Genomic DNA, 55,446 nt, shown 5'->3' with positions numbered 1-55,446 from the left:
CATGAGGTCGGCACGACGCTGCTCGAGGACGTCGCCGCCGCGGTGCAGGATGACCGCACGCTCGGCGCCGGAGAGCGAGCCCCACGAGGCGCCCGCTGCGGTCGCTCCGTCGATGACGGCGTCGAGGGCTTCGACGCTGTCGAGGATGGACGCGGCGACGGTGTCGTTCCCGAGCGTGGAGTCAGCCACGCGCGTCAGGATGTCGCGACCCCACACGCGGTTCGCGGGGAGCGACGGGTCGGTGTCGGGGGTGTTCTCGAACGTGTCGACCGGGGAGGCCTCGGCGGGCTTCGTGCGGTCCTGCTGCCGGTTCGGCGCGGGGACGGTGGTGTCCAGCTCCGCGAGCGACGCGAGGAACCGCTGCTCCTCACGGGCGAAGAGGGTCTCGTTCTCGCTCAGCTCGAACACGGCCGACATGAAGTTGTCCTGGCTCGCGCCCTCCTCCAGGCGGCGGATGAGGTACGCGATGGCGACGTCGAACTCCTGCGGGTGTACGACCGGCGTGTAGAGCAGGAGCTCGCCGACGTCGCGCTTCACAGCCTCGGCCTGGCCCTGCGCCATACCGAGCAGCATCTCGAACTCGACGCCGCGCTCGACCCCCCGCTGCTTGGCGAGCAGCCAGGCGAAGGCGATGTCGAAGAGGTTGTGGCCGGCGACACCGATGCGCACGTTGTCGATGCGGTCGGGGTGCAGGGCGTATTCGACGACGCGCTTGTAGTTGGTGTCGGAGTCCTGCTTGGTCGACCAGGTGGCGAGCGGCCAGTCGTGGAGCGACGACTCGACCTGTTCCATGGGGAGGTTGGCGCCCTTGACGATGCGCACCTTGATGCCGGCACCGCCCGCGGCACGACGCCCGGCCGACCACTCCTGGAGACGGATCATCGCGGAGAGGGCGTCGGGCAGGTAGGCCTGCAGGACGATGCCGGCCTCGAGATCGCGGAACTGCGGGAGGTCGAGGAGCTTGGTGAAGACCGCGATGGTGAGGTCGAGGTCCTTGTACTCCTCCATGTCGAGGTTGATGAACTTCGCAGGCGTGGCTTTGGCGGCACGCTCGAACAGCGGGGTGAGGCTCGTGACGACGTGCTCGACGGCTTCGTCGAACGCCCAGACCGAGTGGGGGCTGACGGTCGACGACACCTTGATCGACACGTAGTCGACGTCGGGGCGCGCGAGCAGCTTGTGGGTGCCCTCGAGACGACGTGCCGCCTCACCTGTACCGAGGACGGCCTCGCCGAGCAGGTTGACGTTGAGCCGGGTGCCGGGCGTCTTGATCTTCGCGATCGCGGGGCCGAGCTTCTTGTCGGTGGCGTCGACGACGAGGTGGCCGACCATGTTGCGGAGCACCTTGCGGGAGATCGGGATGACGACGCCGGGCAGGATCGGAGCGAACGCACCGCCGCAGCGGACGGCGGCCTTCAGGTACCAGGGGAGGAACGCGGGCACCTTCGGGGCGATCGTCTGCAGGGTGCGGGCCGCGACGCGGAGGTCCTCCGGACGCACGACGCCGTCGACGAAGCCGACCGTGAACTCGAGGCCGGTCGGGTCCTTCAACACACCGGCGAGCTGCTGCGCGGAGGCGTCGGCGGGGATCGTCGAGGCCGTCTGGAGCCAGCGGCGGACGAGGGCGATGGCCTCGGTGGCGAGGGCGTCGCGGTCGAGCTGCTGCGTCGATGCAAGAGTGTCGGTCATGGTGCCAGTATCGGCGTCGGGACCAATAAGATACAGCGAAGGTTTTCGAACGATATTCATCGGTTGAGCCGATGGATTTGGAGGGCACCGTGCTGGACGTCCGACGGCTCCGCCTGCTGCGCGAACTCAAGATCCGCGGGACGATCGCCGAGGTCGCCGCAGCCCTCAACTTCAGCCCCTCCTCCGTGTCGCAGCAGCTCTCCGTCCTCGAGCAGGAGACCGGCGTCGAGCTCCTGCGGAAGGTCGGTCGACGGGTGCAGCTCACCCCGCAGGCCGAGATCCTCGTGGGGCACACGGACGCCCTCCTCGACACGCTCGAGCGCGCCGAGGCCGACCTCGGCGCGTCCCTCACGACCGTGTCGGGCACCATCCGCGTCGCGGTCTTCCAGTCGGCGGCGCTCGCGCTCATGCCGGCGGCCCTCAGCGCCATGCGCCGCGACCACCCGGACGTCCGCGTCGAGATGGTGCAGCACGAACCGGAGACCGCCCTGGCCGAGACCTGGGCGCGCGACTTCGACGTCGTCGTCGCGGAGCAGTACCCCGCCCACGCCGCCCCCCGGCACCCCGGGCTCGACCGCCGTCAGCTCGCGACCGACCCGATCCGACTCGCGTGCCCGCCGGTCGTGAACGAGATCCACCCGGTCCTGCGCATCGAGGACGCGGCCGACCTCCCCTGGGTGATGGAGCCGCACGGAGCGGCGTCACGGCATTTCGCCGAGCAGTTGTGCCGCCGTGCGGGGTTCGAGCCCGACGTCCGCTACCAGACCGCCGACCTCCAGGCGCAGATCCGGTTGATCGAGTCCGGCAACGCGGTCGCTCTCATCCCCGACCTCCAGTGGGCGGGCGAGCCGGCCAGCTGTCGCCTCGTCGACCTGCCCGACCTCCCGCGACGCACCATCTTCACCTCCGCGCGCGAGGCCGGCGTCACCCGCCCCGCGATCGTCGCCTTCCGCGCCGCCCTCGAGGCCGCGGCGGCCTAGCCAGGACGGGCGGGAACGCTGCCAGCGAACGCGGCGCGCAAGGGGGTGCGCCTCCCAGTCGCCGGTGCTTGGCTGGAACTCCCGCATTCCTCCGAAGGAGCACCCGCATGACCGACACCACCGCACGCCCCGCAACCGCCGCCGGCACCTTCTCGCTCGGCGGCGACCTCACCGTCAACCGACTCGGCTACGGCACCATGCAGCTGACCGGCGAGGGCGTCTGGGGCGAGCCCGACGACCGCGACGGCGCCATCCGCCTGATCAAGCGCGCAGCCGAACTCGGCGTCAACTTCTTCGACAGCGCCGACGCCTACGGTCCGGACGTCACCGACACCCTTCTCCGCGAGGCGCTGCACCCCTACGACGACATCGTGATCGCGACGAAGGTCGGCCAGACGCGACAGGGTCCCGGCGAGTGGACGCCCACCGGCGTGCCCGCCTACCTCCGCCAGCAGGTCGAGCTCGGCCTCCGCCGTCTCGCCGTCGACCGCATCGACCTCCTGCAGTTGCACCGGATCGACCCGACCGTGCCGTTCGAGGACCAGATCGGCGAGCTGCGCAAGCTGCAGGACGAGGGCAAGATCCGGCACATCGGCCTCAGCCAGGTCAGCGTCGCCGAGGTCGAGGCGGCCCAGAAGATCGCTCCGATCGCGTCGGTGCAGAACCTCTACAACCTCACCGACCGCTCCTCGGAGGACCTCCTCGACTGGTCGACCGAGCACGGCGTCGCCTTCATCCCGTGGTTCCCGCTGGCGACCGGCGCCCTCAGCAAGGAGGACGGCCCACTCACGCAGCTCGCCGAGCGACACGACGCGACCCCGTCGCAGCTCGCGCTGGCCTGGCTGCTCAAGCGCTCGCCCGTCATGCTCCCGATCCCGGGGACGTCGAGCATCGAGCACCTCGAGGACAACCTGCAGGGTGCGACGATCGAGCTCACCGACGACGAGTTCGAGGAGCTGTCCGCCGTCTCGGAGTAGCCGGACGCCCGGTCACTGACGCTTCCTTCCGGTCACTGAGCTTGTCGAAGTGCGCCCTTCGACAGGCTCAGGGACCGCACCGCCGGTCACCGCCCTTCGACAGGCTCAGGAACCGCACCGCCGGTCACTGAGCTTGTCGAAGTGCAGCGCAGCGCAGGGACCGACCACCCGGCTCAGCGGAGCCGCTTCGACAGCTCGTGCGCCTGCTCCAGCAGCAGGCCGCCGAGGAACGCCTGGCGCTCAGGCCGGAACCGGGATTCGATCCCGGTGAGACTGAGCGCCCAGGCGGGCTTCCCCGCCGCGTCGAACACGGCCGCACCCATGCCCCAGCTGCCCTCGAGGATGAGCGCCGGGTTCACCGCGTACCCGCGCTCACGCGTCTCGCGAATCCGCTCGCGCACGCGGTCGGCGGCGTGGGCCTCACCCCACCGCTCGACGAGGTCGGCGCGACCCAGGTAGTCGTCGATCTCCTCGTCGCTCGAGAACGCGAGGATCGCCAGCCCCGCCGACGCGACCCCCAGCGGGAAGCGGACACCCTCGGTCAGGACGAACGACCGCACCGGGAAACTCCCCTCCTCGCGCAGCAGACACACGGTCTCGAACCCGCGACGCACCGAGAGAAAGGCGCTCTCGCCGCTCTCGTGCGCGAGGATCCGCACGCTCTCCCGCGCGAGCTCGGCGACGTCGTACCGCTCCGCCGCGAGCGATCCGAGGAGGAACAGCTCGGGGCCGAGGTGCCACCGGGCGGCGCGGACGTCGTGGTCGAGGAAGCCCTCGGCGGCGAGCGAGGCGAGCAGGCGGTGCGCCGTCGGGCGGGTGAGCCCGGCGGCCGCGGCCACCGCCGAAGACGACGCACCACCGGGGTGCTCCGACACGATCTTGAGGATCCGGCTCACGCGCGAGACGACCTGGGCGCCGCGCATCCCCTCAGCCACGTCTTACCCCCGGTTTGTCCACATGGTGAGCCTACGCCGCAGCCGGGACCACGTCATGAGCGAATCCGGGATCGGGCCCCATGCCACCTTTGACACCGCAGGACGGCTGTGACTGACTACAAGAGAGACGAACGGCCAGTGCCACCATGTGGTCAGGTCGGCCCGCCATCCACAAGGGAGTGACATGACGAAACACTGGTCGAGCGCCGCCGAGGCGTTGCACGAGGTCGTCCGGGACGGAGCCACCATCGCGGTCGGCGGGTTCGGCCTGAGCGGCAACCCGACCGACCTCATCGAAGCCCTCCGGGACACGGGTGCCACCGACCTCACGATCGTCTCCAACAACATGGGGGTCGACGGCAAGGGCCTCGGCATCCTCCTCGAGAACCGACAGGTGCGGAAGGTCGTCGCGTCGTACGTGGGCGAGAACAAACTCTTCGCCAAGCAGTTCCTCGACGGCGAGCTCGAGGTCGAGTTCACGCCGCAGGGCACGCTGGCCGAGCGGCTGCGCGCGGGCGGCGCCGGTATCGCCGGGTTCTACACGAAGACCGGTGTCGGCACCCCGGTCGCGGAGGGCAAGCCGACGGAGGTGTTCGACGGGGAGACCTACGTCCTCGAGCGCGGCATCGTCGCCGACGTGGCCCTCGTGCACGCGTTCCGCGCAGACCGCGAGGGCAACCTCGTCTTCCGGCACACGGCACGGAACTTCAACCCGATCGTCGCGACCGCCGGCCGACTGACGATCGCCGAGGCCGAGGAGGTCGTCGAGGACGGCTACCTCGATCCGAACACTGTCGTCACTCCCGGCATCTTCGTCCAGCGCCTCGTCACGGCGACGCCGCGGGTGAAGGACATCGAACAGCGCACCGTCCGTCCGGCGGCCGCCACCACGACACCGGTAGGAGCCTGATCATCATGTGGACGAGAGACGACATGGCTGCGATCGCGGCGACCGAACTCCGCGACGGCGAGTACGTGAACCTCGGCATCGGCATCCCCACGCTCGTCGCGAACCACGTCCCGCCGGGGGTCCGCGTCACGCTGCAGAGCGAGAACGGCCTGCTCGGCATGGGTCCGTTCCCGATCGAGGGCGAGGAGGACGCCGACCTCATCAACGCCGGGAAGCAGACGGTCACGCTCCTCGAGGGCGGGAGCTACTTCGACTCGGCGACCTCGTTCGGCATGATCCGCGGCGGTCACGTGCAGCTGGCCATCCTCGGCGCGCTCCAGGTCTCGGGTACGGGCGACCTCGCGAACTGGACGATCCCGGGCAAGCTCGTCAAAGGCATGGGCGGTGCGATGGACCTCGTCGCCGGGACCCCGCGGGTGGTGGTCGTCACCGAGCACGTCGCGAAGGACGGCAGCCCGAAGATCGTCGAGCGGTGCGATCTCCCACTCACCGGCGTCGGTGTCGTCGACCGCATCATCAGCGACCGCGCCGTCTTCGATATCGTCGAGGGGGCGCTCGTCCTGCGGGCCTTCGCGCCCGACACGAGCGTCGCCGAGCTGCGCACCCTGACGGGCGCGGAGTTCTCCGTCGAACTCGACCCCACCACCACCGGCGAGGTGCCGACCGCACCCGCCACGCCTCAGGAGGCACACGCATGAGCACCGTCATCGTCGGGTACGCCCGCACCCCGTTCGTGAAGTTCAACGGGGCGTTCGCGTCCGTGCCGGCCACCGAGCTCGGCGCCCACGCGATCCGCGCGGCCCTGTCCCGGGCGGGGGTCGACGCCGCCGACGTGCAGCAGGTCATCGCCGGCCAGGTGTTGCAGGGCGCCGCCGGCCAGAACCCCGCCCGGCAGTCCGCCGTCGGGGCCGACATCCCCTTCACCGTCCCCGCCATCACCATCAACGCCGTGTGCCTCTCCGGCATGGAGGCGATCGTCACCGGCACGCGTCTCATCGAGGCCGGCGAGGTCGACGTCGTCGTCGCGCTCGGCCAGGAGTCGATGAGTCTCGCCCCACACGCCTGGTCGGGCTCGCGCGCCGGCAAGCGCTACGGCGCCATCGAGCTCGTCGACACCCTCGACCACGACGGCCTGACCGATGCGTTCGAGCACCGGTCGATGGGTTCGTCCACCGAAGAGCGCAACGGCTCACTCGGCATCGCGCGCCCGGAACAGGACGCCTGGGCGGCCGGCTCGCACCAGCGGCTCGCAGCAGCTGCGGACGTCCAGGCCGAGGAGATCGAACCCTTCTCCGTGCCGGGGCGCAAGGGTCCGACGGTCGTGAGCGCCGACGACGGACTCCGCGCCGACACCACCGCCGACTCGCTGGCCGGGCTGCGTCCCGCGTTCGGCGGCGAGGGCACGATCACCGCGGGCAACTCCTCCCAGATCACCGACGGGGCGGCCGCGGTCGTGCTGATGAGCGAGGAAGTCGCTGCAGCCCGGGGACTCACCCCGATCGCCCGCGTCGTCGCGCACGCGCTCGTCGCTGGACCCGACGTCAGCCTGCACGCCCAGCCGTCGAACGCGATCGTCGCCGCACTCGCGAAGACCTCCCACACGACCGGTGACCTCGCAGCGGTCGAGATCAACGAGGCGTTCGCCGCCGTGTCGGTCCACTCGACCGACGAGCTCGGCGTGGATCCCGCGATCGTCAACGCGAACGGCGGCGCGATCGCCCTCGGTCACCCGATCGGCGCCTCCGGCACCCGGATCGTCGGGCACCTCGCCCGGCGCCTCGCCGCCGCCGGCTCGGGTTCGATCGGTGCCGCCGGCATCTGCGGCGGTGGCGGCCAGGGCTCAGCGATCATCCTCGAGGCCGTCTGATCCGTCCGTAACTCCTGCTGGACGCTCGGCGCCGATCCCCGCCCGTGCGCAACTCCTGCTGATCGCGCCGCGTCGCCGCACGCCCCGGCGTGTCGAGTGAGCCGCGCGACTCCAAGCAGGAGTTGTGCGCATGAGCGGGGATCACCGCATCGGAGAAGCAGGAGTTGTGCGCGGGGCGAGCTGGCCGCGCTGCCGACTCAGACGGGCTCGCCGGTGACGGTGTAGCGGAGGTGGACGACGCCGGCCTCGAAGCGACGCTCGTCGACGAGTTCCAGACGTCGCCGGAGGTTGGCCGGCAGCGCACGCAAGCCGCCACCGACGATCACCGGTGAGAGGAACAACTGCACCTCGTCGACGAGCCCCGCTGCCATCGCCTCGGCTGCCAGGTGCGGGCCGCCGACGCTGAGGTCGCGGTCCGATTCCGCCTTCCACCGGCGCACGGCCTCCGGGTCGAACGATCGCTCGAGCGTCGTCCGGGCCGTCGAGACCGCATCGAGCGACGTCGAATACACGACCTTGTCGGCCGCGAGCCACAGAGCCGCAAAGTCGGCGATCTCGCGAGGCTCGTCCGGCAGCTCGTCCGCCGTCTCCCAGAACGTCATGATCTCGTACATGCGTCGGCCGAACAGGTAGGTGCCGATCGGCCGGGAGAGCTCGTTCACGAAGGCGTGCACCTCGGCGTCCGGCGCGCTCCAGTCGAAGTGGCCCTCCTCATCGGCGAGGTAGCCGTCGAGCGAGCTGATCGCCGAGTAGATGAGCCTGCCCATGTGTCCTCCGTCGCCATTGCCGGTACGCGAGAGGCTAGGCCGCAGACGCGACCGCCCACAAGGGGTCCCTCCGGCACCGACGGTCAGGCGGGTGGGATGACGAGCGTCACGAAGGAGTCGGCCGGCAGGGTCGGCGTGATGACGTCGTCGCCCACCACGATCTGGACGGGGAGCGGTTCGCCGAGGTCGTTCTGCATCACGAGCACGACGCCACCGTCCGGGTTGCGGAAGGCGAGCAGGTTCTCGTGCCCGGTCCAGCTCATCGTCGCGAGCCGCTGTGCCCCCGGCTGCAGGAAGTGCCCCAGGTGCCGCATGAGGAAGTACTCGTGCGTGTAGCGGAAGGTCCGGGTCTCGGGGTCCACGACGACGAGCGAGTTCTGCGCCCAGCCCCAGCGGCTGACCCCACCCTCGGTGAGCGCGAGGTTCCAGTACGTGTAGGCCTGCGCACCGTGTGTGAAGAAGTGGCGCATGAGTCCCCAGGTGTGCCGCACGAAGCGCCAGTCGTTCCGGCCGTCGCCGCACTCCTGCTCGGTCTGGTAGAGCGCGAGGTCCGGGTGGGCGTGGTGCACTGCGGCGATCGCGCCCTTGCCGGCCCACTGGAATCCGACTCCGGCGACCCACGGGCCGGCCGACGGATCCTGGAGCACGGTCTCGATCTGCGCGTCGTGCGGCCGCTCCTGCGTGCCGAGGAAGACCCGCACTCCGAGACGGTCCATCTCCGGGCCGAGGACGGCGATGAACCGCGCGAGCCCCTCGGCCGTCCACACGCAGCTCGGGAACACCTGCGCCGAGTTGAACTCGTTCTGCGGCATGACCATTTCGACGCGGATGCCCTCCTCGCCGTAGGCCTCGACGAAGCGGGCGAAGTACCGGGCGTAGGTCTCGAGGTAGCGGTCTTCGAGGATGAAGAGATCGGTCCCCTCGGAGCCCAGCTGGTCGTCGCGGATGCCGTTGTCGACGCCGGAACCCGGCCATAGGCGTGCGGCCGCGTAGTGCCCGTTCGTCTTCATCCAGGTGGGCGGGCTCCACGGCGACGCCCAGAGGCGCAGGTCGCCCCGATACCGCTGCGCCGCCTGGATGAAGGGGACGAGCGTCGCGCGGTCGTGGTCGATGCTGAAGTGCTCGAGGCCGAAGTCGCCGTCGACCTCGTCGTAGGAGTACCAGTCGGTGGAGAAGTCGTTGGCACCGACGGGCATGCGGCAGAGCGAGAGGTTGAGCCCGGCACCCGGCGTGAAGAGGTCGGACAGGATGCCCTCGCGATCCGCTTCGGGCAGAAGGCCCAGCGCCGTCCAGCCGAGTTCGTTGAAGCATCCGCCGATGCCGTCGACGGTCTGCTGCGGGTTCGTCACGTCGACCACGACGTTCGGCATCCCCGCCATCCGCCCGAACCCGAGGGGCTCCTGCTCCTGCCAGGGTGCGTCCTGGGTGGTCACGACCCAGGCGACCGACCGCTCCGATGCCGTGGTGCCTCCGCTGGCGACGGGGCTGCTGGCGGGATTGCTGCTCGTCATCGAGTGCCTTTCGACGGGGGTCCTCCGTGGACCGCGACCGGTGCTCCCACCAGTATGTTGCAGAACCCGCGAAAACCGAAGAGCAGTCGCCATTCGCGATCGGGCGCGGCGCACAGCAGGGCTCACCCGAGCGGCGCACCCGGGACACCCCGCTGGCATGCCGTTCGCAGGCGGTCGTACACTCGATGGATGGCCGATTCCACGACGGTCCGGGAGCCGCAACCCGGAGCAGACCTCCCCGACGCCCGCGGGCGCACCGGCCTGCACCAGACGGGCCTCGACCTCACCGGCAATCCGCGCGTCCAGGTGACCGACGTGGAACTGGTCGCCGCCGCCTGGCACGTCCTCCGCCGGACGACCCTGCGGGTCCAGGACCGCTCAGGCGCGTGGTCGACGCAGCAGCGCGAGACCTACGACCGCGGCAACGGCGCGACCATCCTGCTCTACCACGGTGACTCCCGGAAGGTCCTGCTCACCAGGCAGTTCCGCTACCCGGCCTACGTCAACGGACACCCGACCGGCGAGCTCATCGAGACCGCCGCCGGCTTGCTCGACGACGACGATCCCGAGACGGCGGTCGCCCGTGAGGCCCGCGAGGAGACGGGGTTCGCGGTCGAGGCCGTCCAGCATGTGTTCGACGCCTTCATGAGCCCCGGCTCCGTGACCGAGCGCCTGCACTTCTACGCGGCCGAGTACGACCCCGCTGCGCGTCGCGGCGACTGGGGCGGGCTCGCCGAGGAGGGCGAGGAGATCGAACTCCTCGAACTCGACATCGACGACGCGATCGCGCGCATCGGCGACGACATCATCGACGCGAAGACCATCATGCTGCTGCAGTGGGCGAGGCTCTCCGGCCCGTTCGCGACGGCACCGACGCCTGTTCCGCCTGCACCACCCGCACGCTAGTACCGCCGAGACTCCCGGACCCCGAGCTCGCCAGAACACCGTGCCACCCGTCTCCGGGTGGCCGATCGGCGAACCCGAACACCGGTCGGCCCCCGGTCCCTGAGCGAAGCGCCGGTCCCTGAGCGAAGCGCCGGTCCCTGAGCGAAGCGCCGGTCCCTGAGCGAAGCGCCGGTCCCTGAGCTTGTCGAAGGGTGCCCCGACCGAGCCCACCACCGCCCTTCGACAGGCTCAGGGACCGGCGTAAGTCACCTCAGGGACCGGCGTACGTCAGGCCGAGCGGATGATGTCCGTCAGCACCGCGCAGCCGAAGTCGAGCGCGTCGAGTGGCACGCGTTCGTCGACACCGTGGAACATGCCGGGGAAGTCGAAGTCCGCCGGCAACCGGAGCGGGATGAACCCGTACCCCGTGATGCCGAGTCGGCTGAGCGCCTTCGCGTCGGTGCCGCCGGGGATGAGGTGCGGGAGCACGGTCGCACCGGGATCGTGCCGCTCGATGACCGCTTCGATCACCGAGACGAGCTCGCCGTCGTTCGGCGATTCCATCGCGATGAGCTCCAGCTGGACCTCGACGTCGACCCCCTCACCCGCCGCCTCGCGGATGCGCGCGATGACCTCGTCCCGCTGGCCGGGCAGAAACCGGGCGTCGACCGTCGCGGTCGCGGACTCGGGGATCACGTTCTCCTTGTACCCACCGGAGATCATGGTGACGTTCGCCACGTTCTGCAGGCCGGCGCGCAGCCGCGACGCACTCGGGCCGACGAGCGCGGCGAGTTCGAAGGGCGACAGCTCGGAGGAGGCTCCGGTCAGTTCGCGCAGCCGCTGGAACAGGTGCGTCGTGGTCTCGGTGAACGACACCGGCCAGTCGAGCGCGCCGATCCGGCCGACCGCGGCGGCGAGCTTGACGATCGCCGAATCCTGGCTCGCGAGCGAGGCGTGACCGGCGGCACCGTGGGCGGTCAGCCGCAACCAGAGCACGCCTTTCTCGCCGGTGTTGAGCAGGTACGCGCGGGTGTCGGCTCGTTCACCGAGGGTGACGCTGTACCCGCCGCCCTCGCTGATCGCATCGCGGACGCCGGCGAACTGCTCCGGGTGGTGCTCCACCATCCACTGCGAGCCGAGGACGCACCCGGCCTCCTCGTCGGCGAAGAACGCCAGGACGACGTCGCGCTCGGGCTGCTCCCCCGCCGTCACCATGCGCCGGACCGACGCGACGATCATCGCCACCATGTTCTTCATGTCGACGGCGCCGCGGCCCCACAGCATGCCGTCGGCGATCTCGCCGCCGAACGGATCGACCGTCCATGCGGCCGCGTCGACCGGGACGACGTCGAGGTGCCCGTGCAGCAGGAGGCCGGGCAAGGTGCGGTCGCGACCTGGCCACCGCGCGACGAGGTTCGTCCTGCCGGGCTCGGCCTCGAAGCGCTCGCACACGATCCCGACCTCACCGAGCAGGCGTTCGACGAGGTCCGCCGCGCGGGACTCGCCGACGGCACGCCCACCGCCGTAGTTCGAGGTGTCGATCCGGATGAGGTCGCGCGTGATGGAGACGACCTCCGAGAGACCGACCGGGTCGCTCACGCGTTCGCCCACGCTCATTCGGCGGTCCGCGGGATCACGGTGAACCGGCGGTTGGCGAGCGAGGGAACCCGCGCCCGCACGGCGTCGAGTCGGGCCGGATCGAGCTCGGCGAACACCACGCCCGGTGCCTCGCCGGCGGCCGCGATGACGACGCCGGCAGGGTCGACGATGATCGAGTTGCCGGTGGCGAGCGGGCCGGTCTGGTTGGCGCTCACGACGTAGGCGGTGTTCTCGATGGCCCGGGCGCGCACGAGGGTGGTCCAGGCGTCCTCCTTGCCGGGGCCGACGATCCACATCGCGGGCAGCAGGATGACGTTGGCGCCGGCGTCGATGAGACGCCTCGCGCTCTCCGGGAAACGGAGGTCGTAGCAGGTGAAGGCCCCGATGCGGAGGTCGCCGACCTCGAGGACGAACGGTTCGGTGAGCTCGCCGGCCGAGATGCCGTCGCTCTCCGCGTACCCGAAGGCGTCGTAGAGGTGCACCTTCCGGTACGTCGCGGTGATGTCACCCTCGGCGTCGATCGCCACGAGCGTGTTGTAGGGCAACCCACCGGGGTTCTCCTCGATGGTGCCGACGACCGTCGGGAGGGAGCGCGCGGCGGCGGCGGCGGCGACGCCCGTGATGAAGGGGCCGTCGAGTGGCTGGGCGATCGCGGCGAGCGCGCTCGGCGGTTCCGAGGTGGCGTAGCTGCTCATCTCCGGCAGCACGAGCAGTTCGGCGCCGCCCGCCGCGGCCTCACCGAGCAGGGCGACCACGCTGGCGAGGTTCTCGTCGATGTCCGTTCCGGCGGAGAACTGCCCGGATGCGATGCGCATGTGAAACCTCGTTCCGTGGGAAGGGCCGCGACCGTCGGCGCGCGGCCGTCCAGCCACCCTATGCCGAGAGTGGGGGCGTGCGCCGCCGGAGCCGGAGCCGGCCCTGGCTCACGAGGATGCCGAGCACGACGATCACGCCGCCCACCGGCTCGTTCCAGTGCAGGATCTCACCGAGCACGAGGATGCCGAGGACGACACCGACGAGGGGCGTGAGGTACGTGACGGTGGACGCCGCCGTCGGGCCCCAGGAGTCGACGATCGTCGTCATCCAGATGTAGGCGACGCCGGTACCGAGTGCTCCCAGCGCGAGCATGCTGAGGACGACCGGGGCATTGAGCGACACGGGCTGCATCGCGATGAACGGCGAGAGCACGAGCATGATGACGGCGGCGAGCGAGATCTCCACGGCGGAGATGACGACCGCGTCGTAGCTGTGGGTGCCGAGGACGAACTTCCGGAGGTAGACGAAGGCGATGCCGTAGCAGAGGGTCGCGCCGAGGCAGGCGAGCTGCGCGGGGATGGACTCGAGGATCGCCGGGTCGCCGAGCACACGCCAGGGGCCGACGACGATCGCGACGCCGAGGGCGCCGACGAAGATGCCGAACACCTGGAGGCCGTTCAGTCGCTCCTTCGGCAGGAACACGGCGCCGACGGCGAGCGTCATGATCGGCGTGGTCGCGTTGAGGATGCTCGACAGGCCGGACGGCAGGAACTGTCCCGCCCAGGAGAAGAGGAGGAACGGGGCGACGCAGAGGAAGACGGAGACGACGGCGAGGTGCGCCCAGAGTCGGCGCTCCCGCGGCCAGCGGCGTCGGGTGACGAGCATGATGATGCAGAGCGTCAGGGCACCGAGCACCACGCGGGACAGGGCGACCTGCGCCGGAGCGAGTCCGGTGAGGCCGGTCTTCATGAAGAGGAAGCTGGCACCCCAGATGAGCGCGGCGCCGAGATAGGCGCCCAGCACTCTGCGGGACCCTGGTGCGACGAGCGCGGTGACACGGGTGTTCGGTGCTGCGGTGCTCATCGTGCTCCCTCGAGTCGGACGACTCAGCATGGCATCACCCACCGACGCCGTGTTCGCAATTCAGGACGCACCCGCGTGTCTCGCCGGCTCCGCCGCGCCGCAGCACGGACACGCCGGAGGCTTCCTGAATTGCGAACGGGTCAAGCGGTGGTGGCGACGGGCTCCAGCCGGTGGATCGCCTCCACGAGCGGTGCGAGTTCCGGGAGCGACTCCGCGGTGGTGAGCGACTCCTCGAGGGCGCGATCGTGCACCGGTCGGGCCTCCTCGAGCAGCGCCTTCCCGGCCGCCGTGAGCTCGGTGTAGACCCCTCGGCGATCGTCGGCGCACAGGACGCGGGTGAGGAGCGCGCGGTCCTCGAGGCGGTTGACGAGCCGGGTGGTGGCGCTCGGCGACAGGGCCGTCGCACGGGCGAGCTGCTGCATGCGCATGTGCCAGCCGTCCTGGCGCCCCAGGGCGTCGAGCACGGTGTACTCGACCACGGAGAGCCGGGCCTCGGCCTGCAGCGCACGTTCCAGATCGGACTCGATCGATCCGTACAGAGCGGCGAGCGTCCGCCACCCCTGCGCGCGGATCTCAACAGCGTCGTCGGCGATGCCCATCGGGACTCCTCGGTTCGAACATCGAATGATTGATTGCAGACGCACATAGTTGCTTGCGCTATTACCTAGCGCGTGCAACGATATCTATCGCGCGTCTGCAACTATCAGCGTACGCGTCCCGCCTACCGGCCACCAGCACTCTCCCCACGACCCCCAGGAATCGCAGGAATCGTCATGCCACTCGGTCTCATCGCCCTCGCCCTCGGCGGCTTCGGCATCGGCCTCACGGAGTTCGTCATCATGGGGCTGCTGCCCGAGGTGGCGGCCGACTTCGGCGTCTCGGAGGCCGCAGCCGGCTGGCTCATCTCCGGCTACGCCCTGGCCGTCGTCGTCGGGGCGCTCGCCCTCACCGCGGCGGTCACCCGACTGCCGAAGAAGCCCGTCCTGCTGGCCCTGATGGTGCTCTTCATCGTCGGCAACCTCGTCTCCGCACTCGCCGGCGACTACCAGATCATGCTCGCCGGCCGCATCCTCGCCGCCCTCAGCCACGGAGCGTTCTTCGGTATCGGCTCGGTCCTGGCGGCGGCGATGGTCCCCGCCCACAAACAGGCCGGCGCGATCGCGATCATGTTCACCGGCCTCACCGCGGCGAACGTGCTCGGCGTCCCCTTCGGCACGCTGCTCGGCCAGCACTTCGGCTGGCGCTCGACCTTCTGGGCCATCACGGTGATCGGGGTCATCGCCTTCATCGGCATCCTGGCACTCGTGCCGAAGCCGAAGCGTGACGAAGCCCCGGCGTCGCTCCTCGCCGAGCTGCGCGCGTTCCGCTCAGGCCAGGTCTGGCTCTCGATCGCTGTCACGGTCCTCGGCTACGGCGGCATGTTCGGCGCGTTCACCTACATCGCGTACACACTCACGGAGGTCAGCGGCTTCGCCTCGACCACGGTGCCGTGGCTGCTCATCCTCTTCGGCGTCGGACTCCTGGTCGGCAACATCGTGGGCGGCAAGGCGGCCGACCGGAACATCGACCGGACGCTCATCGTCGTGATCGCGGTGCTGACCGTGATCCTGGTCGCCTTCGCCGCGACCGCACAGTCGCCCGTCGCCACCGTGATCGCCCTCGTCCTCATGGGCGGCTTCGGGTTCGCGACCGTCCCCGCGCTGCAGATGCGGGTCATGCGGTACGCGTCGGCCGCTCCCACGCTCGCCTCGGGAGCGAACATCGCCGCGTTCAACCTCGGCAACGCGCTCGGCGCCTGGCTCGGCGGCGTCACGATCACCGCCGGCCTCGGCTACACCTCGCCGATCTGGGCCGGTGCGGCCATCACCCTGCTCGGCCTGATCGTCATCATCGGTGCGGCCACCGCCGCGAAGCGCTCCCGTCGTCGTCCACAACTCCTGCAGGATGAGCCCGTCGACGCCGCCCGCCAGGAGATCCCGCACCCCGCGTGAGCCGCCCGCGACTCCAGCAGGAGTTGTGAACACTCTGGGCTGCGCACCTCGACAAGCTCGGTGACCGGGGTAGGGGTGCTCGGTAACCGGATGGGGCGCTCGGCAACGGGGCAGGGTGCTCGGTGACCGGGGTGGGGCACTCGGTGGCAGGGGAACGGGCACCCGGCGAGCGGGCCAGCGGCGAACGGAGGGCGAAGGGCGCGCTACCGTGGGCGGATGAGCCGAACCCCTCGCCCCAGTGACACCATGATCGCGGTCGCCGAGCACTGGGCGGCCGAGCGACCGGCGATGCAGCCCGGCGGCCCGACCATCACGATGCTCGGAGCTGGCACGGCGAACGAGGTCGCAGCGGTCGAACTCGACGGCGGCGAGCGCGTCATCGTGAAGCTCTCACCCGCGGACGCGGCCGGCCTCACCTACGAGCGGTCCCTCATGGCGACCGAGGCGCTCGCCCTCCGCATCCTCGGCCGTGCGGAGGTGCCGCAGCCGGAGATCGTCTTCGAGGCGACGCTCGACGGACGCGACGCGCTCGTGATGACCGAGCTCACCGGCCGGCCGGCGAACAGCACCGAGACCGTCCCCCTCGCCCGCGACGTCCTCGGCCGCACGCTGGCCCGCCTGCACGAGGCGGGACGCACGCCGTTCCACGTGGAACCAGACGACGTCGACATCCCGGCGGAGGCCGCGTCCACCGATCCGGCGACCGGCCTCGCCGAGGGGAACCGATTCGGCTACCCCTTCCGCCCGGAGCTCCAGGCGGCGAGCGCCGCCGACGCCTACCGACTCGTCGTGGAGGCCGTCCTCGCCGACGCCCTGCGGTTCGAGGTCGACCTCCCGGTCGCGGCTGACGAGATCCGACACCTGATCGACAATGCGCTGCCGGCCTTCGACAGCGTGACGGAGCCGACACTCGTCCACTTCGACCTCTGGGAGGGCAACCTCCTCGTCATGCCCGAGCACGGGGCGGAGGCCGCCCAACTGACCGGCGTCATCGACCATGAGCGCGCGCACTGGGCCGACGCGACCGCCGACCTCGTCTCCCTGGCGCTCTTCACCGACGTGCCGGAGACGGTCGCCGCCGACTCGGAACTCCTCCGCGCCTACCGCGAGACCTCCGGCCGCGAGCTCCTCCCCGACGAGGACGCCCGGACCCGCGCGCGGCTGTGGTCGCTGTACCTCGCGCTCGTCATGGTGGTCGAAGGCGTCCCGCGTGGCTATGAGGGCGACTGGTTCGACGAGCACGACGCGTCGGTGCGCACGTGGATCGGTGACATCGCGGCCTCGCTCGCCTGACCCGCGCAACTCCCCCGGTCCCTGAGCCGACCTCCTCCGGTCCCTGAGCCGGCCTCCTCCGGTCCCTGAGCCGGCCTCCTCCGGTCCCTGAGCCGGCCTCCTCCGGTCCCTGAGCTTGTCGAAGGGCGGTCGTGGCACTTCGACAAGCTCAGTGACCGGGGTGGGGCTCAGTGACCGGGGTGGGGGCTCAGCGACCGGGTGGGGCTCAGTGACCGGCGTGGGGGCTCAGTGACCGGCGTGGGGGCTCAGTGACCGGAGTCGGGCTCAGTGAAAGGGCAAGCTCAGTGACCGGGAGTTGTGCGCAGCGGCGGTTGCGCGCGGCCGTACCCGCGCGGCTAGACTGGTCGGCTCGCCAGGCGGTGGGCGGCCCGGCGCGAACCTGCGCGGGCCCGTTCGGGAGCGATCGGCTCCCTGGGGAGTGCGCACCATGGGCTACATCGACGTCAGCGACCTCAGCTACACGCTGAGCGACGGACGGACCCTGCTGGACGAGGTCTCGTTCCGCGTCGGCGAGGGGGCGATCGCCGCGCTCATCGGAGCGAACGGCGCCGGCAAGACGACGCTCCTGCGGATCATCCGCGGCGAACTCCAGCCCGACTCCGGGGTCGTCTCCATCGACGGCGGTCTCGGCGTGATGGACCAGTTCGTCGGTCGCGGCGACGACGACCGGACGGTCCGTGACCTCCTCGTCCAAGTCGCGCCTTCGCGGGTCCGTGCGGCGGCCGAGGCGGTCGACCGCGCCGAGCTGGCCCTCATGGAGGACGACGTCGAGGCGACGCAGATGGCCTACGCGACGACACTCGCCGAGTACGCCGACGCCGGCGGGTACGACCAGGAGGTTCTCTGGGACAGCTGCTGCGAGGCGGCACTCGGGGTGCCTTATGACCGCGCGCAGTGGCGGACGCTCGGAACGCTGTCCGGCGGCGAGCAGAAGCGGCTCGTCCTGGAAGCCCTGTTCCGCGGCCCCGAGCAGGTCCTCCTCCTCGACGAGCCCGACAACTCCCTCGACGTCCCGACGAAGCGCTGGCTCGAGGGCATGCTCGCCGAGACCCGCAAGACCGTCCTCCTCGTCTCGCACGACCGCGAGCTCCTGGCACAAGCGGCGACCCGCATCATCACCCTCGAGGTCGGCGCGGCCGGCAGCACGACGTGGACCCATGGCGCGAGCTTCCGCAGCTACCACGAGGCCCGCGACGCCCGCCTCGACCGACTCGACGAACTCCGCCGGCGCTGGGACGAGGACCGCGTGAAGCTCCGCGCACTCGTCCTGCGTCTGCGCGAGCAGGCCAAGTTCAACGACTCCATGGCCTCCCGCTACCGCGCCGCGCAGACCCGACTCGCCAAGTTCGAGGAGGCCGGTCCGCCTGAGGAGCGGCCGAAGGACCAGCAGGTCACGATGCGCCTCCGCGGCGCACGCACGGGCCGACGCGCGATCGTCTGCACCGGGCTGGAACTGACCGGCCTCATGCAGCCGTTCGACGCGGAGATCCGGTTCGGCGAGCGCATCGGCGTCCTCGGTTCGAACGGGTCGGGCAAGTCGCACTTCCTCCGGCTGCTCGCCGGCGGTGGGACGGATCCCGATCCTGGCGCGGGGCACCTCGCCGCAGCGGGCGACGCGCTCGTCCCCGTCGAGCACGACGGCGATGCCAAGCTCGGCGCGCGCGTGCAGCCGGGGTGGTTCGCGCAGTCGCACCGGCACCCTGAACTCGTCGGCCGGACCCTGCTCGACATCCTGCACCGCGGCGACGAACACCGGTCGGGTCTCCCCCGCGAGGCCGCCAGCCGCGTGCTGGACCGCTACGGGCTGGCGGGTGCGGCCGAGCAGTCGTTCGAATCCCTCTCGGGCGGACAGCAGGCGCGCCTGCAGATCCTCCTGCTCGAACTCTCCGGTGCCACACTGCTGCTGCTCGATGAGCCGACCGACAACCTCGACCTCGTCTCGGCGGAGGCGCTCGAGCAGGGCCTGGCGGGTTTCGAGGGCACCGTGATCGCGGTCACCCACGACCGCTGGTTCGCGCGCGGCTTCGACCGCTTCCTCGTCTTCGGCTCCGACGGCCGGGTGCAGGCCTCCGACGAGCCCGTCTGGGAGGAGACCCGCGTCGACCGCGCGCGATAGCGGGTACCAGTTCAGGTACCAACGAGCTATCATCGATCCATGCCGGCACTCAACGTGACCTTCACCGACGCGGAACTCGAGCAGCTCCGCGCATCCGCCTCAAGTACGGAGACCTCCCTGAAGGTGTTCGTGCACGATGCTGCATTGGCTGCGGCGAACGACCGGAAGCGGATGATCGCCCAGCTCGCGCAGGAGGTCGCGGCGACCTCGGCCGAGCTCAACGCGCGCCTCGCGTGACCGCGTACTTCCTCGACCGCGAGGATGTCCTCACGGCCAGCGCCGCCGCGCTCGGCCACCAGCCTGCCGTGCGGGATTTCGGACTTCTCGACGCTGCAGTCGCCCGGCCGCAGAGCACTGTTTTCGGACTCGACGCCTACCCGGACAACTTCCTCAAAGCGGCAGCCCTACTGCACTCCATAGCTCGCAATCATGCTTTCGTCGACGGAAACAAGCGCACTGCTTGGGCGTCTGCGTGGGTGTTCCTCGGCGTAAACGGCATCCGGCTCAGCCACGGTTTCGACGTGGATGCAGCGGAGGCGTTCATGAACAGCGTCGCCACAGGTGACGGGGAGCTCGCATTCGTCGCATCCGTGCTGCGCAGTTTCGCCGCCCAGGAGGAAGACTGAGGCGACACCCCCCTGCATGAGTCGCCGCCTTGGTCAACCCACCGCCATCCTCAGGACCGTTCCCTACGCTGGCATCAACAACCCGAGCTCGGAGGTGATGGTCATGCAGTACAGCATCGCCATCGGCCGTGCCACCTACGACATCGAACCGGGTGTCGATCTGCCTGCGCTCATGTCCGAGATCGAATCCGCCGTCCAAGCCGGTGGCCGATTCGTCCGGGTGCCGCTCTCCTCCGACCGGACCATCGACGTGCTCGCCAGCCCTGGCCTGCACATCACGGTGGAGTCGTTCGCGAACCGTGCCCTGGAGATCGTCCCCACGATCGAGACGGGAAACCTGTCCGGTCTCGACGAATACGACGAGTTCGGCGAGTTCTGACCCGACCGTCCTCGACGGCTACGAACCGAGCGTCGTGCTCGGATACTCGCCGAAGCGGTTGGTGTACGAGGCGGAGAAGCGTCCGAGGTGGGCGAACCCCCATCGGTTGGCGATCTCGGCGACCGTGGCACACCCTGGGTCGGCTTTGCGAAGCTCCTCCTGCACCCGGTCGAGTCGAACGCGCCTGAGGTAGTCGATCGCCGTGATGTCGTGCTCCTTGCGGAAGGCACTCTGCAGACTGCGCTGACTCATGCCGGTCGCCTCCGCCACGTCCTCGGTGCGGATGGGGAGGTGCGCGTTGGCGATCATGAACTCGACGGCGGCGCGGGTCTTCCCGCCGTTCGGTACCCCGATCTCGACCGGTGCGTGGAGCGCGGTGTGCGGGAAGGTCTCCAGGAGCGCGACCGCCGCCGCACGGTTCGCCTCGGCCCGCAGGAGCGCTGGACTCGTGTCGTCATAGATGACCCGGGCGACGGACGTCACCGAAGCGGCCCACCGGCGGAGCTGCTCACCGGTCGGTCGGGCTGTCGTGTCGAAGAGGATCGGGCCGCTCGTACCCTCCACCTCGCCGGCCACCCGCTCGAGGAAGCTCCCGTCGAAGTGCATGAGGTTCTGCCGGTAGTCCGTGAAGTCGAATTCGGCGAGCCGGTTGTTCGCGAACATGGCCGGCTGCCCGTGCACGAGCCGCACCGGATCACCGGCGAGGTCGGTGGCGCCGCTGCCTCCGGTCAACCAGGAGACGATGTACTCGCCCTGCGTCAGGACCGTGCCCGTGACATGGCCGTCGAACTGGGTGCCGCGCAGGGTCAGCTCGTCGTCGCCGATGGCGGTGTACCGGAAGGTGAACTCCGACTCGGTGGGTTCGATGACCATCTCGCCGGCGTTGTAGGCGCCGGTGAACAGGTCGCGGGCCTCATCGACGTCGCGACCTGCGACCTCGGACCGCTCGGCGGGTCCCGTGTGTTCGCTCATCGCTCATAGAATCTCACGACGGTGCCGAACTGTCACCCTCGACGGGGGCGTCCGGACGTGGAGCAGTCCACTCGATGTCAGGCGGTCCCTTGCAGGAAGCCGTGCTCCGCGCCCAGGACGTCGGTCATCGCGGACGACGTGATGCTGGCGAAGCGCGGCAGGATCGTCGTCTCGTGGACGGCGGTCGGCCGCTCGGACCAGACGGTCACGACGATCAGTCCACCCTCGGCGCGGAGCGACCACGCGACGATGTGCCGGGTGAGGACGCGGACGGTGTCGCCGTCGACGTCCAGCGCGATGGCTACACGGCTGAGTGACAGGCCGCCACCCGACTCGGCGCTGACGTGCGAGGTCTCGAAGACGATGTCGGTGCGGTCGAGCAGTCGGCCCGTCGTGCGCGCATCATCCAGGTCGAGGAAGTCGGGCGCGCTCGGAGACCAGGTCGTCACGGTCCCACCCCCAACTGGTGTTTCACAGATGCCCGACGGCCGGAGCTCGTCGTTGCGTTGATCGATCCGCCGAAGCGGACGCTCGGACCTAGGCCGCGGACTCGACGCGCTTCGCGGCGCCGGCTGCCGGCTCAGGGACGACACGCATGCCCTTGGCGCTGTTGGCCTGCTCGAGGAGCGCGGCCAACCACTCACGGTTGAGCTCAGGGGCGCGGCTGCCGTAGAAGGAGAACTGGAGGGGGATCATCGGGTTCAGCCAGAGCGACTGACGTCCGGTCCCACGGCCGGGGACGGCTTCGAGGTGGAACGCGAAGCTCTCGTTGCGTCGGAACTTGGTGAAGATGACCGTCTGCAGGTGAGCGAGCAGTCGGTCTTCGATCTCGTGCGGGGTCGGAGGGGTTCCGTAGAGGAGGTTTCCCATGAGGCGCGCCATCCGTTCTGTTTCGGTTCCGGGCTGGTTCCCGGCGCCGTTGATAACGCTAGATGTTCTAGCGATCCCCCGCTCTGACCTATCCGAAATGCGTCGGGTATCGCCCAGAACCGGGTCGGCGTTCAGGCTGCGCTCAGCTGCCGAAGGCCCAGGCCTCGCGGTCCCCGCGCAGTCTGGCGGCGAGCGCCGTCGCCTGTTCGTCGGTCAGCGACGCGACGTAGTCGAGGATGCCGCGCGCCCGACCGAGGCGGCCCAGGGCGCGAGGGTCGCTCTGCGGGCGGCCGCTGTCGGACTCGGGGTCGGCCGGAAGCCAGTCGGGGTTGTCCGCCCGCAGGCGGAAGTAGCCGTCGGTGGCGAGTTCGACGAAGTCGAGCAGCTTCTGCGGCGCGCGCGGGCCGTCGCGCGGGTCGTCGAGCCAGCTGTCCAGTTCGGTGACGAGCACGTCGAGCACCCGCGACTGGCCTCGCTGGTAGGTGGCGAAGTCCGGCCGGTCGATGACGAACCGGGTGTGGACGAACTTCAGCACGGTGACGTCGTGCCAGGCCTCGGGCAGGAGTGACACGTGGCCGGAGCGCACGTTCGGCTCCTCGACGACGAGGACGGAGCGCTGGAGGCGACCGATCCAGGACGACACGAACGATTCGATGGCTCGTTCGGTGCGGCTCGAACCGTCGAAGGGGACGGCGAGGAGCCCTTCGACGAGTTCGGTCGCGACGCGCTGGACCGATGCCCGGAAGTGCTCGTCGCTGGCGATCCACGGGTCGCGTGAGACGATCCGCCGGCGCAACAGTTCGAGCGAGTGGCCGGGTGCGCGGTTCCAGAGTTCGTCGGCGTCGAGCGCGGCGAGGGTGTGCTGATCGCGGAGGAAGGTGCGGAACTCGACCGCCACCGCCGCCTGCTGCAGGACGCCGGCCCGGTAGAAGTCGTCGAGGTCGTGCAGGGAGTAGGCGATGTCGTCGGCGACGTCCATCACGGAGCACTCGACGGTCTGCTGCCAGGGCGCGATCGCGGTGAACGCGCTGCGGGCGTCGAGCATGTCGTCGAGGTCGAGCGTGTAGGCGGAGAACTTCGGCGGCGCGGTCTCCCAGCGGCTGGCGGTGGACCCGCGCGGCATCCTCGTCGGATCGGCCGGGTCGAGGTCGGGGCGGTGGATGGTGCGGCCCCAGGGGTACTTGAGCACCGCGGCGCGGGAGGCGGCCGTGAGGTTGAGGCCCTCCTTCACCGTCTCGCACACGTCGAGCGCGGAGAGGATGCGGAACGACTGCGCGTTGCCCTCGAAGCCTTCCGCGAGACCGAGCCGCTCGCGCGCCAGACGGTCGAGGACCTGCTCGCCGAGGTGGCCGAACGGCGGGTGGCCGAGGTCGTGGGCGGAGGCGGCGGCCTGCACCACGACCGGGTCGCAGCCGCCGAGTCGCTCGACGATGGCGTTCTGCTCGGGATCGGTCGTGGTGAGCTGCATCGCGATGGCACGGGCGACCGCGGTCACCTTGATCGAGTGCGTGAGCCGGTTGTGGACGACCTGGCCGACGCCGGAGGGCGAGACGACCTGCGTCACCGCGGACAACCGCGCGAAGTACGGGGAGAACCGGATGCGCTCGAGGTCGACGCGGTACTCGGGGTACTCCTCGCCGGTCGCGAACCGGTCCACCGGCTCGGGGATGAGTCGCCGTCGCCGCTGGTCGTCGTCCATCCCCTCACTGTATTGCGCGGCGGGTGGGAGACTGCAGGGATGCATCCGATCGATCGACTCCGAGCCGAGGTCGCCGCGCAAGAGTCGAACGCCTGGGCCACCGAGCTCGGGTGGGAACCGCTCGTCGTCGCCTCCCCCGAGGCGCGCGTCCTCATCATCAGTCAGGCGCCTGGTCGCCTGGCGCAGGAGTCGGGCATCCCGTGGAACGACCCGAGCGGCGTCCTCCTCCGCTCCTGGATGGGTGTGACGCCCGAGGAGTTCTACGACCCGGCGAACGTCGCGATCATCCCGATGGACTTCTACTTCCCGGGCAAGGGGACCAGCGGCGACCTGCCGCCCCGCCGGGACTTCGCGCCGCGCTGGCATCCGCGCCTGCTCGAGCAGCTGACCGAGGTGCGCCTGACGATCCTCATCGGCGCCTACGCCCAGCGCGCCTACCTCGGACCGCGAGCCGGACGCACCCTGACGGAGAACGTCCGGGCCGCGGAGACCCACCTCCCGCTCTTCCCGATCGTGCACCCGTCACCGCTCGCACGCGGCTGGCGCAGCAAGAACCCCTGGTTCCAGGAGGAGACGGTCCCGCTCCTGGCCGCGCGGGTGCGGGCGGCGCTCACGATGTGACGAATAGGCTGATGAGGATGCCGGCACGCCGGCGTCTGATCGAAGGGACGGGGGGCACGTCGTGAGCGATGAACCGAGCACTGGCGACGGACTGCGGCCGCCGGCCGAACCGCTGTCAGGGCCGAGCTCAGCCAGGGAGCCTGCCGCGTCGGCCGCTGGATCCGTGTCAGCCGCCGACCCTGGAGCAGCCGACCAGGACGGACCGGTCACCGGACGAGCGTCCGGCGTCGGCATCACGCTGCTCCTGTTCGCGCTGTTGGTCGTGAGCTGGCTCGTCCAACTCTCCTTCGCATTGCAGGGTGAGTTCGGTCCGTCCGAGGACAGGCTCAGTGGCGGCGGAACGCTCGGCGGGTTCGTGCTCGGCGCCGCGATCGCGATCGGTTCGCCCATCGTCGTGCTCATCCTGCAGGCGCGGGTCCACAAGCGGACACCTCGACACTCGATCGTCGCCGTCATCGGCGCAGTCGTCGTGCTCATCATCGCCGTACCGATCAACGCCGTGGTGGTGGGCCTCCAGGCCGTGAGCGTCGTCAGCGGCAGCTAGGCGCTCGTGGCCGAGGATATGGGCGCGCGTTCGCGGGCGACGAGGTAGCCGAGGCGGCTATTCGAGGACTTCCCAGAGTTCGATCGGGAGGCCCTCGGGGTCGTGAATGCGGACGAATCGGCCGTATTCCGTCTCCCACTCGGTTCGACGCTCGACGGTGATACCGGCTCCCTCGAGATGCGCCGTCAGGGCATCCAAGTCGCTGACGCGAAGGTTGAGCATGAACGGCTGGTCGTGAGCGAACGACTCGCTCGTCCCCGCAACAGGCGCGAAGACGGTCATGCCGGCCTCCTGCATCCAGACGGCGTCTTCGCCCTCCGCGCCGACTTCGATGCCGAGATGCTCGCGGTACCACGCCGCGCGCGCCGACGGGTCATGACTGCGGAAGAACAACCCGCCGATGCCGAGAACGCCCATGGGGTGAGCTTATCGACGCGCTGAACTCCGCGGTCCCGACGCAGGCTCGAGAGCGGTGCTGCGGGACATGAGGACATACGGTGCACGTCCGCTGTCGTCCGTGATGGTCGATTGCGGTTCGAACCCAACGGCTCGCCAGAATCGCACTCCGCGCTCGTTCTGGACGTCCGGGTCGACGGTGAGTCGAGCGATGTTCCGTTCCCTCGCGCGGGACACCATGGCATCGACCACCCGTCGACCGGTCCCCTGACCTCGCGCGGAGGGCGACAAGATGAGGTCGATTCCACCGAAGTCAGTCCCGTCCACGTGCAGCTGAACGAGTCCGACCGCCTGCTCGTCGACGAGGACGAGGGAGCACTCGACGTCGGGCAGTCGTGCCCCCAGATACTTGGCGCGGATGAGCTCGTCGGACAGCCGTCCCGGCCCGCCCCATCCGTGTAAGGAAGGATCATCGAACAGGCGACGAAGCGTGGTGAAGTCATCCGTGGACGCGAGTTGCAGCCTCATCGAAGCCATCATGCCCGGGTGGCCAGTGAGCGTCCATAGCGGCTATGCGCCATAGGGTTTGACTCCTATGAGCCACTTCTCCGTTGTTCCCGCGTCGTATGTCTTCCTACGCCGCGATCAATCGGTCCTGTTGCAACGACGGCAGAACACCGGCTACATGGACGATTGTTGGTCAGCGGGTGCCGCCGGTCATGTCGAGCTCGGTGAAACTGCGACGTCTGCCGCAATCCGCGAGGCGAGGGAAGAACTTGGCGTCCAGGTGGCACCCGAGGCACTATCGGCCGTGGCTGTCATGCAGCGCACCGATGGCACAGCGAACCCGATGGAACAGCGCGTCGACTGGTTCTTCGTCTGCGACGTCTGGGGTGGCGAACCACTGATCCGAGAACCAACGAAGTGCGCAGAACTATCGTGGTTTCGCCTCGACGACCTACCGGTCAGCCTGCCCGCTCACGAGCGGCTTGCATTGGACGCCCTGCGCGAGGGGCGCAGATCAGCGGTCCTCACGTTCGGGTTCTGACCACCCGTCAGCGAGACTGTCCGGCCTTCCACCTGTCCCACAACTCGTTGACCTGATCCTTTGTGAACACAGGAACCTCCAGATCAATCCTGGGTGGCACGTTGACCAGTTGAGACCGCCGAAGAAGCTGAGCGTGCCTGGCAGTGGGAGAACCTGGCACCCGAGCTGCGCCCGATCGGCTTCCCCAGGGGGCTGTGACCGAACCCGTCTCCGGGAAGGCATCCGAAGGCCGCGACAGCGAAGAGGCCGTTGTCGCACCGAGCCCGAGCGGCTCGCCGCGAGTCGCTCTTACAGACCGGCGATTTCAGCCGATCGCACGACGAAGTACACGAGGATGGCGACGAATGCCACGACGAGGACGGCGGCGGTCCAGAACATCACGATGCGAAGCCGTCGTATCTGTGGAGATTCGCCGGGTCGATTCCAGGGTGCGCGAGCCATGGAGCAACCATAGCGGGGGGGGCGGCCCACGCTGAGCAAGCCGCCGCTCAGGTGCCGAGCTCTCGAGTCGCATCAGGAACGGCCGAGGCCGACGCGACGGCCCGAACCACCGCTGCGAGGGTCGCGCAGGCCTGAGCTGTCGAGAGGGCCCCGGACAGGATGCTTCGGGCGAGGGCGTCCCCGGCGCCGGGGATGGCACTCAACAATGCCGGGTCGATTGCGCCGGTCCATGGTTCCAGCGCCTCGCGGCAGATCTCGAGATACGCCAGCTCCGCTTCGGATCGGAGGGCATTCAACGTCGTCGATCCGCGAAGTGCGGACACGACGGCTGCAAGCTCCATCCCTTCCGCGATGCAGCAGCCGATGTAGGCCTCGGCGACCAGGTCAGCGACGGCGGTGAGATCCTGCGGTGCACCCGCGAGCACCGCGACCAGGGCGTCTCGCTGATGGGATTCGAAGGCCCGGTAGACCTCGGACAGCAATCCCGACAGATCGCCGAAGTGGTCATAGGCCACGGGCTTCGTCACGCCGGCGTGCGCAGCCACCCGCGCCAGCGTGACGTCCGCGAGGTCATGCGTGCGGAGGAGGTCGTGGAACGCATCGAGCAACTGCGCGTGGCGCGCGTCCCACGAGAGGCGACGTCTCGGTGCCGACCTCAGGCTGTCGTCCGTAGTGGGTTCCATCCCCCGATACTATCTACTCTTGGTAAGTTACTATCAGTAGGTAATGGATCGAGAGGATCACCCATGACGTCACGAGACACCATCGCCGCCACCGAAGGTTCAACAGAGGAGGCTTCAATCGCACCCACCACGCGCGTGTTCATTTTCGGGATCACGGGCAGGGTCGGCCGACTCCTCGCGACCAGGCTCCGCACCAAAGGGGCCATCGTCTCAGGCCTCACGAGGTCGTCGCTGCCGGATCCCGCCCTCGAAGCCGAGGGAGCGACGACCGTCACCGGCGAGCTCGGGGTCGCCACCACGGAGGAGATCACGGCGATGATCTCGGACTGGGACGTCATCGTCTTCGCGGCGGGGTCGAACGCCGGAGCCCAGAGCGTGACGGACGACATCGACGACGCGGCTCTGCAGCGTGTGTCGGAAGCGATCGCTGCGTCACCGGGGAAGCGTCTCATCCTGCTGTCCGTCCTGCCGGAGGCCTGGCGCGAACGGCAGCTGAGTGACGACGAAGAACACTACTTCGCCGTCAAGAAGCGAGCAGAGGTCGTACTCACCCGCCAGCCGATCGACTGGGTCATCCTCCGCCCGTCCCTACTGACCGACGATCCGGGCCAGGGAACGGTCGCCCTGGGGCCCGCCGAGCTCCACGACGAGATCACCCGCGAGGATGTGGCCGCCGTCCTCGAGGCACTCATCCTCGAGCCGACCATCAGCCGGCGAATCCTCGAACTGAACACCGGGCCGACCGCCATCACCGAGGCGGTCGGCCGCATCGCACGTGCCTACCAGGCGTAGGCCTCGGGGGCCTGGCCACCGGGGCCGGGGAAGAGCTCGTCGAGGGCGGTGAGGTCGTCGGCGCTCAGCTCGATGTCGACTGCTGCGACCGCGGACTCCAGCTGCTCGATCGTGCGCGGTCCGATGATCGGGCCGGTGACGCCGGGCTGGTGCAGGAGCCACGCGAGACCGAGCGACGCCGAGGTCCAGCCACGCTCGGCCGCGAAGCGGTCGTAGGCCTCGAGCTGGTCCTGCTGTTTGGCTCGGGCCTCGGTGATGCGAGACTCGCCCGACCGAGCGCCCTTGTCGGAGGAGCCACCGCTCAGCAGACCACCGGACAGCGGCGACCACGGCAGGATGCCGAGCCCGTAGTGCTGCGCGGCAGGGATGACCTCGAGCTCGATCGAGCGCTGCGCGAGGTTGTAGAGCGACTGCTCGCTGACGAGACCGAGGAAGTGTCGCTGTGAGGCGACCTCGTTGGCCTGCGCGATATTCCACGCGGCGAAGTTCGAGCTGCCGGTGTAGACGACCTCGCCGCGCGCGACGAGTACCTCCATCGCCTGCCACAGCTCCTGCCAGGAGATGTGACGGTCGATGTGGTGGAACTGGTACAGGTCGATCCGGTCCGTCTGCAGGCGCTCGAGCGACGCGATCGCCTCACGACGGACCTGCCAGGCCGACGCGCCACGCGCGTTCACGACGTCCGAGCCGTCGTCGTTCGGGGCGACCATGGGCGAGTGGACCTTCGTCGCCAGGACGATGTCGTCACGGACGCCGGGGCGGGCTGCGAACCACCTGCCGATGATCTCCTCCGTCGCTCCGCGACCGGCACTCCCGCCGTAGGCGTTCGCCGTGTCGAAGAAGTTGACGCCGAGGTCGAACGCCCGGTCCATGATCGCGAACGAGTCCTCTTCGCTGGTCCGATCGCCGAAGTTCATCGTGCCGAGCACGATCCGGGAGACCGTCGTCCCCGTGCGGCCGAGGTGCGTGTACTTCATCGTGGAGCCCTTCTCGTCGTCGAACCGGGCCGCGATCCCGCGGCGCGTCGAGTGTGTCACGGAAGCCGCCCGCTACACCCCCGGCTCGACAGGGCGGCCTCGACCGGCTACAGCCCGAGGCGATACCGTGGCACGATGCTCAGCCTCACCGACGTCTGGCCGCTCTTCGGCCTGGAGATCCGCACGCCGAGACTCGTCCTGCGCCTCGTGCGCGACGAGGACCTCCCCGGATTGATCGAGGCCGCCCTCGCCGGCGTCCACGACCCCGCCGTCATGCCGTTCTCCACGCCGTGGACCGACCAACCGCGCGAACAGCTCATCCGAGAGACCGCCCGACACCTCTGGACCCAGCGAGCGGGCGCGACGCCGTCGTCCTGGACGCTCAACCTCGCGATCCTCCTGGACGGGACGCCGATCGGTCTGCAGGACATCGGCGCCCGAGACTTCGCCGTCACGCGGACGGTCGGGAGCGGTTCCTGGTTGACGCAGGCACAGCAGGGCAAGGGGCTCGGCATCGAGATGCGGGCGGGCATGCTCCAGTTCGCCTTCGACCACCTCGACGCGCAGGTCGCGGTGTCGGACGCGGCCGTCTGGAACGGCGCATCGCTCGGCGTCTCGCGACGACTCGGCTATCGGGACAACGGCCTGCAACGCTTCATCGGGCGGCCAGGCGAGCTCGTCGAGTCACAGGGCCTCCGACTGCACCGCGACGAGTTCGTGCGACCCGACTGGACCGCCGAGGTCACGGGCCTCGATGCGGCACGGTCGGCGCTCCTCGGCGAGCCGTCAGCAGACTGACGGCGCGAGCGTCCGCGTCATCGTGACGGGATGACCGACGGATCCAGCGGCAGGACGAGGGTCGCGACGGTCGCACCGGGGGCGCTGGCCGTAGCGGGCGTGCTCCGCAGGGTCACGGAACCGCCGTGCGCGTCGGCGATCGCCCGCGCCGCCGGCAGGCCGAGCCCCACTCCCTGCACCGCCTGGTCCCGGGCGTACTCCGCCCGGTAGAACTTGTCGAAGGCCTGACGGAGTTCGTCGGCGCTCATCCCGACGCCCGTGTCGCTGACGGTCACCGCGGCGTGCCCGGCGCCCGGCTCGACGACCACGTCGACCGTCCCATCGGCCGGCGTGAACTTCACGGCGTTGGCGACGAGCTCGGTGATCGCACGGTGGACCTGCTCGGGATCCGCAGACACGACCGCCGCCGCATCGGCGTGCAGCCGGACGACCGGCCCCGAGACTCCCGCCGTCGCCGTCTCGATCGCGAGCGCGGCGACGTCCGTGAGGTCGATACGGCTCGGCTCGATCTGGACCGTCGAGTCAGATGCGGTCAACAGTTCCTGCACCCGCCGCTCCAGCTCGACCGCGTTGCGCTGGACGACCCGAAGCGCCGGGAGCAGACCGGGGGCGTCTACCTCGGCGTCGTCCATGATCAGTTCGAGGTAGCCGTGGATGGAAGTGAGCGGCGTGCGCAGCTCGTGGGACACCGTCGTGAGGAACGCCTCACGGACGTTGATCGCGTTCGCGAGTTCGGTGACGTCGTGGGCGACGATGACCGTTCCCAGGTGCGTGTCGCCATTGCGCATGACCCGCGTGGAGCTGGCGAGGATCGCACGCTGTTGCCCGGCCTCCCCCACCCATTCGAGATGGTTCGAGAGCAGCTCGCCCCGCAGCGCCCTGGGGATGATCTGCTCGTCGAACGGGATGGGTGTCCGACGATCGGCTTGGAGGACGTGTTCCCCGGCGTACGGCGGGGTGTCCAGCCGGAACCCGACGGCGGCGACCATGTCGGCAGCGTGCGCGTTCGCCACGCCCAGGGTGCCGTCCGCCGTGTAGAAGGCCACGCCCGCGTCTACCGTCTCGAGGATCGACTCGGCGAGCGCCTCCGCGTCGAGCGCCCTGGCGAGCGAGCGTTCGAGCTGCGCGGCCTGCTCCTGGATGGCGTGCCGGCTCCGTCGCAGTTGGCGGGCTCCGATGTTCACGGCGACCGCGATACCGATGGTGAGCATGGGCAGCAGTGCGACGTTGAGCCAGTCCACGGCGGTCTCCGGCGTGCGAGCCCGGAGGACGTAGGGAGCACTGCTGATGAACAGGGTTCCCGCCACAGCCAGGATGATCATCCGCGGGGTGAACCCGAACGCCAACCACAACACGGGGAAGATGCAGAGCAGGCTCGCGCCCGGAGTCACGCTGATGAGCTCGAGCCGGATGCTCGCGACGGCGAGGAGGTCGAGGACGGCGATGGCGGCCATCGCGTGCGTCGGCCAGCGTTCCCACGGCAGGACAGCTGCGAGGAGGGTGCTGATCGCCGCGAGAGCGGTGCCCGAGAGGACGGCGACCGTGAAGAACCGCTCGGGCAGGACGATCGCGACGAGGATCGCGACGATGCCGAAGGCGATCGCGAACGGGAGCTGTGCACGGGCGAACACCCGGAGTCGGCCGCGTCGAGAGGCTTCATGTTCCAACAGCGGCATGATCGCCCACTCTCTCCAGCTCGGTCAGAGAGGACGTCGGCCGGATTCCACGTCGATCAGCTGATCGACGTCAATCTAACCCATGCGCACGCGGACAGCCATCGTCGCAGGCCTGGAGCGCCGAGGCACCGCGTCCCGCGGACAGATTTGCGTTAATCGGATCACCGATCGGCGGAATCAGGAGCGGGCGAGCTGAGGGGTCCGTGCCGGATCGGAAGCCGTCGCCGCAGGCCGACGGTCCAGGTGGATCCCCGCGATCATGCAGCGGACGGAACCCCCGGCGAGCTCGATGGTCGGGACGTCCAACGGCAGGATCCGACAGCTGCGCTCGATGACCGCCAACTGTTCCGCCCGCAGGCTCTGGACGGCGCGACTCGAGATCGCGAGGAGGCGTTCCCCCGTCGCCGACCGCAGCTCGATCGCGTTGCCGGCGAAGTCGCAGACCTGCCCGTAGTCGAGGTCGACGATCGTCCGCCCGTGGGCCGTGAGCCGCTCGATCACCTGGTCGCGGCGCGCCGACGAGGCGATCAGGTCGAGACCGACGAGCGCGAATTCGGTCGCCACGCCCATCATGACGTTGGTGTGGTAGATCGGGACCCCGTGCGGGTCGACGGCGTCGAAGACGAGCGGCTCGTAGCCGAAGTTGGTGCAGAACCGCTCGAGGGCGATCGGGTCGGCACGGTGGGATCGCGCGACGAACGCCACCCGGGCCGCGTGGTCGAGCACCATCGCACCGGTGCCCTCGAGGAACACGTCGTCGAGCTCCAGCCCCGAGTAGTCGATGACGTCCTGCACGCGGTACTCGCGCTTCAGCATCTCGACGATGTCCCACCGGCGCTCGCGTCGGCGGTTCACCGCGTACATCGGATAGACCGCCAGGTGCCCGCCCGCATGGGTGGACAGCCAGTTGTTGGGGAAGACGCTGTCGGGGCGGTCCGGGTCCTCATCGTCGAACAGGTGGACGCGGACGCCCGCCGCATCGAGCGCCTGCGCCACGGCGGTGACCTCGTCGAAGGCCGCGTGAGCCACCCCGGCCACGGACGCCGACGGGACGCCGTCCGCGACCTGGAAGACGTTGTCGGCCGCGGTCAGCGGGTTCGGCGTGAACCGGTGCGGCCGGATGAGCACCACGGCCGACGGCGCCTGCACGGACATGTCGGACTCAGCCGACGGGAGAGAGCGCGCCGACGAGTCCGAAGAGGTCCTTCGGGTCGTCAGGGGCGGCGACGAGGTCGATCTCCTCGAAGTACTCGCTGCCGTCGACGGAGTCGCGGAGGAAGCGCAGCGCGGTGAAGTCCTCGATCGCGAAACCGACGGAGTCGAAGAGCGTGATCTGCTCCCGCGAGCTGCGGCCGGGGACGGCACCCGTGAGGACCTGCCAGAACTCGATCACCGGGAAGTCGGGAGCCATCTGCTGGATCTCGCCCTCGATGCGGGTCTGCGGCGGGAACTCGACGAAGACGTCGGCGCGATCGAGGATCGACGCCTCGAGCTCCGTCTTGCCGGGGCAGTCGCCACCGATGGCGTTGAGGTGCATGCCGGGCTCGACCAGGTCGTTCGTGAGCACGGTCGCGAGCGCCTTGTCGGCCGTGCAGGTCGTGACGACGTCTGCGCCCGCCACGGCGTCGGCGGCACTCGTCCCGATGACGACCTCGAATCCGAGCGGCTCCAGGTTGCGCGCGAACTTGTCCATCGCGAGCGGGTCGACGTCCCAGATCCGGACCGTGTTGATCCCGAGGGCGGCACGCATGCCAAGGGCCTGGAACTCGGCCTGGCTGCCGGCACCGATGAGGGCGTGGACGTTCGAGTCGGGACGGGCGAGGTGCTTCGCGACCATGCCCGACGTCGCGGCGGTCCGGAGGGCCGTGAGGAGCGTCATCTCGGCGAGGAACGTGGGGTAACCGTTGTGCACGTCGGCCAGGACGCCGAACGCCGTCACGGTCTGGTAGCCCCGGGCGGGGTTCGAGGGGTGACCGTTCACGTACTTGAAGGCGTAGGTCTCGTGGTCTCTCGTCGGCATGAGCTCGATGACGCCGAAGGGTGTGTGACTGGCGACACGCGGGCTCTTGTCGAACGACGGCCAGCGACGGAAGTCGGCCTCGAGGTAGCCGATCATGCCGGCGATGATGCGCTCAGGACCTCGGTCGGCCGTCCAGCGGACCATGTTGCGGACATCGACGAAACGCGTCATGACGTTCCCTTCCAGACGGGTCGGGGTGTGAGAGCCACCGTGCGCAGATCGCACCCGGTGCTTCGAGCCTAGATTTCGACGATCTGCACTTTCCATTCCAGAGATGCGCGATTTGTGCACAGGTTATGCACAATGTGAGTAAGTCGGTTGTACATTGTGAGCATGGCAGCGCTCGACGATCTCGACCGAAGGCTGCTGGCTGCGCTCCGAGCCGACGGTCGGGCATCGGTCGCGAGCCTCGCGCGGTCGCTCGACGTCACCCGGGCCACGGTCACCAGCCGCCTGGAGCGCCTCGTCTCCTCGGGCACCGTCGTCGGGTTCTCGGTCCGGGTGCGCGACGAACTGGACCCGGGGACCATTCGCGCGATCGCCTTCATCGAGGTCGAGGGCCGCTCCACGGACCACGTCATCCGCCAACTGCGCGGCTTCCCCGAGATCAGCGCACTCCACACCACCAACGGCGGGTGGGACCTGGTCGCGGAACTCCGCACCGAGACCCTCACCGACTTCGACCGCGTGCTCGGCGGGATCCGGCGCATCGAGGGCGTCGTCAACAGCGAGACGAGCCTCCTGCTGAGTTCCGTCCTCCGCTGACGCCGCGGTCGCGGTCGCGGAGCTTCAGCCCCGGTCCCTGAGCTGAACCCGGTCCCTGAGCTGAACCCGGTCCCTGAGCTGAAACCCGGTCCCTGAGCTTGTCGAAGGGCACACGGCCTGACCCCGCCCTTCGACAGGCTCAGGGACCGGACGGGGAGCTCAGGGACCGGACGGGGAGCTCAGGGACCGGACGGGGAGCTCAGGGACCGGACGGGGAGCGCAGGGAACGGACGGGTGCGACGAGCCGACGCTAGAGGCGCGGGTCGATCGGCTCGGACTCCATGGCGAGCACGCCGAAGACGGCTTGGTGCACCCGCCAGGTCGGTTCACCGGCGACGAACCGTTCGACCGCCTCGGCGCCGAGCGCGTACTCACGCAGCGCCATCGACCGCTTGTGGCCGATGTCCCGATCGCGCAGGCGCTCGAGGTTGTGCGGCTCCGTGTAGTCGGGACCGTAGATGATGCGCAGGTACTCACGGCCCCGCACCTTGATGCCGGGCTGCGCGAGCGACTTCTCACCGCGGACGAGACCGGCCACAGGCTTCACGACCATGCCCTCACCACCCGCACCGGTCAGCTCCTCCCACCACGCGGTCGCGGCATTCTCGGAGGCCGACGAGGTGAGGTCGACCTCGATCGAGCGGGTCCGACGGATGAGCTCCGGGTCGGCTTCCGCCAGGCGATCCGCGACCGCGAGATGCCAGGCGTGGTCGCGGCCCAGGTGACTCGCCCCGGTCGAGGCGAGGAGCTGGAACGGAGCGATCTGCACGCCCTCCAGACCGTTCGAGGGCGCGGTGTACGGGCGGTAGGCCGCAACGTAGGCGTCGGCGGCCTCGGCCCGTCGACGCGTCCGCTCAAGCAGGTCCGAGACGTCGACACCCGTCGCCGCCGCCTGCTCCAGCACGTGCACGGCCGCCGGGAGTGCAGCGGTCGCGGCAGCTCCGACCGAGGCGTACTGGTCGCGGATCAAGCTCTCCGCCTTCACCGACCATGGCAGCAGCTCGCTGTCGAAGAGCAACCAGGAGGCGTCGAATTCCTCCCAGAGACCGGCTCGCTCCACGGCGGCGTCGAGCCGGGTCAGGAGCGTCTGCGTCGTCTCCTCGTCGAAGAACGGGCGTCCGGTTCGGGTGTGGACGGTCCCGCGCCACCCGGCAGACGCACCGAAGGGTGCCGGATCACGCGTGAGCAGCACGACGGCTCGCGAGCCCATGTGCTTCTCCTCGCAGACCACCCGGTCGAGCCCCTCCCGGCGATACGCCTCGAACGCCTCAGCGGGGTGCTCCAGGAGGTCCTTCCGCTGCGAGGTGCTCGGCGGGCTCATCGTCGGCGGCAGGTAGAGCAGGCGCCGCGGGTCGATCGCGAACCGGCTCATGACCTCGAGTGCGCCGGCCGCCGCATCTTCGCGGATGCCGACCCGGCCCGAGACGCGGGTCTCGACGACCTGTTTGCCGAGGACGTCGTCGATGCGCAGCAGCCCGGGATCCCGCTGCTCACCGGCAGGACCGGTGGGGCGGCCGAGCGGCACGACGGGTTCGTACCAGACCTGCTCGGCCGGGACGTCGACGACCTCGCGCTCCGGCCACCGCAGGGCACTCAGCTTGCCGCCGAAGACGCAGCCGGTGTCGAGGCACATCGTGTTGTTGACCCACTCGGCGTCGAGGGTCGGCACGTGGCCGTAGAGGACGGTCGCCTTGCCGCGGTAGTCCTCCGCCCAGGGCAGCCGCACGGGCAGGCCGTACTCGTCGGTCTCCCCCGTGGTGTCGCCGTACAGCGCGAACGACCGCACCCGCCCGGAGGCGCGTCCGTGATACTGCTCGATCAGGCCGGCGTGTGCGACGACGAGCTTCCCGTCGTCGAGGACGAGGTGTGCGACGAGTTCGCGACAGAACCGTTCGACCTCGGCACGGAACTCCTCCGGCTCCTCGGCCAGTTGGGCGAGCGACTCGGCGAGCCCGTGACTGGTCTGCACCCGCTTGCCCTGCAACGCCCGGACGAGCTTCGACTCGTGGTTCCCGGGCACCGCCAAGGCATGTCCCGCGCCCACCATCCCCATCGCCAGTCGCAGCACGCCAGGAGTGTCCGGCCCGCGGTCGACGAGGTCGCCGAGGAAGATCGCGCGGCGGCCCTCGGGGTGGGCGGCGTCGATCGGCCGACCCTCCACATCGCGCTCGATGACGTACCCGAGCTTCGTCAGCAGGGTCTCGAGCTCGCTTCGGCACCCGTGCACGTCGCCGATCGCGTCGAAGGGACCGCGCTCCTGACGGCGGTCGTTGAGCAGCGGCTCACGGACGAACGACGCCTGCGCGATCGCCTCCACCCCGGAGAGCACGTGGACCTTCCGGAAGCCCTCCTTGCTGAGGTGCCGCATCGACCGGCGCAGTTGGTCCTGCTGCCGGGTGATGACGGCCGCGCCGAACGAACGGTCCTCGCGAGCCTCGTTGCGCTCGATGCAGACGCGCTCCGGGACGTCGAGCACCACGGCGACAGGGAGGACGTCGTGGTTGCGTGCCAGGTCGATCAGCGACTTGCGCGAGGCCGGTTGGACGTTGGTCGCGTCGATGACCGTGAGGAGCCCGGCGTCCAGGCGGCGAGCAGCCACATCGCGGAGCGCGGCGAAGGCCTCGGCGCTGGCGGCCTGGTTGTTCTCGTCGTTGGAGACGAGCCCGCGGAAGAAGTCGCTCGACAGGGTCTCGAACCGGCCGAAGTGCGTGGCGGCGAAGGTCGACTTGCCGGACCCGCTCACCCCGATGAGGACCACGAGCGACAGTTCGGGGATCGGCAGTGCGGCGGGGGTCTGCTCGAGGTCGCTCATGAGATGGCCTTCCGGAAGATGGCGAGCTGCGTCGGCGAGCCGAGCTGCGGGTCGACATCGCCGACCGTGCGGTGCTCGACGCCGTAGCCGTACCGCTCGGCCGCGGTGGTGCACCAGGTCGCGAACTCTTGACGGTCCCACTCGAACCGGTGGTCGGGGTGTCTGAACCCGCCCGCCGGCAGCGAGGGGTACAACGCGTTGTATTCGCGGTTCGGCGTCGTGACGATCACGGCTTCGGGAGCCGCAGCACCGAAGATCGAGGCCTCGAGTGCATCGAGGCGCTCGGCGTCGATGTGCTCGACGACCTCCATGAGCACGATCGCATCGAGTCCGCGCAGCCGGCCGTCGGCGTAGGTGGCCGAGGACTGCAGCAGCTGGACACGCTCGCGGATGCGATCGCTCGCGTCGCGGAGCCCGAGCCGCTGCGACGCGGCTGCGAGCGCGCGTGCGGAGACGTCGGTACCGATCACCGAGGTGACGAGAGGATCCGCCAGCAATCGCGTGAGGAGGGCGCCCTCGCCGCACCCGACGTCGGCGACCGACCGCGCCCGCACGTCGGCGAGCGCCCGCAGGACCGCCTCGGCGCGCAGGCCGGCGAGCGCCGGGGCGCGCTTCGTCCGTGAGGCGGTGGCCGCGTCGTCCCCGTCGGCACCGTCGGTCCGCGCCTCCGGGTCCAGCTGCGACTGCGCATCGGTGACCATCCGCGACTGGTGCGCGAGATACCGCTTGGTGATCAGGTCCCGGTCGGGGTGGTCGGCCAGCCACCCCTCGCCGGCGCGCAGGAGTTTGCCGACCTCGTCGTCGGAGACCCAGTAGTGCTTGGCGTCGTCGAGGACGGGCAGCAGGACGTAGAGCTGGCGGAGCGCGTCCGCGAGGCGGAGATCACCGGTCAGCTCAAGGTCGACGTATCGCGAGTCGCCCCACGCGGGGACCGTCGGGTCGAGCGGGATCGCCCGTTCGACGACGGTCCAGCCGAGCGGACCGAAGAGTCGGGTCGCCAGCTGCTCCAGGCCTCGCGACGGCACCGCCGCGACCGTGATCGTCAGCGGGAGCGCTGCCGCGGCGAGCTCCGGGTGGGAGTCGCTGCGGCCGGTCATGGCGCTGCGGAACACCTGCCCGATCGCGACGGCGACCATCGACGACGACGCGTACGGTCGGTCGTTCACGTACTGCGAGAGCGACGCGCTGTCACCGCCACCGAAGCGCTTCTGACGGACGAGCGCGATCGCGTCGACCTCGAGCAGCAGGGCGATGGTGCACCGCTCGTCGGTCGCCTCCGGGTAGAACACGTGCGCGCGCCCGACGCTGAGGTCGAAGCTCTGCGCCCGCGCGGGATGCTTGCGGACGAGGTGCCCCAGGTCGGCGGCCGACGGCGCGGTCGAGGTGATGGTGACGAGCACAGGTCCATCCGTCCGGTCAGCGGCGAGGTTCCTGAAAGCCTAGCGGCGGTCGTGGTGCGTGCGTGAGTCGCCCGAATCTGCACGGAATTCAGCGATTTCCGTGCAGTTCCGGGCGACTCAGCGCTGCAGACCGGCCCGCCGCCAGACGAGGAGCGCGAGGTACGCCGGGAGCGAGGCGCCGAAGAACGGCAGGAGCGTCGGGAACAGGTAACAGACCAGGGCGAACGTCACCGCACCGACGAGGAGCAAGAGGGCCGTGAAGGGACGACGGGCGACGAGTGCCCCGGCCCCGACCAGCCACGCCCGAGCCGACGCGTCCGGTTGCAGCGCCGCCGACACCGGGAGCGCGAGCAGGAGGAGTCCGAGGGCGAGTGCCACCGGCGCGGTCGCGGCGAGCAGCGCGATCGCGACCGCCGACCCCTGTTCGAGCTGGGCGGTCAAGAACGAGACGTCGACGACGAGCATCGCCATGACGACGACGACCCCGACGCCAAGGGGCAGCGAGCGTCGCCAGGTCGCCGCGAACTCCCGGAAGACGCCGGTGAAGACCGCGTGCTCCTCGCCGTCGAGCCAGCGTCGCATCGAGCGGCTCGCCGCGATGACCGCGGGGACGGCGGTCACCACACCGAGCGATAGCACCGCGGCGGCCAGACCTGCGGCCGCGACGTTCATCGGGTGGACAAGCGCACCGAGCAGACGACCTTCCCAGCCGGTGCGCTTGACTGCCATGCCGCTCATCCTCGCAGCCTCCGTCCTGCGAAGCCGTTACCGGCCGCGTCCATCCCCTCATGACGTGGTCGCGCTCCGTCGAGCCGCACGACCACCTGTTCCACGTCCGTCAGCCCGGGGATCGTCATCATCAGTCCCCCGTCGTCCTCGGTCATCGTCGCGGCCGGCGGAACGGACTCACCGAACCGCACGGGTTGGAGCACGGACACGAACCGCGCCGAGTGCGACGGGGACGAGGTCCGGCGCAGCGTGTGCTGCACCCGCTCGATCTCGAGCCCCGGTGTCGACGAGGTCGGGTTGGCCTGGACCACCGTCGGATGCACGACGTCGATCGAATCGACGTCGTCGAGCGAGGTCACGAGGAGTCCAGCAGCGCCGGCGGGCGCGAACCGACGTCCGTCGTCCAACGGCGCCGCCGGGTGCGTCGTCTGCAGCAACCAGGTCCAGGAGCGGGCGGTGTCCGCCTCGAGGTCGTCGACGAGGACGAGCGCGCCGCTCGGCGTCCGCACGAGGTGGCGCCGGAGCCTGCGGACGCCGAGTTCCGGCGCGTACAGGGCGCCGATCTCGCTGACCGTGTGCACCCAGTCCTCGGCGAGCGTGACCTCGAGCATCTCGCCGACACGGTCCTCGGCGAGTCCGGCGTGGACGTCGTAGTGTCCTTCACGCCCGTACCCGGCACCGTCGACGAGCACACCGTTGTGGTGCTCCGTCCGCTTGCGGGAGGAGTAGCCCTCGTCGATCGCGAGGTACTCGCCGCCGCCGAGCAGGACGAACGCGCCCGCGTCGGGGTGATGATGGCCGGTGTTGAGGGTCGTCCAGCCCCGTTCGCGCCGGTGACGGTGCGACTCACGCCACGCCCGCCAACCGCCGCCTGGCGACGCCTTGACCGAGACCAGCGTCGCATCCGCGTCCCACGACGTCCGACCGGCCACGAGGCCGAGATCGGGGAAGTACCTGGCCGTCGGGAGCTCCTCAGGACCGATCGCCTCGACCGTGGGGTCGAACCAGAGCAGCTCCTGATACGCCTCGGGCAACACCCCCGGGCGCACACCGCTCTGCGACGCCTCCCGCCAGAGGAGGTCGGTCGACACACGGTCGGCCAGCCACTGGGCCTGCGGGATCCGGTACTCGGCGGCCAGCTTCCGGTACAGCGCGATCGAGTGTCCGCTGCGACGGTCGTGGCAGTCACCGTGATCGACGATGCGCTCGAGGTCCGGAGCGGCCTGGTGGAGCCGGAACCAGAAGGTCTCCCGGAGGTGCTCGCTCCGCGGGAACCAGTCGACGCCCTCGGCGGCACGCAGCACGTCGAGATAGCTCACCAACCACGGCTCGCCGTAGCGCCAGTACACGACGCCCTCGTGGTTCGAGCCATCGGTCGGCAGGAGGTCGAGGACCTCGTCGAAGTTCGCCTTCGCGCACTCGGTCCAGGCCAGGGCGCCGGGATGCTCGTCGGCCAGGACGTACCCGGCGGTGGCGAGACCGGTGAAGCAGATCCAGTTGTGGTTCTGCCAGTACGACGACGACCACCAGTCGCCCTCGGTCTCGACGGCGAAGTCGAACAGGCGGGTGCCCTGCAGGATCAGGCGATCCCGGAGCCGGGTCCGCTCCCCCTCGTCGAGCGCATCACCCGCCCAGGCGAGGGCCAGCGACAGTCCGTGGAGCAGCCAGCCGGCATCGAGGTCGTGGTCCGGCAGATGCGCGCGACCCCAGTGCTCGAAGGCCAGTGGTGGCGCGAGCCAGCGTCGCAGCTCGTCGAGGTAGTGCGGCTGCCCGGTCAGCCGGTGGGCGAGCGCGAGGTTCGCCGCGGCGGGGCCGAAGTACGTGATCGAGGCCAGCGGGTGCTCCGTCGGGAGCTCGATCCCACGGAGGCGTTCGCACTCGTCGAGCAGGCGACGGAACTCGCGATGCCGCACGCCGGTCAGCTCGGCGCAGAGGCGGTCCTCTCGCCCGTCGAGGAGCAGTGCGGGGATCACGGCAGCAGCTCCCGTTCGAGGGTTCGCCCGTCGGACAGGCCGACGACCAGGCGTCCCGCATCGAGACGGATCGACGTGATCGGCGACACCTCCGCCTCGGCGAAGACCGACACGAACGTGACCCGCGCGGCCGTCGCCGTCCAGTCGCCGACGGCCAGGGGGACGGTCGGGTCGTCCGACGGCCCTCTGCCCGGGGCGTCCACGAGGACGGACGCGACATCCGCGACATGGTGGCCGTGCAGCCGACGCCCGGACGGGCCGGACCAGCCGGTGCGCCACCCGTCACCGTGCTGGACGACCTCGAACGGCACAGCGGGTCGGAGGGCGGAAGTGAAGGTCCGGAGCGAGCCGTCGGCGGTCGCTGCACGGAGCACGTCGATGAGGATCCCACCGGTGGACTCGACCCGCCGGTCGAGTCGGACGCCGGCGATCGCCTCACTGGAGGAGGCGTGGACGAGCGTCGTGTCGGAAGCATGGTCGACCTCCCAGCGCTCCACGCGGGCCGAACTCTCGAGCTGATCGGCGTCGTCCGCCCGGACGGTCGGGTGCGCCGTCGTCCTGGCGTAGTGGTCGCGTCGCAAGGCGCTGCCGTACGGCGGGACGCCGGGAGCGGGCTGCCAGGCGACCCCGTCTCCGTAGAGGTACAGGGCGAGCGTGTCGAGATGCCCATGCGAGCCGCCGTGCGGTCCGGCGTCGAGCACCGCCTGCAGGGAGCTCGCCTCGGAGCGCACGACCGCGTAGCCGACGTCGGCGAAGAGCACCGAGCCACGGCCGGGTGCGTCACCTGACATCACGAGCGGTGCCCCGGAGAACCAGCCGTCGAGGAGGTCCTCGAGTCCGTCGTGACCAGCACCGATACGTCGCCGAGCCCAGGTTTCGACCGCGTCGAGACCGGTCCGATCCCAGAGCTGTCCGGCGAGCACGCAGATCTCCAACACTTCGAGGTGGACGCCGAGTCGGTCGTAGGGGCCGTCGTGCAGCATCGGCAGACGTCCGTCCGGTCCGGCGAAGCCGACGAGCACGTCGACCATCCGGCGCAGCCGATCGACGAGGGCCGGATCGAGCGCCGCCGGGTCGGCCCCGGCGAGGGTGAGGAGATAGGCGCGGAGCACGAACAGGTGGTAGTAGGTGGACCCCTCCCACTCCCAGCCGTCCTGGCGGATGGCGACGGCCGAGTGCACGACCGCCTGCTCGATCCAGCGCGCCTGATCCCCGTGCGGCGCGACTCCGCCCACTGCGGCGAGCGCCCGGGTGGCCAGGCCACCGGCGGCGTCGAGCCAGGCGACGTAGTTGCTCGTGAGGTCGTCGCGCTCGATGACGAGCACCCGACGGGACTCGACGATCGTCTCCATGAGGGCCTCGAGCATCGTCGCGACGGGTGTGCCCATCGCCTCCCGGGCCGCCTCGTCCTCGGCGAGCACGACGACCGCGTCGGCGATCTGGGTGGCCCAGATCGCTTCGGTCAACGCCTGCTTGAAGAGCTTGCCCTGCAGCATCCAGCTCTCGCTGTCGCGGTTCCACTCGGCCGTGATCTCGGCGGAGTAGTCGGCGAACTCGCGCACGATGGCGAGGGCCTGTGCCTGGTCGGCCGGGTCGCCGTGTCGACGGAACCGTCGCGACGCCGTCCGCGCGAGTCGGGCCGCAGCCTGATGCTCGAGCACCAGCCACGCCGAGGCGTACGGCTCCCCGTGCAGTTCGCAGCCGTAGGTGCAGACGAAGGCGTCGCCGCGTGCCTCGAGCAGCTCGGTGCCGTGGGTGGGGCAGACGAAGTCGTGCCACCAGCCGCCGCGCGCCCGGGTGACGGTGGTCATCGGAAGTTTGCCCCTCCGTTGATGTCGACGACCTGGCCGGTCACGAACGACGACAGTTCGGAGGCGAGGAACAGGGCGACCCCGGCCACGTCGTCCACCGTGCCCGCGCGCCCGAGCGGGATGCCCGCGACGATTCCCTCCTGCGCCTTCGTCGGCGTGAAGGTGTTGTGGAACGCCGTGTCGCCGATGAAGCCCGGGGCGACCGCGTTCACCGTCACGCCGGCGGGCGCGATCTCCTTCGCGAGCGCCCGGGTGAACCCGATGACGCCGGCCTTCGCCGCCGCATACGGCACCGATCCCGCCCCGCCGCCGTTCTCGCTGGCGAGGGACGACATGAGGATCACGCGTCCGGCACCGGAGGCGGTGAGGGCGGGGAGCGCGGCCCGCGTGACGGCGAAGCTGCTCGTGAGGTTCACGTCGAGGACCTGGTGCCAGTGCTCGTCGGTCATCTCGGCGACCGTCGCCCGCCCGACGAGGTGGCCGGCGTTGTTGACGAGGATGTCGAGGCCACCGAGCGCCTCGGTCGCCTGCTGCACCACGGCGTCCGCCTGGGCGGAGTCGGTCAGGTCGCCCTGGACCGCGATGGCCGTCCGACCGGCGGCGGTGAGCTCGTCGACGACCGCGGCTGCGCCGTCCGCGCTCGACGCGTAGTGCACGGCGACGTCCGCTCCGCTCGCGCCGAGTGCTCGGGCGATCGCGGCTCCGATGCCGGCGCCTCCGCCGGTGACGAGGGCGCGGCGGCCGGTGAGGTCGATCTGCATGGTGATTCCTTTGCTGGTGTTCGGTCCGCTCGTGATGAGCGGTGGGCGGGGTCGCCGGCTACTTGATGCCGGCGTTCGTGAACCCCTGGATGAAGTACTTCTGGCAGAACAGGAAGAGGAGGACCATCGGGATGGTCGCCATCGTGGTGCCGGCCATCAGGTATTGCCACTGCGTCCCGTCGAGCTGTTGGAACACCGCGAGCCCGACCTGGATCACCCTGAGGTCGTCCCTCGTGGTGACGAGGAGCGGCCAGAGGAAGTTGTTCCAGCTCTCCTGGAAGGTCAGGAGCGCGACCGTCGCGATCGCCGGCTTGATGAGTGGCGTGTAGATCCGGGAGAAGATGCGGAACTCGCTGAGTCCGTCGATCCTTGCTGCCTCGGCGAGCTCCGTCGGGAGCGAGAGGTAGAACTGACGGAACAGGAAGATCGCGGTCGCGCTCAGGCCACCGGGGATGATGAGCGCCCACCAGGTGTTGAGCCACCCGGATCCGCCCTGCCCGAGGATGTCGTTCCCACCGAACAGGGGCATGAACTTCACGAGCAGGAACTGCTGCACGATCTTCGTGTAGGTCGGGATCATGAGCATCGCGACGAAGCCGAGGAACACGAGCTCCCGACCGCGGAAGCGGATCCTGGCCAGCGAGTAGCCGGCCATCGCCGCGAAGATCAGTGTGATGATCGTGTGCGACGCGGAGATGATGAAGCTGTTCCGGAAGTACGTCGCGAAGGGCGCCGCCTGGAGCGCCTCCGGGTAGTTGCTCCACTCCCACACCTTGGGCAGGAACGTCGGCGGGAACTCGGCGAGCTCCGCCGGAGACTTCAGCGACGTCGCGATCATCCAGATGAACGGCACGACCATCGTGAGCGCACCGAGCGTGAGGGCAAGGTTGAGGACGACGCGTCCGATCCACCGGCGGTTCCGACGACGCCCGGCGGGCTTCGTCGGGAAGTCCTCGTGAGCTCCGGTGACGAGCGACCTCGTCGTGAGCGGTTCGGCGGTCATCCCTCGTCACCCTTCGTCGCGCGGCGGCCGATGACGGTCATGACGAGGAGCATCAGGAACAGCAGCACCGACTGCGCCGACGCCATCCCCATCTCGAAGTTCTGGAACGCGGAGCGGTAGACCTCGTAGGTCATCATCGTCGTGGAGTTGGCGGGTCCGCCGTCGGTCAGGACGTAGATCTGGTCGAACACTTGGAACGCTCCGATGATCGAGATGATGAGCACGAAGAAGGTGGCGGGCTTCAGCATCGGCACGGTGATCGCGAAGAACTTGCGGATCGGGCCGGCACCGTCGACCGCGGCGGCCTCGTAGAGCGAGGGGTCGACGTTCTGCAGCGCCGCGATGTAGATGAGCATCTTGATGCCGATGCCCTGCCACGCTCCGACGAGGATGACCGAAGGGAGCGCCCACTCGGGGTCGGCCAGCCAGGCCTGACCCGGGATCCCGACCACCGAGAGGATCCCGTTCAGGAGACCTTGCTGCGGGTTGAAGATCCACAGCCAGACCATCGCGATGGCGACCGTGGCCGTCACCTGCGGGAGGAAGAACGCGGTCCGGAACCAGGTGCGCAATCGCAAGTTCTGGTTGAGCGCGACGGCGATGACCATGGCGATCGCCATCGAGGCGGGCACGGTCCAGAAGGTGTAGACGATCGTGTTCCACGTGGCCTGGCCGAACACCGGGTCCTGGAAGATCTCCACGTAGTTGTCGAGACCGATCCACGCGGGTGCGTCGAAGATGTCGTAGTCGGTGAAGCTCAGGGCGATCGTCGCGAGGACGGGGATCGCGGTCCAGAGGCCGATGTGGAACACGGCCGGAGCGACCATGAGCCAGCCGAACAGTCCGCTCTTCCGTGCCGCACGCTTGCTGGCGGCCCGCCGCGGGATGGGTGGAGGTTGCCGAGGGTCGAGCGTCCTCGGGACGTCGGGGGTGCGCGTCGCGGTCATGATCACCGGTCCAACTTCTTCTGGAAGGTCGCGGCGAGGTCGGTGAGCGCCGCCTTCGCCGTCTTCTTGCGGAGGATCGCGTTCTCGATCGCCGGGGCGACGTCGCCGCGGAGACCGAGCCACTTGGGGGGCCCGCCCTCACGCTTGGCGACCGACAGGTTCTCCATGGCGAACTGCACCAGGCGGTCGTCCTGCACGTACTCGCTCTCGAGGAGCTCGGTGAGCGCCGGCACGTTGCCGCGTTGCTGATTGGCCGCCAGCGCCGGGCCGGGGCTCGCCAGGAACTCGACGAGTTTCTGCGCCGCCCGTTCGTGGGCCGAGGTGGCGGAGACCGCCGCCATCGTGCCGCCGACGAACATGCTGGGCGAGTCACCGGGGATGAGGAACGGCTCGAGGTCGTCCAACACCTCCGGGTCGGCCGCCTCGGCCTGGGTCCACACGTTGTTGTGTGCGATCGCCATCGCCGCGCGTCCGTTGATGAGCGGGTTGACGGTCGCATTGGGCGCCGAGAAGCCGGTGTCCTCCACCTTCTCGTCGTGGAAGAGGTCGACGATCCGTTGCAGTGCCTCCACACCTTGCTCGGAGTCGAACGCCGGCGAGCTGTTGTCGTCGGAGAAGAGCGATCCGCCGTTCGAGAACAGGGCCGTCTCGAACATCTGGCGCGGTTCGATGGTCAACATGTCGAAGCCGGTGCGCGTCAGCTTGCCCGAGGCGTCGCGCTCGGTCAGCGCATCGGCCATCTCGACGAGTTCGTCCCAGGTCCGAGGGGTGTGGTCGTAGCCGGCCTCGCGGAGGAGGTCCATCCGCGCCACCCCGAAGCGGGCGTCGAGCATGATCGGGACGCCGTAGACGTCACCGTTCCAGAGCCCGGCCTCGACGATCTGTGGCGTCATGGTCTGCTCCAGCGACTCGGCGGTGAGGCCGCCGTCGGTGAGGTTGGCGAGCACCCCGCGATCGGCGAAGGCCTCGATCCATCCGACGCCCATCATCATGACGTCCGGCACGAGACCTGAGACGACACCGGTGGTCAGCTTCTCGTTGAGCCGGGCGTAGTTCGTGTAGTCGACGGACACGGTCACGTCGGGGTACATCTCCGTGAACTGCGGCAGCAGCTCCTCCTCCAGCAGCTTCTGGCCCGCTGTGCCCTCGAAGATCGGGGTCAGCATCGTCAGGTCGCCGCTGATGGCGTTCGGGTCGGTGTCCTCCTCGGCTGCCGGGGTCGAGCACGCGCCGAGAGCCAGCGCGAGCGCACTCGCGGTGAGCAGTCCGGTGGCGATGCGGGCCCTGCGGATGCCGGTCGTCCGTCGGTGGCGGGGCCTCATGGTCCGGGTGGTCATGCGTTGGTTCCCTTCACGGGTATCGATTCGGGGCGACGATGCCGCGAGTCCGTGACGTCGTCGTCATCGGTATCCAGGATCGGCGATGATCTTGTGTATCGATTTACCGACCATAACCGCCACATCCGGTGACGTCAACCGGCTCCGCGTCGGCGCTCTTAGCCGATACCAGTCATAGAGCGGCAGAATTGGCGCGATGTTGGTGGCGCGAACACTTTATCGATACACTGCAAAGCGGTACCGACGCCGTGTTCCCGGCTGACGCGGAGCCACGAAGGGGGCGGTCATGACCGACAAGGTGACGATCCAACAGGTCGCCGCGGCAGCGGGCGTCTCGACGAGCACCGTCTCGAACGTCCTCAACAGTCGCTCCGACCGGATGCAGCCCGAGACCCGCGACCGCGTCTTCGCAGCCATCAGCGCCCTCGACTACCGGCCCAACCGGGCAGCACGGCAACTGCGCACCGGGCAGACGAAGACGATCGGCCTCATCGTGCCGTCGGTCAGCAACCCGTTCTGGGGAGCGTTCGCCCGCGAGCTCGAGCAGGCCGCACTCGGCCACGGCTACAACGTCCTCCTCGGCAACAGCGAGCGCGACCCCGGACGAGAGCTCGGGTACGTCGAGGAGCTGTGGGACAACGGCGTCCGCGACATCGTGCTCTGCACCTCACTGCCGTCCCTCGACCACCTGGCGTCGTTCGTCGAGCGCGGCCTCAACCTCATCCTGTTCGACCGCCCCGTCCAGCCCGGCGACCCGCCCCTCGTCGCGAGCATCGGGATCGACAACCACGTCGGCGGCAGCGTCGCGACGTCCCACCTGACGGGGCTCGGGCACCGGAGGATCGCGTTCGTCTCCGGGTCGCAACGTTCGGTGAACCGGACCGTCCGGCACGCCGGCTTCCTCGCGGCGGTCCAGGCGGCGGGCCTCGACGCGGCGGAGTTGCCGGTGTGGGCCGGGCTTCCGGCCGGTGCCGACGAGCTCGAGGCACCGGAGGTCGGCCGACGGGCCGTGCACGACCTGTTCAGCGCCGGTCCACCGCCGACGGCCATCATCGCGATCAACGACATGACGGCCCTCGGGGTGTGCAAAGGCATCCGCGATCTCGGACTCGGCATCGGCACGGACGTCTCCGTCGTCGGCTTCGACGACATCCCCCTGGCCGATCTCGTGTCACCGTCGCTGACGACCGTCCGTCAGCCGATCGCCCGGATGGCGGCGTTGGCGGTCGAGCAGGTGGTCACGCGCGAACGGACCGACGACCGGGAGTCGACCCACGCGATCCTGCTCCGCCCGGAACTGGTCGTGCGTGACTCGACGGGTGCGGCGCCCGCCGAGCCGGCACGCGGCTGATCAGCCCCCGAACAGCTTGCCGAAGAACCCTTTTCGCGGCTTCCAGCCGGCGGCGGTCAGGGCGTCGATGACGGGTTGCTTCACCTCGTCCGTCGTGAACTGGTAGCCCATGAGGTGGCCGGTCGTGGTGCCGTTCCGGTCGGTCGACTGTGCGATCGGCGCGGCGCGCCCACCGAAGGTGAAGGTCTTCTGGGGCCCCGACTGCCACGTGCGTTTCGTCGAGAGCCCGTCGAAGCCGACGGTGGTCTTCGAGGAGGAGGAGTGCTCGTGGAACTCCCATTCGCCGTCCTCCGGGTGCAACTCGACCCGGAGCTCGTAGTCGGCGCTGAACAAGCCGGCGCCGAGGAATCCGAGCCACCGCTGGTCGGCGTACCGCCAGTGTGCGACGACGCCGTCGGGAGTCGGGTCGTAGATGAACGGGAGGTCCTCGCTGTTCAGAGCGAGGATCCGGGCCTGGGCGTCGGCGAGGTCGAAGGTCATGTCGCCGAGTCTATGCACCCGGCCGCGCTCGGCGACATGGGGACAGCTCCCCGTCACCCGGCTCCCCTACGCTGGCCGGGTGAGCGAATCCATCCTGACCCAGAACGTCCTGACCGTCATGAGCTACAACATCCGCACCGCCGTCGCCCAGCCCGGTCACGAGTGGGTGGACCGTGCACCGCTGGTCTCACAGGTCATCGCCCGCAACGCACCCGACCTCCTCGGGCTGCAGGAGGTCCGCGAACACCAGCTGCACGACCTGCTCCCGGGTCTCGCCGAGTACGACTGGTTCGGGCAGGGTCGCGACGGCGGTTCGGCCGGCGAGTACGGGCCGGTGTGCTTCCGCCGCTCGCGGTTCGAACAGCTCGACGCCGGCGAGTTCTGGCTGTCGGACACCCCCGACGAGCCGGGCTCGAACACCTGGCCGTCGCTGCACGCGCGGTTCGTCACCTGGGTCCGACTCCGCGAGCGACGCACCGGCGACGAGCTCGTCTTCGCCAACACCCACCTCGACCACGAGAGCTCACCGCACGGCGACGACGTCCGCACGCGCAGCGCGAAGCTGATCGCCGACCGATTCTCCGGCGTCGACGTCCCCGTCCTCCTCACCGGCGACTTCAACACCGAACGCGGATCGGTGGCGCACGACGCCCTGGCGGACGCCGGGTTCGTCGACCTCTCGCCGGTCGAGAGCGACGGCATCGGCACGTTCCACGGCTACGGACCGCAGCGTCCCGGGAACGCGCGTATCGACTGGGTGCTCGGCCGCTCAGGCAGCGTCGCCCCGCATACCCGACTGGAACCGATCGAAGCCCTCGTCGACGAGCAGGAACCCACGTCGGAGGCGAGCGACCACTTCCCCATCCTCATCCGGGCGCAGCTCACCCACTGACGGCGGCGCGTCTCGGACACACGCTCGAAGTTCGGTGGATCAGGCGTCGGACGCCGTCGGCGCAAGCCGGAGGAGCACCAGCCCGACGATCGACGGGAGGAGGGGCAGCGCCGCACCGAACACCGGGTCCATGCCGGTGAGGAGCGAGCCGCAGAGGGCGCCCGCCACGAGCAGCACGATCGCGCCGATGCGGATGAGGTGGTGGTCGTGGACACCGTCGGCGAGGCTCTGCATGAGACTCGTGAGGGTGCCGGTCACGAAGGTGGTCGTCACGCCTGAGCGTTCGATGCGACGGGCGACGGCCGTCTGCCCCGCCATCGCGAGCGTGGAGAGCGCGATGAGGACGCAGATCACGGGCGTCGTGCGCAGGTCGGAGGACACGATCCATCCGATGAGGACACACGCTTGCGCGACCACCGCACCGCCGAGCACGAGGACGAGCCGGTGCTGCGGCGCCTCCGGGGTCGGTCGGTCAGCGGTGGCGACGAGCCTCGTGAAGCGGAAGGCGAGGAACGTCCCGACGGAGAACAGCAGCACGGCGACCGTCGCCCCGAGCAGCACCTCGCCGAAGTCCGGCCGGCTCGTGAGTCCGGCCAGCACGAAGTTGCCGGTCATGTTCGCGGTGAAGACGCCGCCGAGTTGGAGGAACGCGAAGGCGTCGGTCGCCCCTGCCGCGAACGACAGCACGAGCGCCATCGCCGCGATCATGCCGGCACGCGTCCGACGCCGGGTGGTCGTCAGGGTCGGGTCGGTGCCGCCGGTCTCAGTCACGTGCACATCGTCCCACGCCCGTTCGCCCATCTTCGGGCGAACGGGAGCTCGCTCGCCCCGACATGGGCGAACGGAGCGTCAGGCGAGGAGGTCCGCGAGGAAGGTCAGCTGCGCCTGCTGCTGCACCGGCCCGCCACCCTCGTGCCCGTTGTACGGATAGACGGCGATGTCCTTCTGCGTGCCCGCGTAGTGGTTGAACGCCGCGTACACCGTCGAGGGCGGACACACCGCGTCGCAGAGCGCGACGGAGAACAGCGCGGGGGCGGTCGCGCGGGCGGCGAAGTTCGTCGCGTCGAAGTACGAGAGCGTCCGGAACACCTCCTCCTCGTGGCCGCGTCGGCTGATGAGGTACGTCTTCAGCTCCGCGAAGGGGCTCGCGTCGGTGATCTGCAGGGCACGACGGAAGTGCGACAGGAACGGGACGTCGACGAGCGCCGCCGCGAGTCCCTCGCAGAGCCCAGCCGCGGCGAGCGCGATGCCGCCGCCCTGGCTGCCACCGGCGACGACGACCCGGGCGGGGTCGACCTCCGGGAAGCTGCGCACCACGTCGACGGCGAGCGCCGCGTCCGTGAAGACCCGGCGGTAGTAGTAGGTCTCGGGGCTGTCGAGCCCGGCACTCATCTTGCCGGCGACCTGCGGACCGCTCCCGAACGGGTCGGCGGTCGCGCCAGGCAGGTTCGCGCTCCCCTGACCGCGGGTGTCCATGACGAACACCGCGTAGCCCGCGGACGGGTGCATCGTCCACTGGTGGGCGAGCCCTCGACCGCCGCTGTACCCGATGTAGTGCACGATGCACGGGAGCGGCTCGGTCACGCCGGCCGGTCGGATGAACCAACCCTTGATCGGGTCGCCACCGAACCCGGAGAACGTGACGTCTTCGACGACGAGACCCGTCAGCTCAGGGTTGGATCGTTCACGCACCGTCGGCTGCGCGAGGGCGTGGGCTTCGGCGAGGGTGTCCGTCCAGAACGCGTCGAAGTCCGGCGCCTCCTCGCGGTCGGGCAGGTACTGCTGGAGCTGGGCGAGGGGGAGGTCGAATTGCGCCACTGGTCACCTTCGGTTCGTGAGATCGGATGCGGGAGGACGGGTCAGGAGGACGGGATCGCGGAGATGAGTCCGAGACCGACGCTGATGCGGTCGGCCACCTCGATGAGGTCCTCGGTGAGGACGTCGAGGTCGCGCTCACGCATCAGGCTCAGTCGACCCGAGATGGAGATCGCCGCCACGACTCTGGCGTTCGCGTCGCGGATCGGCGCCGCGATCCCGAGACGACCCAACGCGAGCTCCTGGTCCTCCATGCAGACGCCGCGTTCCCGCGCCGTCGCGAGCTCGGCGGCGAGCGCCGCGTGCTCCGTGACGGTGTTGGCCGTGTAGCGCGGGAGCGGTTCATCACCGAGCAGCGCACGGAGGCCGTCCGCGTCGAGGTCGAGGAGCAGACACTTCCCGAGCGCGGACGCGTGCAACGGCTGGCGCAGCCCGATCATCGAGTGCGACTTCGGGGCGAGGGCTCCCTCGAAGTGGCAGAGGTAGATGAGGCTCGAGCCGTCGAGGACGCCGACGTTGACGCTGAGGCCAATCCGCTGCGCGAGCTCCTGGGCGGGAGCACGCGACTCCCGGTGCACCGGGTTCTGGTTGAGCCCCTCGCTCGCGAGCGCCAGGATGGTCGCGCCGATGGCGTAGGACGGACTGTCGGCCGCCTTCGTCACATAGCCGAGCTCCTCGAGCGTGCCGAGGAGGCGTGCGGTCGTCGAGGTGCCGAGACCGGTCGCACGGGCGATGTCGGAGGCCCGCAACGGTCCGGTGGTCGATGCGCCGAGAACGGCGAGCACGGATGCTGCACGGCCGATGCCCTGCTGGATCTCACCTGCCACGGGTCCTCCACAGTGTCGGTGTCGGTTCGGATGTCCGGCCTCGGAGGCCGTGTTCAGCGTAGCGGTCGGGCTCGGCGTGGCCGGGTGGTGCGCCCGCTCGGCTGCTCGAAGACCTTCACACTCGCGACACTCACGTAAGGCGACCCGTTCGTGGCCGTGACGACGACACGGAGGGCGTCGACCCGCACGGGTTCGACATCGTGGATCCGGTGGCGGTGGCGGTTCCCCTCGACCTCGGCCAACACCGTCCACGTCCCTTCAGCCGCACCCGCCGGTCTCCCCTCGAGCTGGTAGTCGGCGACGAGCTCCGGAACCGCATCGAAGTCGGTGCGGTGGTGGTGCAGGTTGATGAGGTCCACGTCGACGTCGTCGTTGAACACGATCCGGACGGACGCGACCTCGACCGGCTCATCCCAGTGCAGGGTGAGGACCTCGGGCTCGGCGACCAGATCGCGGTTGTCATCGAGTCGCTCCGAGGACCACAGGTGCGGTCCGCCGTAGGGACGTTGGTAGCCGTCGACGATCCGCTCCGGGCGGTACGCCGTGGTGTCCCCACCGACGGTCAGCGCGACGCTCCGGCCGCGCAGCTTCCGCGCGTTCCAGTCGAGGATCGCCTGGTCCTGCTCCTCGGGGATGTGGTCGTCGAACACCTCGTCGGAAGCGTGCTTGGCGATCAGCACGAGGAGCCCGTAGGGGTGGCCTTCAGTGAGGAGCAGGCTGATGTCCGGGTTGGCGCGGACGACGAGCACCGCGTTCTGCTCGATCTCCGGCGTCCATCCGAAGCGGACGGTGGCCGACACGCCGACCCCGGCAGCGATCTCCGCGGCGCCATCAAGGAGGTACTCGACCGGGACGGCGTTCTGACGCTTGCCCGTGCTCCACAGCTCGACGCGGAGGGTGGTGTCGCGTGCGGCGTCGACCAGCAGGGTGATCTGGTCGAGTGACGGAGCGACGGGCACCAGGATCGCGACGTCGCGGTCGAGCGTGAACCGCTCGCCGGAGCCGAGGTGCTCCAGTGTGGAGATCGCGTCGAGCGCGCTCGAGGCGGAGACCGTCGCCCGCCTGGCCAGGTCGTCGGGGTCGTCCGTGGTGATGCCGATGACCGGCGCGTCCTCGCGGAGCAGCGTGCGCTGCAGGAGCGGGAGCGCCTGCCCGGCGAGCTCCCGCGGCGTCAGTCCATCGCGGGCGATGAGCGCCGCAGCCGTCCCCACCGCCTGACCCTGCGTGGCGCAGGTCGCCATGACGCGGGTGGACCCGAACGCGACGTGGGAGGCGGAGATGTTGCGTCCGGCGAACAGCAGGTTGCCGACGTCCCGCGAGTACAGGCTGCGGAAGGGGATCCCGTAGGTGCCGTTGCTGAAGCGCTGTTGCGCACCGGCGGTCTCGGCGTAGACGCCCTCGACAGGGTGCAGGTCGATCGACCACCCTCCGAAGGCCACGGTGTCCTCGAAGTCGACCTGGTCGAGCAGGTCGTTCTGCGTGAGGGTGTGGTCGCCGAGGAGCCGGCGGTACTCACGCTTGCCCGGGATCGATCCGACCCACTCGAGCGTGAGGTTGTCGGCGTCGAACTCGCCGGAGTTCTTGATGTAGTCCCAGATCCCGAAGACGACGCTCCACAGTTCGTCGCGGATCTGCTCGTTCTCAGCGACGGTGTCGAGCTCGCCGCCCCACTCGATCCACCAGTAGTTGCAGCCGTTGTCGCCGGTCCGGATGATCCGGTTGGTGAGGATCGGGGTGTCGCGGATGTCGCGCGCGATGTCAGGGGCGACGAACCGTTCTGGGCGTCCGGCGTCCTTCGTGTAGAAGAAGATCGAGCTGCCGAGGAGTTCGTCGTCCGCCACCTCGGGCGCCCACGGCTCGCCGAGCTCGGCACGGCCCTCTCGCCCGATGCGGGAGGTCGCACCCGCCAGATGACCCACCAGCCCGTCTCCGGTGCAGTCGATGAAGACGGGGGCGATGAACTCGGTCTCGATCTCGCTGCCCATCGTCCATCCGGTGACGGACGTGATCCGTGGCGACGGCGACTCCTCACCGTCCGACGACTCCTCCATCGTGACGATGCGGACGTCGGTGTTGAGGTGCAGCTGCAGGTTCGGCTCGGCGCGCACGAGGTCGAGGACGGTCTGGTCCCAGTAGAACGGGTTGCCCTCCGGATTGCGGTACTGGTTCTCGAGGAAGAGCTCCCCCATGATCCCGGTCTCCCGCGCGAACCGCTGATGGCCGTGCGCGGTCGCTCCGACCACCCACACCCGAACCTCGCTTGACGAGTTGCCACCGAGCACCGGCCGGTTGGTGACGAGCGAGACCCGCGAACCGAGGCGGGCAGCGGCGACGGCTGCTGACACACCCGCGAGGCCACCGCCGATGACGACGACGTCTGCGGTCTGGGTGCGGTGCTGCATGGATGACACTCCTTCGTGATGCGTGATCCTGGAAGCCGTCGAACAGATGGCGACCTCCGGGCGAGTGCCACGCTACCATTCAGCGGTACGACTTTCCCATTCAGTGGGTAAGATTCTTCGGCAGGTGAACCTCGAAGCACCCCGACAACGATGTGAGGACCGATGGACGAAAGCAGGACCCAGGCTGCAGCCCTGGCTGAAGCCGCCGCGCACAGCGCACAGACCCCCTACGACGACGCG

The 55,446-nt window shown here is 69.6% G+C and carries 55 protein-coding genes (2 of these 55 only partly in view); 21 read left to right on the top strand and 34 right to left on the bottom strand.

What is annotated here, in order from left to right; all coding sequences use genetic code 11:
* Positions 1–1,689, bottom strand: the 5' portion of a protein-coding gene (locus tag ITJ66_RS01375; RefSeq protein ID WP_194642985.1) for a bifunctional proline dehydrogenase/L-glutamate gamma-semialdehyde dehydrogenase. It extends 1,785 nt beyond the left edge of the window; 1,689 of the gene's 3,474 nt are visible here — the first part of the coding sequence; the start codon lies at positions 1,687–1,689; its stop codon lies beyond the left edge, outside the window.
* An 89-nt stretch (positions 1,690–1,778) separates the two neighbouring features.
* On the opposite strand from ITJ66_RS01375, the gene ITJ66_RS01370 reads away from it, so the two are divergent.
* Complete coding sequence (locus ITJ66_RS01370) at positions 1,779–2,669, top strand: LysR family transcriptional regulator (protein ID WP_194642983.1); 891 nt, start codon at positions 1,779–1,781, stop codon at positions 2,667–2,669.
* Positions 2,670–2,776: 107 nt separating this feature from the next.
* Positions 2,777–3,646 (top strand): aldo/keto reductase, encoded by an 870-nt coding sequence (locus ITJ66_RS01365; protein WP_194642981.1) that lies wholly within the window; start codon positions 2,777–2,779, stop codon positions 3,644–3,646.
* A gap of 173 nt (positions 3,647–3,819) precedes the next feature.
* Here the strand turns inward: ITJ66_RS01365 and ITJ66_RS01360 are convergent, their stop codons facing one another.
* The gene (locus ITJ66_RS01360; protein ID WP_194642979.1) at positions 3,820–4,569 is read right to left on the bottom strand and encodes an IclR family transcriptional regulator; all 750 of its coding nucleotides are present in this window, start codon (positions 4,567–4,569) and stop codon (positions 3,820–3,822) included.
* Between the two features lie 196 nt (positions 4,570–4,765).
* Between ITJ66_RS01360 and ITJ66_RS01355 the strand changes: the two genes are divergently transcribed.
* The 3 genes from ITJ66_RS01355 to ITJ66_RS01345 are packed head-to-tail and all read left to right on the top strand — an operon-like array spanning position 4,766 to position 7,358.
* Positions 4,766–5,491, top strand: coding sequence for a CoA transferase subunit A (locus ITJ66_RS01355; protein WP_194642978.1), 726 nt, complete (start codon positions 4,766–4,768; stop codon positions 5,489–5,491).
* A 2-nt stretch (positions 5,492–5,493) separates the two neighbouring features.
* Positions 5,494–6,189 (top strand): 3-oxoacid CoA-transferase subunit B, encoded by a 696-nt coding sequence (locus ITJ66_RS01350; RefSeq protein WP_370582636.1) that lies wholly within the window; start codon positions 5,494–5,496, stop codon positions 6,187–6,189.
* Positions 6,186–7,358, top strand: coding sequence for an acetyl-CoA C-acyltransferase (locus tag ITJ66_RS01345; RefSeq protein ID WP_194642974.1), 1,173 nt, complete (start codon positions 6,186–6,188; stop codon positions 7,356–7,358). The genes ITJ66_RS01350 and ITJ66_RS01345 overlap by 4 nt, the downstream gene beginning before the upstream one ends.
* A 197-nt stretch (positions 7,359–7,555) precedes the next feature.
* Here ITJ66_RS01345 and ITJ66_RS01340 read toward each other — a convergent pair whose 3' ends face one another.
* Both ITJ66_RS01340 and ITJ66_RS01335 read right to left on the bottom strand, forming a co-directional pair.
* A complete protein-coding gene (locus ITJ66_RS01340) occupies positions 7,556–8,125 on the bottom strand; it encodes a dihydrofolate reductase family protein (protein WP_085511407.1) in 570 nt (189 codons plus the stop codon).
* Between the two features lie 83 nt (positions 8,126–8,208).
* Positions 8,209–9,636: a glycoside hydrolase family 30 beta sandwich domain-containing protein gene (locus tag ITJ66_RS01335; RefSeq protein WP_194642972.1), complete on the bottom strand. Its 1,428-nt coding sequence runs from the start codon at positions 9,634–9,636 to the stop codon at positions 8,209–8,211.
* Positions 9,637–9,825: 189 nt separating this feature from the next.
* Here ITJ66_RS01335 and ITJ66_RS01330 point away from each other — a divergent pair, with 189 nt between their 5' ends.
* Entirely contained in the window at positions 9,826–10,542 is a 717-nt protein-coding gene (locus ITJ66_RS01330) for an NUDIX domain-containing protein (RefSeq protein ID WP_137242860.1), read from the top strand.
* Positions 10,543–10,809: 267 nt separating this feature from the next.
* On the opposite strand, the gene ITJ66_RS01325 is transcribed toward ITJ66_RS01330, so the two are convergent.
* The 4 genes from ITJ66_RS01325 to ITJ66_RS01310 form a co-directional block, all read right to left on the bottom strand.
* Positions 10,810–12,138 (bottom strand): M20/M25/M40 family metallo-hydrolase, encoded by a 1,329-nt coding sequence (locus ITJ66_RS01325; RefSeq protein ID WP_192018904.1) that lies wholly within the window; start codon positions 12,136–12,138, stop codon positions 10,810–10,812.
* The gene (locus tag ITJ66_RS01320) at positions 12,135–12,935 is read right to left on the bottom strand and encodes a carbon-nitrogen hydrolase family protein (RefSeq protein WP_194642970.1); all 801 of its coding nucleotides are present in this window, start codon (positions 12,933–12,935) and stop codon (positions 12,135–12,137) included. The genes ITJ66_RS01325 and ITJ66_RS01320 overlap by 4 nt, the downstream gene beginning before the upstream one ends.
* A gap of 58 nt (positions 12,936–12,993) precedes the next feature.
* On the bottom strand, positions 12,994–13,959 hold the full coding sequence (locus ITJ66_RS01315) for a DMT family transporter (RefSeq protein ID WP_194642967.1): 966 nt from the start codon (positions 13,957–13,959) through the stop codon (positions 12,994–12,996).
* A 140-nt stretch (positions 13,960–14,099) separates the two neighbouring features.
* Positions 14,100–14,558 carry a MarR family winged helix-turn-helix transcriptional regulator gene (locus ITJ66_RS01310; protein ID WP_079000468.1) on the bottom strand — a complete coding sequence of 153 codons (459 nt, stop codon included), beginning with the start codon at positions 14,556–14,558 and terminating at the stop codon, positions 14,100–14,102.
* Between the two features lie 174 nt (positions 14,559–14,732).
* Here ITJ66_RS01310 and ITJ66_RS01305 point away from each other — a divergent pair, with 174 nt between their 5' ends.
* From ITJ66_RS01305 to ITJ66_RS01280, 6 genes are all read left to right on the top strand, one after another.
* Positions 14,733–15,950, top strand: coding sequence for an MFS transporter (locus tag ITJ66_RS01305; protein WP_194642965.1), 1,218 nt, complete (start codon positions 14,733–14,735; stop codon positions 15,948–15,950).
* A gap of 216 nt (positions 15,951–16,166) precedes the next feature.
* Entirely contained in the window at positions 16,167–17,243 is a 1,077-nt protein-coding gene (locus ITJ66_RS01300; RefSeq protein WP_194642963.1) for a phosphotransferase family protein, read from the top strand.
* 427 nt (positions 17,244–17,670) lie between these two features.
* Positions 17,671–19,359, top strand: coding sequence for an ABC-F family ATP-binding cassette domain-containing protein (locus ITJ66_RS01295; RefSeq protein ID WP_194642961.1), 1,689 nt, complete (start codon positions 17,671–17,673; stop codon positions 19,357–19,359).
* Between the two features lie 39 nt (positions 19,360–19,398).
* Positions 19,399–19,596 (top strand): antitoxin Phd, encoded by a 198-nt coding sequence (locus ITJ66_RS01290; protein WP_137242867.1) that lies wholly within the window; start codon positions 19,399–19,401, stop codon positions 19,594–19,596.
* Entirely contained in the window at positions 19,593–19,985 is a 393-nt protein-coding gene (locus ITJ66_RS01285; protein ID WP_137242868.1) for a type II toxin-antitoxin system death-on-curing family toxin, read from the top strand. The genes ITJ66_RS01290 and ITJ66_RS01285 overlap by 4 nt, the downstream gene beginning before the upstream one ends.
* Positions 19,986–20,088: 103 nt before the next feature.
* On the top strand, positions 20,089–20,364 hold the full coding sequence (locus ITJ66_RS01280) for a hypothetical protein (protein ID WP_137242869.1): 276 nt from the start codon (positions 20,089–20,091) through the stop codon (positions 20,362–20,364).
* Between the two features lie 18 nt (positions 20,365–20,382).
* Here the strand turns inward: ITJ66_RS01280 and ITJ66_RS01275 are convergent, their stop codons facing one another.
* From ITJ66_RS01275 to ITJ66_RS01260, 4 genes are all read right to left on the bottom strand, one after another.
* Positions 20,383–21,336: a helix-turn-helix transcriptional regulator gene (locus ITJ66_RS01275; RefSeq protein ID WP_194642960.1), complete on the bottom strand. Its 954-nt coding sequence runs from the start codon at positions 21,334–21,336 to the stop codon at positions 20,383–20,385.
* A gap of 77 nt (positions 21,337–21,413) precedes the next feature.
* On the bottom strand, positions 21,414–21,785 hold the full coding sequence (locus ITJ66_RS01270; protein WP_137242871.1) for a hypothetical protein: 372 nt from the start codon (positions 21,783–21,785) through the stop codon (positions 21,414–21,416).
* Between the two features lie 88 nt (positions 21,786–21,873).
* Complete coding sequence (locus ITJ66_RS01265; protein ID WP_079706140.1) at positions 21,874–22,206, bottom strand: hypothetical protein; 333 nt, start codon at positions 22,204–22,206, stop codon at positions 21,874–21,876.
* Between the two features lie 142 nt (positions 22,207–22,348).
* On the bottom strand, positions 22,349–23,905 hold the full coding sequence (locus ITJ66_RS01260) for a deoxyguanosinetriphosphate triphosphohydrolase family protein (protein ID WP_124767894.1): 1,557 nt from the start codon (positions 23,903–23,905) through the stop codon (positions 22,349–22,351).
* A gap of 39 nt (positions 23,906–23,944) precedes the next feature.
* On the opposite strand from ITJ66_RS01260, the gene ITJ66_RS01255 reads away from it, so the two are divergent.
* Entirely contained in the window at positions 23,945–24,526 is a 582-nt protein-coding gene (locus tag ITJ66_RS01255) for a uracil-DNA glycosylase family protein (protein WP_194642957.1), read from the top strand.
* A 163-nt stretch (positions 24,527–24,689) separates the two neighbouring features.
* Entirely contained in the window at positions 24,690–25,070 is a 381-nt protein-coding gene (locus ITJ66_RS01250; protein WP_194642955.1) for a hypothetical protein, read from the top strand.
* A gap of 57 nt (positions 25,071–25,127) precedes the next feature.
* Here the strand turns inward: ITJ66_RS01250 and ITJ66_RS01245 are convergent, their stop codons facing one another.
* Positions 25,128–25,487 (bottom strand): VOC family protein, encoded by a 360-nt coding sequence (locus ITJ66_RS01245; protein WP_194642953.1) that lies wholly within the window; start codon positions 25,485–25,487, stop codon positions 25,128–25,130.
* 9 nt (positions 25,488–25,496) lie between these two features.
* A complete protein-coding gene (locus ITJ66_RS20065) occupies positions 25,497–25,994 on the bottom strand; it encodes a GNAT family N-acetyltransferase (RefSeq protein WP_194642951.1) in 498 nt (165 codons plus the stop codon).
* A gap of 67 nt (positions 25,995–26,061) precedes the next feature.
* Here ITJ66_RS20065 and ITJ66_RS01235 point away from each other — a divergent pair, with 67 nt between their 5' ends.
* Positions 26,062–26,514 carry an NUDIX domain-containing protein gene (locus ITJ66_RS01235; protein ID WP_194642949.1) on the top strand — a complete coding sequence of 151 codons (453 nt, stop codon included), beginning with the start codon at positions 26,062–26,064 and terminating at the stop codon, positions 26,512–26,514.
* 288 nt (positions 26,515–26,802) lie between these two features.
* Here ITJ66_RS01235 and ITJ66_RS19645 read toward each other — a convergent pair whose 3' ends face one another.
* Entirely contained in the window at positions 26,803–26,955 is a 153-nt protein-coding gene (locus ITJ66_RS19645) for a hypothetical protein (RefSeq protein ID WP_192019005.1), read from the bottom strand.
* Positions 26,956–27,002: 47 nt separating this feature from the next.
* Positions 27,003–27,563, bottom strand: a complete 561-nt coding sequence (locus tag ITJ66_RS01230) for a TetR/AcrR family transcriptional regulator (RefSeq protein ID WP_228501420.1) — start codon at positions 27,561–27,563, stop codon at positions 27,003–27,005.
* Between the two features lie 138 nt (positions 27,564–27,701).
* Between ITJ66_RS01230 and ITJ66_RS01225 the strand changes: the two genes are divergently transcribed.
* On the top strand, positions 27,702–28,430 hold the full coding sequence (locus tag ITJ66_RS01225; RefSeq protein ID WP_194642947.1) for an NAD(P)H-binding protein: 729 nt from the start codon (positions 27,702–27,704) through the stop codon (positions 28,428–28,430).
* On the opposite strand, the gene ITJ66_RS01220 is transcribed toward ITJ66_RS01225, so the two are convergent.
* Complete coding sequence (locus ITJ66_RS01220; RefSeq protein ID WP_194644735.1) at positions 28,418–29,407, bottom strand: aldo/keto reductase; 990 nt, start codon at positions 29,405–29,407, stop codon at positions 28,418–28,420. The genes ITJ66_RS01225 and ITJ66_RS01220 overlap by 13 nt on opposite strands.
* 135 nt (positions 29,408–29,542) lie before the next feature.
* Between ITJ66_RS01220 and ITJ66_RS01215 the strand changes: the two genes are divergently transcribed.
* A complete protein-coding gene (locus ITJ66_RS01215; RefSeq protein WP_138945793.1) occupies positions 29,543–30,205 on the top strand; it encodes a GNAT family N-acetyltransferase in 663 nt (220 codons plus the stop codon).
* 17 nt (positions 30,206–30,222) lie between these two features.
* Here ITJ66_RS01215 and ITJ66_RS01210 read toward each other — a convergent pair whose 3' ends face one another.
* From ITJ66_RS01210 to ITJ66_RS01200, 3 genes are all read right to left on the bottom strand, one after another.
* Positions 30,223–31,881 carry a cell wall metabolism sensor histidine kinase WalK gene (locus ITJ66_RS01210; RefSeq protein WP_194642945.1) on the bottom strand — a complete coding sequence of 553 codons (1,659 nt, stop codon included), beginning with the start codon at positions 31,879–31,881 and terminating at the stop codon, positions 30,223–30,225.
* Between the two features lie 177 nt (positions 31,882–32,058).
* Positions 32,059–33,036 (bottom strand): citrulline utilization hydrolase CtlX, encoded by a 978-nt coding sequence (gene ctlX, locus ITJ66_RS01205; RefSeq protein ID WP_192018893.1) that lies wholly within the window; start codon positions 33,034–33,036, stop codon positions 32,059–32,061.
* A gap of 7 nt (positions 33,037–33,043) precedes the next feature.
* Positions 33,044–34,072: an ornithine cyclodeaminase gene (locus ITJ66_RS01200; protein WP_194642943.1), complete on the bottom strand. Its 1,029-nt coding sequence runs from the start codon at positions 34,070–34,072 to the stop codon at positions 33,044–33,046.
* A gap of 162 nt (positions 34,073–34,234) precedes the next feature.
* On the opposite strand from ITJ66_RS01200, the gene ITJ66_RS01195 reads away from it, so the two are divergent.
* Positions 34,235–34,666, top strand: a complete 432-nt coding sequence (locus ITJ66_RS01195) for an Lrp/AsnC family transcriptional regulator (protein WP_079704383.1) — start codon at positions 34,235–34,237, stop codon at positions 34,664–34,666.
* Positions 34,667–34,916: 250 nt separating this feature from the next.
* Here ITJ66_RS01195 and ITJ66_RS01190 read toward each other — a convergent pair whose 3' ends face one another.
* The 9 genes from ITJ66_RS01190 to ITJ66_RS01155 form a co-directional block, all read right to left on the bottom strand.
* Positions 34,917–37,478, bottom strand: a complete 2,562-nt coding sequence (locus ITJ66_RS01190) for a polynucleotide kinase-phosphatase (RefSeq protein WP_194642941.1) — start codon at positions 37,476–37,478, stop codon at positions 34,917–34,919.
* Complete coding sequence (locus ITJ66_RS01185) at positions 37,475–38,878, bottom strand: 3' terminal RNA ribose 2'-O-methyltransferase Hen1 (RefSeq protein ID WP_194642939.1); 1,404 nt, start codon at positions 38,876–38,878, stop codon at positions 37,475–37,477. The genes ITJ66_RS01190 and ITJ66_RS01185 overlap by 4 nt, the downstream gene beginning before the upstream one ends.
* Positions 38,879–38,995: 117 nt before the next feature.
* A complete protein-coding gene (locus tag ITJ66_RS01180) occupies positions 38,996–39,607 on the bottom strand; it encodes a DUF624 domain-containing protein (protein WP_194642937.1) in 612 nt (203 codons plus the stop codon).
* Positions 39,608–39,612: 5 nt separating this feature from the next.
* Complete coding sequence (locus tag ITJ66_RS01175; protein ID WP_228501418.1) at positions 39,613–41,580, bottom strand: heparinase II/III family protein; 1,968 nt, start codon at positions 41,578–41,580, stop codon at positions 39,613–39,615.
* A complete protein-coding gene (locus tag ITJ66_RS19640) occupies positions 41,577–43,391 on the bottom strand; it encodes a heparinase II/III family protein (protein WP_228501416.1) in 1,815 nt (604 codons plus the stop codon). Before ITJ66_RS19640 ends, ITJ66_RS01175 begins: the two co-directional genes overlap by 4 nt.
* Complete coding sequence (locus tag ITJ66_RS01170) at positions 43,388–44,152, bottom strand: SDR family NAD(P)-dependent oxidoreductase (RefSeq protein WP_194642935.1); 765 nt, start codon at positions 44,150–44,152, stop codon at positions 43,388–43,390. Before ITJ66_RS01170 ends, ITJ66_RS19640 begins: the two co-directional genes overlap by 4 nt.
* A gap of 58 nt (positions 44,153–44,210) precedes the next feature.
* Positions 44,211–45,155: a carbohydrate ABC transporter permease gene (locus tag ITJ66_RS01165; RefSeq protein WP_194642933.1), complete on the bottom strand. Its 945-nt coding sequence runs from the start codon at positions 45,153–45,155 to the stop codon at positions 44,211–44,213.
* Complete coding sequence (locus ITJ66_RS01160; protein ID WP_079706135.1) at positions 45,152–46,102, bottom strand: carbohydrate ABC transporter permease; 951 nt, start codon at positions 46,100–46,102, stop codon at positions 45,152–45,154. The genes ITJ66_RS01165 and ITJ66_RS01160 overlap by 4 nt, the downstream gene beginning before the upstream one ends.
* A gap of 2 nt (positions 46,103–46,104) precedes the next feature.
* Entirely contained in the window at positions 46,105–47,439 is a 1,335-nt protein-coding gene (locus ITJ66_RS01155) for an extracellular solute-binding protein (protein WP_194642931.1), read from the bottom strand.
* 286 nt (positions 47,440–47,725) lie between these two features.
* On the opposite strand from ITJ66_RS01155, the gene ITJ66_RS01150 reads away from it, so the two are divergent.
* Positions 47,726–48,790 (top strand): LacI family DNA-binding transcriptional regulator, encoded by a 1,065-nt coding sequence (locus tag ITJ66_RS01150; protein ID WP_194642929.1) that lies wholly within the window; start codon positions 47,726–47,728, stop codon positions 48,788–48,790.
* On the opposite strand, the gene ITJ66_RS01145 is transcribed toward ITJ66_RS01150, so the two are convergent.
* Positions 48,791–49,270 (bottom strand): hypothetical protein, encoded by a 480-nt coding sequence (locus ITJ66_RS01145; protein WP_194642927.1) that lies wholly within the window; start codon positions 49,268–49,270, stop codon positions 48,791–48,793.
* A 79-nt stretch (positions 49,271–49,349) separates the two neighbouring features.
* Between ITJ66_RS01145 and ITJ66_RS01140 the strand changes: the two genes are divergently transcribed.
* Positions 49,350–50,162 carry an endonuclease/exonuclease/phosphatase family protein gene (locus tag ITJ66_RS01140; protein ID WP_194642925.1) on the top strand — a complete coding sequence of 271 codons (813 nt, stop codon included), beginning with the start codon at positions 49,350–49,352 and terminating at the stop codon, positions 50,160–50,162.
* Between the two features lie 39 nt (positions 50,163–50,201).
* On the opposite strand, the gene ITJ66_RS01135 is transcribed toward ITJ66_RS01140, so the two are convergent.
* The 4 genes from ITJ66_RS01135 to ITJ66_RS01120 form a co-directional block, all read right to left on the bottom strand.
* Positions 50,202–50,933 carry a YoaK family protein gene (locus tag ITJ66_RS01135; protein ID WP_194642923.1) on the bottom strand — a complete coding sequence of 244 codons (732 nt, stop codon included), beginning with the start codon at positions 50,931–50,933 and terminating at the stop codon, positions 50,202–50,204.
* Between the two features lie 78 nt (positions 50,934–51,011).
* Positions 51,012–51,980, bottom strand: coding sequence for an alpha/beta fold hydrolase (locus ITJ66_RS01130; RefSeq protein ID WP_194642921.1), 969 nt, complete (start codon positions 51,978–51,980; stop codon positions 51,012–51,014).
* Positions 51,981–52,021: 41 nt separating this feature from the next.
* Positions 52,022–52,804: an IclR family transcriptional regulator gene (locus ITJ66_RS01125; RefSeq protein WP_194642919.1), complete on the bottom strand. Its 783-nt coding sequence runs from the start codon at positions 52,802–52,804 to the stop codon at positions 52,022–52,024.
* 53 nt (positions 52,805–52,857) lie between these two features.
* On the bottom strand, positions 52,858–55,206 hold the full coding sequence (locus ITJ66_RS01120; protein WP_194642917.1) for an FAD-dependent oxidoreductase: 2,349 nt from the start codon (positions 55,204–55,206) through the stop codon (positions 52,858–52,860).
* A gap of 162 nt (positions 55,207–55,368) precedes the next feature.
* Here ITJ66_RS01120 and ITJ66_RS01115 point away from each other — a divergent pair, with 162 nt between their 5' ends.
* Positions 55,369–55,446 carry the beginning of an MFS transporter gene (locus ITJ66_RS01115; protein WP_194642915.1) on the top strand. The gene runs 1,272 nt beyond the window's last position, so the window shows 78 of its 1,350 coding nt (coding positions 1–78); it begins with the start codon at positions 55,369–55,371; the stop codon falls past the right edge of the window.

The organism is Plantibacter sp. VKM Ac-2885, assembly GCF_015351205.1.
Lineage (GTDB): Bacteria > Actinomycetota > Actinomycetes > Actinomycetales > Microbacteriaceae > Plantibacter > Plantibacter auratus.
This window is presented reverse-complemented; position numbering and strand designations above follow the sequence as displayed.

What these genes read in the sequence shown, in the direction of transcription:
- ITJ66_RS01295 (WP_194642961.1), top strand. Translation starts at nt 17,671, where the DNA reads ATGGGCTACATCGACGTCAGCGACCTCAGCTACACGCTGAGCGACGGA.
- ITJ66_RS01165 (WP_194642933.1), bottom strand. Translation starts at nt 45,155, where the DNA reads ATGACCGCCGAACCGCTCACGACGAGGTCGCTCGTCACCGGAGCTCAC.
- ITJ66_RS01290 (WP_137242867.1), top strand. Translation starts at nt 19,399, where the DNA reads ATGCCGGCACTCAACGTGACCTTCACCGACGCGGAACTCGAGCAGCTC.
- ITJ66_RS01180 (WP_194642937.1), bottom strand. Translation starts at nt 39,607, where the DNA reads ATGGCAGTCAAGCGCACCGGCTGGGAAGGTCGTCTGCTCGGTGCGCTT.
- ITJ66_RS01120 (WP_194642917.1), bottom strand. Translation starts at nt 55,206, where the DNA reads ATGCAGCACCGCACCCAGACCGCAGACGTCGTCGTCATCGGCGGTGGC.
- ITJ66_RS01260 (WP_124767894.1), bottom strand. Translation starts at nt 23,905, where the DNA reads ATGGACGACGACCAGCGGCGACGGCGACTCATCCCCGAGCCGGTGGAC.
- ITJ66_RS01155 (WP_194642931.1), bottom strand. Translation starts at nt 47,439, where the DNA reads ATGACCACCCGGACCATGAGGCCCCGCCACCGACGGACGACCGGCATC.
- ITJ66_RS01325 (WP_192018904.1), bottom strand. Translation starts at nt 12,138, where the DNA reads ATGAGCGTGGGCGAACGCGTGAGCGACCCGGTCGGTCTCTCGGAGGTC.
- ITJ66_RS01320 (WP_194642970.1), bottom strand. Translation starts at nt 12,935, where the DNA reads ATGCGCATCGCATCCGGGCAGTTCTCCGCCGGAACGGACATCGACGAG.
- ITJ66_RS19645 (WP_192019005.1), bottom strand. Translation starts at nt 26,955, where the DNA reads ATGGCTCGCGCACCCTGGAATCGACCCGGCGAATCTCCACAGATACGA.
- ctlX (WP_192018893.1), bottom strand. Translation starts at nt 33,036, where the DNA reads ATGTCCGTGCAGGCGCCGTCGGCCGTGGTGCTCATCCGGCCGCACCGG.
- ITJ66_RS01280 (WP_137242869.1), top strand. Translation starts at nt 20,089, where the DNA reads ATGCAGTACAGCATCGCCATCGGCCGTGCCACCTACGACATCGAACCG.
- ITJ66_RS01265 (WP_079706140.1), bottom strand. Translation starts at nt 22,206, where the DNA reads ATGGGAAACCTCCTCTACGGAACCCCTCCGACCCCGCACGAGATCGAA.
- ITJ66_RS01300 (WP_194642963.1), top strand. Translation starts at nt 16,167, where the DNA reads ATGAGCCGAACCCCTCGCCCCAGTGACACCATGATCGCGGTCGCCGAG.
- ITJ66_RS01365 (WP_194642981.1), top strand. Translation starts at nt 2,777, where the DNA reads ATGACCGACACCACCGCACGCCCCGCAACCGCCGCCGGCACCTTCTCG.
- ITJ66_RS01305 (WP_194642965.1), top strand. Translation starts at nt 14,733, where the DNA reads ATGCCACTCGGTCTCATCGCCCTCGCCCTCGGCGGCTTCGGCATCGGC.
- ITJ66_RS01340 (WP_085511407.1), bottom strand. Translation starts at nt 8,125, where the DNA reads ATGGGCAGGCTCATCTACTCGGCGATCAGCTCGCTCGACGGCTACCTC.
- ITJ66_RS01190 (WP_194642941.1), bottom strand. Translation starts at nt 37,478, where the DNA reads ATGAGCGACCTCGAGCAGACCCCCGCCGCACTGCCGATCCCCGAACTG.
- ITJ66_RS01170 (WP_194642935.1), bottom strand. Translation starts at nt 44,152, where the DNA reads ATGCAGATCGACCTCACCGGCCGCCGCGCCCTCGTCACCGGCGGAGGC.
- ITJ66_RS01215 (WP_138945793.1), top strand. Translation starts at nt 29,543, where the DNA reads ATGCTCAGCCTCACCGACGTCTGGCCGCTCTTCGGCCTGGAGATCCGC.
- ITJ66_RS01355 (WP_194642978.1), top strand. Translation starts at nt 4,766, where the DNA reads ATGACGAAACACTGGTCGAGCGCCGCCGAGGCGTTGCACGAGGTCGTC.
- ITJ66_RS01335 (WP_194642972.1), bottom strand. Translation starts at nt 9,636, where the DNA reads ATGACGAGCAGCAATCCCGCCAGCAGCCCCGTCGCCAGCGGAGGCACC.
- ITJ66_RS01255 (WP_194642957.1), top strand. Translation starts at nt 23,945, where the DNA reads ATGCATCCGATCGATCGACTCCGAGCCGAGGTCGCCGCGCAAGAGTCG.
- ITJ66_RS01245 (WP_194642953.1), bottom strand. Translation starts at nt 25,487, where the DNA reads ATGGGCGTTCTCGGCATCGGCGGGTTGTTCTTCCGCAGTCATGACCCG.
- ITJ66_RS01160 (WP_079706135.1), bottom strand. Translation starts at nt 46,102, where the DNA reads ATGACCGCGACGCGCACCCCCGACGTCCCGAGGACGCTCGACCCTCGG.
- ITJ66_RS01235 (WP_194642949.1), top strand. Translation starts at nt 26,062, where the DNA reads ATGAGCCACTTCTCCGTTGTTCCCGCGTCGTATGTCTTCCTACGCCGC.
- ITJ66_RS01220 (WP_194644735.1), bottom strand. Translation starts at nt 29,407, where the DNA reads ATGAAGTACACGCACCTCGGCCGCACGGGGACGACGGTCTCCCGGATC.
- ITJ66_RS01150 (WP_194642929.1), top strand. Translation starts at nt 47,726, where the DNA reads ATGACCGACAAGGTGACGATCCAACAGGTCGCCGCGGCAGCGGGCGTC.
- ITJ66_RS01195 (WP_079704383.1), top strand. Translation starts at nt 34,235, where the DNA reads ATGGCAGCGCTCGACGATCTCGACCGAAGGCTGCTGGCTGCGCTCCGA.
- ITJ66_RS01210 (WP_194642945.1), bottom strand. Translation starts at nt 31,881, where the DNA reads ATGCCGCTGTTGGAACATGAAGCCTCTCGACGCGGCCGACTCCGGGTG.
- ITJ66_RS01330 (WP_137242860.1), top strand. Translation starts at nt 9,826, where the DNA reads ATGGCCGATTCCACGACGGTCCGGGAGCCGCAACCCGGAGCAGACCTC.
- ITJ66_RS19640 (WP_228501416.1), bottom strand. Translation starts at nt 43,391, where the DNA reads ATGACCACCGTCACCCGGGCGCGCGGCGGCTGGTGGCACGACTTCGTC.
- ITJ66_RS20065 (WP_194642951.1), bottom strand. Translation starts at nt 25,994, where the DNA reads ATGAGGCTGCAACTCGCGTCCACGGATGACTTCACCACGCTTCGTCGC.
- ITJ66_RS01360 (WP_194642979.1), bottom strand. Translation starts at nt 4,569, where the DNA reads ATGCGCGGCGCCCAGGTCGTCTCGCGCGTGAGCCGGATCCTCAAGATC.
- ITJ66_RS01315 (WP_194642967.1), bottom strand. Translation starts at nt 13,959, where the DNA reads ATGAGCACCGCAGCACCGAACACCCGTGTCACCGCGCTCGTCGCACCA.
- ITJ66_RS01200 (WP_194642943.1), bottom strand. Translation starts at nt 34,072, where the DNA reads ATGACGCGTTTCGTCGATGTCCGCAACATGGTCCGCTGGACGGCCGAC.
- ITJ66_RS01345 (WP_194642974.1), top strand. Translation starts at nt 6,186, where the DNA reads ATGAGCACCGTCATCGTCGGGTACGCCCGCACCCCGTTCGTGAAGTTC.
- ITJ66_RS01145 (WP_194642927.1), bottom strand. Translation starts at nt 49,270, where the DNA reads ATGACCTTCGACCTCGCCGACGCCCAGGCCCGGATCCTCGCTCTGAAC.
- ITJ66_RS01310 (WP_079000468.1), bottom strand. Translation starts at nt 14,558, where the DNA reads ATGGGCATCGCCGACGACGCTGTTGAGATCCGCGCGCAGGGGTGGCGG.
- ITJ66_RS01225 (WP_194642947.1), top strand. Translation starts at nt 27,702, where the DNA reads ATGACGTCACGAGACACCATCGCCGCCACCGAAGGTTCAACAGAGGAG.
- ITJ66_RS01275 (WP_194642960.1), bottom strand. Translation starts at nt 21,336, where the DNA reads ATGAGCGAACACACGGGACCCGCCGAGCGGTCCGAGGTCGCAGGTCGC.